This window comes from Lysobacter sp. K5869 (assembly GCF_018847975.1).
Classification (GTDB): Bacteria; Pseudomonadota; Gammaproteobacteria; order Xanthomonadales; family Xanthomonadaceae; genus Lysobacter.
On sequence record NZ_CP072597.1, the window covers coordinates 5,627,389 to 5,685,059 of the forward strand.

44 protein-coding genes (2 of these 44 only partly in view) are annotated in these 57,671 nt (G+C 66.9%); 15 read left to right on the forward strand and 29 right to left on the reverse strand.

Translation table 11 applies throughout. The features are described from left to right. Positions 1–882, forward strand: partial view of an AsmA family protein gene (locus J5226_RS23900; RefSeq protein WP_215837532.1) — the end only. It extends 1,080 nt beyond the left edge of the window; 882 of the gene's 1,962 nt are visible here — the last part of the coding sequence; the start codon falls outside the window, past its left edge; the stop codon is at positions 880–882. 347 nt (positions 883–1,229) lie between these two features. On the opposite strand, the gene J5226_RS23905 is transcribed toward J5226_RS23900, so the two are convergent. Genes J5226_RS23905 through mtgA form a run of 3 tightly spaced genes read right to left on the reverse strand, consistent with a single transcriptional unit; the run spans position 1,230 to position 3,484 of the window. Further along, the gene (locus J5226_RS23905) at positions 1,230–1,658 is read right to left on the reverse strand and encodes a CBS domain-containing protein (protein WP_215837534.1); all 429 of its coding nucleotides are present in this window, start codon (positions 1,656–1,658) and stop codon (positions 1,230–1,232) included. Continuing rightward, complete coding sequence (locus tag J5226_RS23910; protein WP_215837536.1) at positions 1,618–2,673, reverse strand: glycosyltransferase family 2 protein; 1,056 nt, start codon at positions 2,671–2,673, stop codon at positions 1,618–1,620. Before J5226_RS23910 ends, J5226_RS23905 begins: the two co-directional genes overlap by 41 nt. 49 nt (positions 2,674–2,722) lie before the next feature. Then, the gene (mtgA, locus tag J5226_RS23915) at positions 2,723–3,484 is read right to left on the reverse strand and encodes a monofunctional biosynthetic peptidoglycan transglycosylase (protein WP_215840556.1); all 762 of its coding nucleotides are present in this window, start codon (positions 3,482–3,484) and stop codon (positions 2,723–2,725) included. A 203-nt stretch (positions 3,485–3,687) separates the two neighbouring features. Between mtgA and J5226_RS23920 the strand changes: the two genes are divergently transcribed. The 4 genes from J5226_RS23920 to J5226_RS23935 all read left to right on the forward strand — a co-directional run bounded on the left by J5226_RS23920 (position 3,688) and on the right by J5226_RS23935 (position 12,314). Continuing rightward, positions 3,688–4,617: an Hsp33 family molecular chaperone HslO gene (locus tag J5226_RS23920; protein ID WP_215837538.1), complete on the forward strand. Its 930-nt coding sequence runs from the start codon at positions 3,688–3,690 to the stop codon at positions 4,615–4,617. 158 nt (positions 4,618–4,775) lie between these two features. Then, entirely contained in the window at positions 4,776–5,615 is an 840-nt protein-coding gene (locus tag J5226_RS23925) for a hypothetical protein (protein WP_255322917.1), read from the forward strand. A 599-nt stretch (positions 5,616–6,214) separates the two neighbouring features. Next, complete coding sequence (locus J5226_RS23930; RefSeq protein ID WP_215837540.1) at positions 6,215–9,175, forward strand: TonB-dependent receptor; 2,961 nt, start codon at positions 6,215–6,217, stop codon at positions 9,173–9,175. 238 nt (positions 9,176–9,413) lie between these two features. Then, the gene (locus J5226_RS23935; protein ID WP_215837542.1) at positions 9,414–12,314 is read left to right on the forward strand and encodes a TonB-dependent receptor; all 2,901 of its coding nucleotides are present in this window, start codon (positions 9,414–9,416) and stop codon (positions 12,312–12,314) included. 322 nt (positions 12,315–12,636) lie between these two features. On the opposite strand, the gene J5226_RS23940 is transcribed toward J5226_RS23935, so the two are convergent. The 6 genes from J5226_RS23940 to J5226_RS23965 all read right to left on the reverse strand — a co-directional run bounded on the left by J5226_RS23940 (position 12,637) and on the right by J5226_RS23965 (position 19,013). After that, positions 12,637–13,908 (reverse strand): aspartyl/asparaginyl beta-hydroxylase domain-containing protein, encoded by a 1,272-nt coding sequence (locus tag J5226_RS23940; RefSeq protein WP_215837544.1) that lies wholly within the window; start codon positions 13,906–13,908, stop codon positions 12,637–12,639. A gap of 156 nt (positions 13,909–14,064) precedes the next feature. After that, positions 14,065–15,012 carry a DUF4097 family beta strand repeat-containing protein gene (locus tag J5226_RS23945; protein ID WP_215837546.1) on the reverse strand — a complete coding sequence of 316 codons (948 nt, stop codon included), beginning with the start codon at positions 15,010–15,012 and terminating at the stop codon, positions 14,065–14,067. Positions 15,013–15,030: 18 nt separating this feature from the next. After that, positions 15,031–15,678 (reverse strand): hypothetical protein, encoded by a 648-nt coding sequence (locus J5226_RS23950; RefSeq protein ID WP_215837548.1) that lies wholly within the window; start codon positions 15,676–15,678, stop codon positions 15,031–15,033. Further along, positions 15,675–16,265, reverse strand: coding sequence for a sigma-70 family RNA polymerase sigma factor (locus tag J5226_RS23955; protein ID WP_255322919.1), 591 nt, complete (start codon positions 16,263–16,265; stop codon positions 15,675–15,677). Before J5226_RS23955 ends, J5226_RS23950 begins: the two co-directional genes overlap by 4 nt. A 239-nt stretch (positions 16,266–16,504) precedes the next feature. Further along, the gene (locus J5226_RS23960; RefSeq protein ID WP_255322920.1) at positions 16,505–18,310 is read right to left on the reverse strand and encodes a phosphoenolpyruvate carboxykinase (GTP); all 1,806 of its coding nucleotides are present in this window, start codon (positions 18,308–18,310) and stop codon (positions 16,505–16,507) included. 40 nt (positions 18,311–18,350) lie between these two features. After that, entirely contained in the window at positions 18,351–19,013 is a 663-nt protein-coding gene (locus J5226_RS23965; protein WP_215837550.1) for a TetR/AcrR family transcriptional regulator, read from the reverse strand. Positions 19,014–19,377: 364 nt separating this feature from the next. On the opposite strand from J5226_RS23965, the gene J5226_RS23970 reads away from it, so the two are divergent. From J5226_RS23970 to J5226_RS23985, 4 genes are all read left to right on the forward strand, one after another. After that, positions 19,378–21,861 carry an acyl-CoA dehydrogenase gene (locus tag J5226_RS23970; RefSeq protein WP_215837552.1) on the forward strand — a complete coding sequence of 828 codons (2,484 nt, stop codon included), beginning with the start codon at positions 19,378–19,380 and terminating at the stop codon, positions 21,859–21,861. Positions 21,862–22,240: 379 nt separating this feature from the next. Then, complete coding sequence (locus J5226_RS23975; protein WP_215837554.1) at positions 22,241–22,711, forward strand: hotdog fold domain-containing protein; 471 nt, start codon at positions 22,241–22,243, stop codon at positions 22,709–22,711. 242 nt (positions 22,712–22,953) lie between these two features. After that, positions 22,954–25,197 (forward strand): hypothetical protein, encoded by a 2,244-nt coding sequence (locus J5226_RS23980; protein WP_215837556.1) that lies wholly within the window; start codon positions 22,954–22,956, stop codon positions 25,195–25,197. An 88-nt stretch (positions 25,198–25,285) separates the two neighbouring features. After that, a complete protein-coding gene (locus J5226_RS23985; RefSeq protein WP_215837558.1) occupies positions 25,286–25,669 on the forward strand; it encodes a hypothetical protein in 384 nt (127 codons plus the stop codon). Between the two features lie 516 nt (positions 25,670–26,185). Here the strand turns inward: J5226_RS23985 and J5226_RS23990 are convergent. From J5226_RS23990 to J5226_RS24030, 9 genes are all read right to left on the reverse strand, one after another. Further along, positions 26,186–26,551, reverse strand: a complete 366-nt coding sequence (locus J5226_RS23990; protein WP_215837560.1) for a hypothetical protein — start codon at positions 26,549–26,551, stop codon at positions 26,186–26,188. A 710-nt stretch (positions 26,552–27,261) separates the two neighbouring features. Then, on the reverse strand, positions 27,262–27,735 hold the full coding sequence (locus J5226_RS23995; RefSeq protein ID WP_215837562.1) for an SMI1/KNR4 family protein: 474 nt from the start codon (positions 27,733–27,735) through the stop codon (positions 27,262–27,264). Positions 27,736–27,753: 18 nt separating this feature from the next. Further along, a complete protein-coding gene (locus tag J5226_RS24000; RefSeq protein WP_215837564.1) occupies positions 27,754–28,209 on the reverse strand; it encodes an SMI1/KNR4 family protein in 456 nt (151 codons plus the stop codon). Between the two features lie 36 nt (positions 28,210–28,245). After that, positions 28,246–28,437, reverse strand: coding sequence for a hypothetical protein (locus J5226_RS24005; protein ID WP_215837566.1), 192 nt, complete (start codon positions 28,435–28,437; stop codon positions 28,246–28,248). Positions 28,438–29,284: 847 nt separating this feature from the next. Then, positions 29,285–29,809 carry a hypothetical protein gene (locus J5226_RS24010; RefSeq protein WP_215837568.1) on the reverse strand — a complete coding sequence of 175 codons (525 nt, stop codon included), beginning with the start codon at positions 29,807–29,809 and terminating at the stop codon, positions 29,285–29,287. Between the two features lie 213 nt (positions 29,810–30,022). Further along, entirely contained in the window at positions 30,023–30,505 is a 483-nt protein-coding gene (locus J5226_RS24015; protein WP_215837570.1) for a hypothetical protein, read from the reverse strand. Between the two features lie 284 nt (positions 30,506–30,789). After that, positions 30,790–31,278, reverse strand: coding sequence for a hypothetical protein (locus J5226_RS24020; RefSeq protein WP_215837572.1), 489 nt, complete (start codon positions 31,276–31,278; stop codon positions 30,790–30,792). Positions 31,279–31,283: 5 nt separating this feature from the next. Continuing rightward, on the reverse strand, positions 31,284–36,065 hold the full coding sequence (locus tag J5226_RS24025; RefSeq protein WP_215837574.1) for an RHS repeat-associated core domain-containing protein: 4,782 nt from the start codon (positions 36,063–36,065) through the stop codon (positions 31,284–31,286). Positions 36,066–36,474: 409 nt separating this feature from the next. Continuing rightward, a complete protein-coding gene (locus J5226_RS24030; RefSeq protein WP_255322921.1) occupies positions 36,475–37,641 on the reverse strand; it encodes an MFS transporter in 1,167 nt (388 codons plus the stop codon). Positions 37,642–38,122: 481 nt separating this feature from the next. Between J5226_RS24030 and wrbA the strand changes: the two genes are divergently transcribed. Further along, a complete protein-coding gene (gene wrbA, locus J5226_RS24035) occupies positions 38,123–38,722 on the forward strand; it encodes an NAD(P)H:quinone oxidoreductase (RefSeq protein WP_215837578.1) in 600 nt (199 codons plus the stop codon). Positions 38,723–38,892: 170 nt separating this feature from the next. On the opposite strand, the gene J5226_RS24040 is transcribed toward wrbA, so the two are convergent. The 4 genes from J5226_RS24040 to J5226_RS24055 all read right to left on the reverse strand — a co-directional run bounded on the left by J5226_RS24040 (position 38,893) and on the right by J5226_RS24055 (position 42,594). Then, positions 38,893–39,243 carry a DUF1304 domain-containing protein gene (locus J5226_RS24040; protein ID WP_215837580.1) on the reverse strand — a complete coding sequence of 117 codons (351 nt, stop codon included), beginning with the start codon at positions 39,241–39,243 and terminating at the stop codon, positions 38,893–38,895. Between the two features lie 558 nt (positions 39,244–39,801). Then, positions 39,802–40,938 (reverse strand): NAD-dependent epimerase/dehydratase family protein, encoded by a 1,137-nt coding sequence (locus J5226_RS24045; protein WP_215837582.1) that lies wholly within the window; start codon positions 40,936–40,938, stop codon positions 39,802–39,804. Continuing rightward, positions 40,935–42,278, reverse strand: coding sequence for an MFS transporter (locus J5226_RS24050; protein ID WP_215837584.1), 1,344 nt, complete (start codon positions 42,276–42,278; stop codon positions 40,935–40,937). The genes J5226_RS24045 and J5226_RS24050 overlap by 4 nt, the downstream gene beginning before the upstream one ends. Positions 42,279–42,411: 133 nt before the next feature. Continuing rightward, positions 42,412–42,594 (reverse strand): hypothetical protein, encoded by a 183-nt coding sequence (locus J5226_RS24055; protein ID WP_215837586.1) that lies wholly within the window; start codon positions 42,592–42,594, stop codon positions 42,412–42,414. A 107-nt stretch (positions 42,595–42,701) separates the two neighbouring features. On the opposite strand from J5226_RS24055, the gene J5226_RS24060 reads away from it, so the two are divergent. Continuing rightward, entirely contained in the window at positions 42,702–43,307 is a 606-nt protein-coding gene (locus tag J5226_RS24060) for a hypothetical protein (RefSeq protein WP_215837588.1), read from the forward strand. Between the two features lie 131 nt (positions 43,308–43,438). Next, a complete protein-coding gene (locus tag J5226_RS24065; RefSeq protein WP_215837589.1) occupies positions 43,439–44,632 on the forward strand; it encodes a hypothetical protein in 1,194 nt (397 codons plus the stop codon). Between the two features lie 102 nt (positions 44,633–44,734). On the opposite strand, the gene J5226_RS24070 is transcribed toward J5226_RS24065, so the two are convergent. Both J5226_RS24070 and J5226_RS24075 read right to left on the reverse strand, forming a co-directional pair. Beyond that, positions 44,735–45,625: a metallophosphoesterase gene (locus tag J5226_RS24070; protein ID WP_215837591.1), complete on the reverse strand. Its 891-nt coding sequence runs from the start codon at positions 45,623–45,625 to the stop codon at positions 44,735–44,737. 7 nt (positions 45,626–45,632) lie between these two features. Then, positions 45,633–47,021 (reverse strand): MFS transporter, encoded by a 1,389-nt coding sequence (locus tag J5226_RS24075; RefSeq protein ID WP_215837593.1) that lies wholly within the window; start codon positions 47,019–47,021, stop codon positions 45,633–45,635. A gap of 667 nt (positions 47,022–47,688) precedes the next feature. On the opposite strand from J5226_RS24075, the gene J5226_RS24080 reads away from it, so the two are divergent. Beyond that, the gene (locus tag J5226_RS24080; protein WP_215837595.1) at positions 47,689–49,281 is read left to right on the forward strand and encodes a choline dehydrogenase; all 1,593 of its coding nucleotides are present in this window, start codon (positions 47,689–47,691) and stop codon (positions 49,279–49,281) included. Positions 49,282–49,856: 575 nt separating this feature from the next. Further along, positions 49,857–51,239: a serine hydrolase domain-containing protein gene (locus tag J5226_RS24085; protein WP_255322922.1), complete on the forward strand. Its 1,383-nt coding sequence runs from the start codon at positions 49,857–49,859 to the stop codon at positions 51,237–51,239. Positions 51,240–51,494: 255 nt separating this feature from the next. Here the strand turns inward: J5226_RS24085 and J5226_RS24090 are convergent, their stop codons facing one another. Both J5226_RS24090 and J5226_RS24095 read right to left on the reverse strand, forming a co-directional pair. Next, a complete protein-coding gene (locus J5226_RS24090) occupies positions 51,495–52,028 on the reverse strand; it encodes an SRPBCC family protein (protein ID WP_215837599.1) in 534 nt (177 codons plus the stop codon). 583 nt (positions 52,029–52,611) lie between these two features. After that, on the reverse strand, positions 52,612–53,034 hold the full coding sequence (locus J5226_RS24095; protein ID WP_215837601.1) for a hypothetical protein: 423 nt from the start codon (positions 53,032–53,034) through the stop codon (positions 52,612–52,614). 400 nt (positions 53,035–53,434) lie between these two features. Between J5226_RS24095 and J5226_RS24100 the strand changes: the two genes are divergently transcribed. Then, positions 53,435–54,409: a hypothetical protein gene (locus J5226_RS24100; RefSeq protein WP_215837603.1), complete on the forward strand. Its 975-nt coding sequence runs from the start codon at positions 53,435–53,437 to the stop codon at positions 54,407–54,409. A 1,170-nt stretch (positions 54,410–55,579) separates the two neighbouring features. Here J5226_RS24100 and gcvH read toward each other — a convergent pair. The 3 genes from gcvH to gcvT form a co-directional block, all read right to left on the reverse strand. Further along, positions 55,580–55,975, reverse strand: a complete 396-nt coding sequence (gene gcvH, locus J5226_RS24105) for a glycine cleavage system protein GcvH (protein WP_215837605.1) — start codon at positions 55,973–55,975, stop codon at positions 55,580–55,582. Between the two features lie 100 nt (positions 55,976–56,075). Next, positions 56,076–56,705, reverse strand: a complete 630-nt coding sequence (locus J5226_RS24110; RefSeq protein WP_215837607.1) for a 2-hydroxychromene-2-carboxylate isomerase — start codon at positions 56,703–56,705, stop codon at positions 56,076–56,078. A gap of 245 nt (positions 56,706–56,950) precedes the next feature. Next, positions 56,951–57,671 carry the 3' portion of a glycine cleavage system aminomethyltransferase GcvT gene (gene gcvT / locus J5226_RS24115; protein WP_215837608.1) on the reverse strand. Its footprint extends 401 nt past the window's final position, so the window shows 721 of its 1,122 coding nt (coding positions 402–1,122); its start codon lies off the right edge, out of view — the gene reads right to left on this strand; it ends in the stop codon at positions 56,951–56,953.

Sequence of the window (57,671 nt, forward strand, 5' to 3'; positions counted from 1 at the left end):
CAGCACGCGCGCCAGGACGCCAGCGCGCGGCTGCTGCCGGACACGCCGTACCGCTTGGAAAAGCTGCGCTCGATGGACGCCGACGTGAAGCTCAAGGCCGCGCGCATCGAAGCGCCGGGCTGGCCGCTCGACGACATGCAGGCGCATCTGCTGCTCGAAAACGGCCTGCTCAAGCTCGATCCGCTGAACTTCGGCGTCGCCGGCGGCGACATCCGCTCCAACATCGTCATGGACGCGCGCGCATCGACCTTGCGCACCCGCGCCGACATCAAGGCGCGCGATCTCACGCTCGCCAAGCTGATGCCCGGGGTGAAGCTCGGCCAGGACGCGATCGGCAAGATCGGCGGCCGCATCGCGCTCAGCGGCAGCGGCAACTCGATCGCGCGCATGCTCGGCGACAGCGACGGCAGCGTCGCCGTCGGCATGGGCCGCGGCCAGATCAGCAACCTGCTGATGGAATTCACCGGCATCGACGTGGCCGAGATCCTCAAGTTCAAGCTCACCGGCGACCACAAGATCCCGATCCGCTGCGGCTTCGGCGATTTCGCGGTCAAGGACGGGGTGATGACGGCCCAGTCGCTGGCCTTCGACACCAGCGACACGGTGCTGATCGGCAGCGGCACGATCGATCTGCGCCAGGAAAAACTCGACCTAGTCATCCGTCCGCGGCCGAAGGACCGCAGCCTGCTGGCGCTGCGCACGCCGCTGTTGGTGAACGGCACGTTCAAGCAGCCCAATGCGCGGCCGGACTACAAGCGCCTGGGTCTGCGCGGCGCCGCGGCGCTGGCGCTCGGGGCGATCGCGCCGCCGGCGGCGTTGTTGGCGACGCTGGAATTGGGGCCGGGCAAGGACACCGGTTGCGCGCAGCATGTGGTGAATTGACGGCGGTCAACCGAAGCGACGCAGCCCCGCCGAAATTTCCCGAAACCCGTCCTTCCCGACACACGTCTTCCCCGTCGTTCCGCCGAAGCCTCTTTTCTCCCGTCATTCCGGCGAAACCTCCCTTCCCCCGTCATTCCGGCGAAAGCCGGAATCCATTTTGCTTTTGTCGTTATCGGCGGCCCATCGCCGCCTTAAAAGCCAAAGCAACGGCAACGGCAAAATGGATTCCGGCTTTCGCCGGAATGACGGAATGGACACTTTCGCCGAAACGGGAAGCCGGGAATTTTTCGCCGCAACGGGAAGCCGAAAATTCCGAACGCGCCGAAACGACGCGCGTCCCGGCGGCGTCAGCTCGCGATATACCGCTGCAACTGATCCAACTCCACCTGCTGATCCTCGATCACCGCCTTGACCAGATCGCCGATCGACACCACGCCCACCACCTGCCCGCCGTCGAGCACCGGCAGATGGCGGATGCGCTTATCGGTCACCAGTTCCATGCAGCGCTGCGCGGTATCGCTCAAGCTCACGCTGATCACCTGCGCGGTCATGATGTCGCGCACCGGCGTGTCCGCCGACGAACGCCCCTGCAGCACGATCTTGCGCGCGTAATCGCGCTCGGACAGGATCCCGGCCAGCCGCGCGCCTTCCATCACCAGCACCGCGCCGATCCGCTTCTCGGCCATCAGCCGGATCGCGTCGATCACCGGCGCGTCCGGGCCGATCGCGAAGACCTCAGGCGTTTTCGCCTCCAACAGCTGTCTGACTGTGCGCACGGCCGTCTCCTTCCGCAAGCGTGGGGAACGTGGGAACGGGATCATCGAAAGCGCTCTGGCCCGAGGATACTCCCGCCGCCGGCTGCCAGGTGTCGACAAGATATAAAGGCCGCTGCTTGGATTCCTCGTACAGCCGCCCCAGGTACTCGCCGATCAGGCCCAGCGCGATCAGCTGCACGCCGCCCAGGAACAGGATCACCGCCATCATCGTCGGCCAGCCCTGCACCGGGTCGCCCAGCAGCAGCGCCTTGAGCACCACCTTCAGCGCGAAGGCGAACGCCAGCGTGGCCGTGGCCAGCCCCAGGTAGGTCGCGAGCCGCAACGGCGCGGTCGAAAAGCTGGTGATGCCTTCCAGGGCCAGATTCCACAGCCGCCAGAGGTTGAACTTGCTGCGCCCGGCCACGCGCGCGCCGCGGTGGTAGGGCAACGCGACGCGGTTGTAGCCGACCCAGCCGAACAGCCCCTTCATGAACCGGTGACGCTCGCGCAGCTGCCGCAGCGCGGCCAGCGCGCGCGGCGAGAGCAGGCGGAAATCGCCGGTGTCGGCCGGGATCGGGGTGCGCGAAAGCCGCCCGATCACCCGATAGAACGCATGCGCGGTGGTGCGCTTGAGCCAGCCCTCGCCCTCACGCTCCAGGCGGGTGCCGTAGACGTCGTCGTAGCCTTCGCGCCACTTGGCCACGAACTGTGGGATCAGCTCCGGCGGGTCTTGGCCGTCGGCATCGAGGATCAGCGCCGCGCCGGTCTCGACCAGATCCAGACCGGCGGTCAGCGCCGCTTCCTTGCCGAAATTGCGCGACAAACGCAGCAGGCCCACGCGCGGATCGGCCGCGGCGAAGCCTTGCAGGATCGCCCAGGTGGCGTCGCGGCTGCCGTCGTCGACGTACAGCACCTGCCCGTCGACGCCGTCGGCGGCCAGCGCATCCAGCGCCGCGGCGATGCGCGGCTGCAGCAGCGGCAAGCTTTGCGCCTCGTCGAAGGCGGCCAGGACGACGGTGACGCGTTCGCGGTTCATGCCGCGAATAGTAGCGGCGGCGGCCGGCGCGGGCACGGCCGCGCTCGCCTCACTCGATCTGTTTGAGATAGCCGTCGCCGCCGATGTAGCGCATCTGCCGCTGGATCGCCGCCGCGCGCCGCTGCACGTACGGCCCCGGCTTGGCGATGCTGTAGCGCTTAGGATTGGGCAGCACCGCGGCCATGCGCGCGGCCTCGGCCGGGCCGAGCCGGCTCGCGTCCTTGCCGTAGTAGGTGCGCGCCGCGGCCTGCGCGCCGTACACGCCGTCGCCGAATTCGGCGAAGTTGGCGTACAGCTCGATGATCCGGTGCTTGGGCCACAGCGTCTCGATCAGCAGCGTGTACCACGCCTCCAGGCCCTTGCGCGCCCAGCTGCGCCCGCCCCACAGGAACAGGTTCTTCGCGGTCTGCTGGCTGATGGTGCTGCCGCCGCGGACCTTGCGCCCGCGCTCGTTGTTCTTGCGCGCCTTTTCGATCGCGGCCAGGTCGAAGCCGAAGTGGTCGGCGAATTTCTGATCCTCCGAGGCCACCAGCGCCACCGGCACGTCGGCCGAGATCTCGTCCAGATCGCGCCAGTCGTGGGCCAGGCGGAAGCCGAAATCGCCCTCGCCCCAGGCCTCGAACTGGCGGATCAGCATGAACGCCGAGAACGGCGGATCGACGAAGCGCAGCGCCGCCACCTGCAGGACCGAGGCCAGCGCGAACAGGAACGGCAGCGCGATCAGCCAGCGCAACCAGCGCCGGGCGCGGCGCTTGGGCGGCGGCGCGGCCGTCGGGAGGGCCCCGGCCTGGGCGGAGCCGGCCGGGTTCAAACCTTGCACTGGCCCACCTGCGTCCCCACTCTTGCCGCAGGACGGTTCGCCCGCCGTGTCGGCCTCGCTCGCACCGCTCGCAACCGCATCGTCTTACATCCCCCCGTTCACAGGAACGTGCGCATTATCCGTCAAGCCGCCGCCGGCGCGGCGTCCGCGGAGTGCGCCGGGCCGAAAAGAGCACGCACGAGAGTACGCATCCGATGACCAGCGCCGCCCCCGCCCAGCCCGCCTCCGCCGACGGCCGCGACCGCCTCGCCCGCTTCCTGATCGAAGCCGCCGGCGTGCGCGGCGTGCACGTGCACCTGGACGAGACCTGGCGGCAGATCCGCGAACGCGCCGAATACCCGGCCGCGGCCGCCGAACTGCTCGGCGAAGCCGCCGCCGCCGCGGCCTTGTTCACCGGCCACGCCAAGGTCGAAGGCCGCCTGTCGGTGCAACTGCGCGGCGAAGGCGCGCTGCGCGCCCTGTTCGCCGAATGCACCGCCGCCGGCACCCTGCGCGGCATCGTCCAACTGGCCGAGGACGCCGGCGAAATCTCGCGCGATCTGCGCGAGCTCGGCGAACAGGCGGTGCTGGCGATCACCATCGAAAACCCCAGCGCCGGCGGCCGCGATCCGATCCGCTACCAAGGCTTGGTGGCGCTGGAATCGGACTCGCTGGCCGGCGCGTTCGAGGGCTATTTCCGCCAGTCCGAACAGCTCCCGACCCGGCTGCTGCTGGCCGCCGACGGCGACCGCGCGGCCGGCCTGATGCTGCAGAAGCTGCCCGGCGACGGCGGCGACGAGGACGGCTGGACCCGGGTCGGCGCCCTGTTCGACACCCTGAGCGACGCCGAACTGCTGGAGTTGCCGGCCGACGACCTGCTGCACCGCCTGTTCCACGAGGACGGCGTGCAGTTGCTGGGCGGCAAGCCGCTGGCCTTCGCCTGCTCGTGCTCGCGCGAGCGGGTCGAGGCGATGCTGGTCTCGCTGGGCCGCGAAGAGGCCGAGGCCGCGGTCGAAGCCGCCGACGGCGTGGCCCAGGTGCGCTGCGAATTCTGCGGCCAGACCTACCGCTTCGACGGCGATCAGGTGGCCGGCCTGTTCGCCGCCGCGGCGGCCGAGATGGAGGCGCCGCAGCGGGTCCAGTAACCCGACCGACGGTCGCCCCCGGAGCCATTTCGGACTGATCTGAGACCGTTTTCCGATTGTTAAATAAACATAAACCTTCTATAGTCGGTCCGTAATTCCGGGGAACTCGGCCGGCTTCATTCGGTCTTAACGACGGTCCGCGCCACCACGATCTGAAGATGCTCAAGCTTTCGCGCTACCTGCCGCTCGCACTGACGCTCGCCCTAGGCGTGGCGGCGGGCGCGCACGCGCAGGGCAAGCGCGACACCACCTACTTGCCGGTGTGGAACCAGAACAACGGCAAGCTGGAGTACCTGCTGCAGCTCGAACCGGCCGACCGCGCCGGGATGCGCTTCAAGAGCGGCGCCAACACCTTCGACGCCACCCTCGGCCTCGACAGCGGCGACGGTCTGGGCCTGGTCTGCGACCGCAAATCCGGCCTGTCCGGCGCGATCGGCAACCTCGCCAACAACTGCCTGCTGGCCACGCTCGACGAAGACCGCGACAACAACCGCCAGTTTTCGGCCGGCGCCAGCCTCAGCCGCCCCGGCGGCCGGGTCGGCGTCTCGCTCGGCAACGGCCGCGACACCCTGCCCGCCTGGATGAGCCCCAACGGCCGCACCAGCCGGGTCGACCAGAACACCCTCACCGTCTACGGCCAGAAGAACATCGGCCGCGAGGCGATGGTCTCCATCGGCGGCACCTGGGCCCGCGCCAAGCTGATTCCGGCCGGCGAACTGCCCAACCTCGCCGACCACTGGAACAGCAAGAGCATCACCCTCGGCGCCGCCTACGGCAATTTCGGCGCCAACATCGTCGGCCGCGTGGTCGACACCCCCGGCCAGCCCGGCCAGTGGGAAGGCCTGGGCGTCGGCCTGACCTGGCGCACCCCGTGGAGCGGCCAGCTCACCGTCGGCGCCGAAAACGTCGTCACCCGCGGCAAGAACCCGTTCGCGCCGGGCAACGGCGAGAAGGACGAAGGCACCGTGCCTTACGTCCGCTACGAACAAGACCTGTAATTCCGCGGCGCGGCGTCGCCGCATCCGTTCGATCCCTCCCTAGTCTTGCCCCCGCTCGCGGCTGATCGCTGCAGGCGTGCGTTGTCGCGTCCCTCGCCTCGGCAGTCGCACGAGCGGCTCCGGCGCGCTTCCGTTTGGGGCGATTTGGCGGCCTTCCTAGCGCCGTCCGAAGCCGACAGCGTCGCGCCCAATTCCCGAATCGGCCCCCTCCGCGGGCCGAAATCGTCGGTTCCACCGCCGCCGAACGCAATCGTAAAAATTGTGTGTATTTGTGCGAGTCCCCGCCCAGCGCACAGCGCCGACGTCGCCCAACCCCCTCGCAACGTCTCCACGATGCCCGCGAAAAGCGCTCCTGAATGCGGACTACGTCAAGAAATTTCGCCGATTCGGTCAAATCCTCGAACGCGCTCAGTCAGGCCATGCGCGCAAAAGTATGGCTGGCCGAGCCCCCAGCCGCGTCACATCCCGACACTTAACGACACTTTAATTTTTCGGATGCCACGGTTAGCATCGGCGAACCTTGCCGGATCTTGGCGTTTGCATTGACGCCTCCGGCTTGGATTCACGGGGTTCATCAAGACCGATTTCGGAGAGAGAGAATGACTTTCAAGACCACCAAGCTCCGCGACGCGATCACTCTCGCGCTCGCCGTGGGCTCGACGGCCATCGCAGGTGTCGCCGTTGCGCAGGAAGCGAACGCGCCGGCGCAGCAAAAGGCCACCACGCTCGACCGCATCGAAGTGACCGGTTCGCGCATCCGTCAGGTCGACCTGGAGACCGCCCAGCCGGTGCTGGCGATCACCCGCGCCGATATCGAAAAGCAGGGCTTCCAGTCGGTCGCCGACATCCTGCAGAACATCTCCGCCACCGGCGCTCCCGCGATCAGCCGCGCGCAGCCGCTGTCGGCCGGCGAAAACGTCGGCGGCCAGTTCATCAGCATGCGTAACCTGGGCGCCCAGCGCACCCTGATCCTGGTCAACGGCAAGCGCCTGGGCATCAGCACCAGCGGCCTGCAGGACGTCTCTCTGATCCCGACCGCCGCGGTCGAGCGCATCGAAGTGCTGAAGGACGGCGCCTCGTCGATCTACGGCTCCGACGCCATCGCCGGCGTGGTCAACATCATCACCCGCACCAACTTCGAAGGCGCGACCGCCAGCGCGTACTACGGCCAGTACGGCGAAGGCGACGGCGCGACCACCCGTGCCGACTTCGTCCTGGGCTTCACCGGCGACCGCGGCTCGCTGACCGCCGCCGTCGAATACCGCAAGGAAGAAGAAGTCTTCGCCCGCGATCGCGAGTTCTCGGCCTATCCGCAGGGTCCGATGCACCCGACCCGCAACTGGACCACGGTGAGCCAGTGGGGCGTGATCAACCTGCCGACCGCCAACGGCGGCAACCGCGTGCTGAACCAGGGCGGCGACTGGCGCCGTCTGTCGAACTATCACGCGCTGAACACCAACACCGGCACCAGCGCGGCCGATCCGAACGGTTCGACCGTCGATAAGAGCAACACCAACCTGCAGACGCACCTGCGCACTCCGCTGGAGAGCCGCTCGCTGTTCGTCAACGGCGTGTTCGACATCAGCGACAAGGTCCGCTTCCGCAGCGACATCCTGTACTCGCAGCGCGACGCCGAGCGCCAGGTCGCCGGCTATCCGTTCCAGAGCGCGTCGGCCGGCCCGGTCCCGGGCGGCTTCCGCATGTCGAAGGACAGCTACTACAACCCGGCCGGTTCGTGGCATGCCGCCGCCAACGGCGTCACCGCGCAGGACGTGAACTTCTGGCGCCGGACCTGGGAAGTGCCGCGCGTCGACAAGCCGACCTCCACCACCTGGCGCTTCGCCGCCGGCCTGGAAGGCAGCTTCGAGATCGGCGAGCGCAACTTCGATTGGGACGTGGGCTACCTGTACAACAACAACAAGGTGACCCAGGAGAACTACGGCAACCTCAACATCGAGCGCACCAAGCAGGCGGTCGGTCCGTCGTTCCTCAACGGCCAGGGCGTGGTCCAGTGCGGTACCCCGACCAACCCGATCCCGCTGACCCAGTGCGTGCCGTGGAATCCGTTCATCCCGTACGGCCGCACCGGCGACGGTGGTCTGACCGGCAACCAGGCGCTGCAGGACTTCCTGTTCCAGCGCTTGAACTCCAGCGGCGAGACCGAAACAAGCGTCTACAGCGCCAACCTGTCGGGTTCGCTGTTCGCCATGCAGGGCGGCGACTTCGGCTTCGCGGTCGGTTATGAACACCGCAACGAGAAGGGTCGCTTCATTCCGGACGCGCAGGCGGTCACCGGCAACTCGACCACGCTGGCCGGCGGTCCGACCAACGGCTCGTACAGCGTCGACGAATTCTTCGTCGAGTTGGCGATCCCGGTCCTGGCCGATCTGCCGGGCGCCAAGGAGCTGAGCTTCTCGGTCGCCAGCCGTTACTCCGACTACAGCACCTTCGGCGACACGGTCAACAACAAGTTCGGCTTCAAGTGGAAGCCGATCGACTCGCTGCTGTTCCGCGGCACCTATGCCGAGGGCTTCCGCGCGCCGACGATCAACGACCTGTACGGCGGCGGCTCGCAGACCTTCGCGTTCTTCACCGACCCGTGCGACACCACCTTCGGTTCGGCTCGCGGCAACGCGAACTGCGCGCGCGACATCGTCAACGCCGCGACCTTCCGTCAGTTGCAGCAGGGCTTCGTCCCGGCCGGCGGCACCAACTCGCAGACCCCGGTGGCGTTCTTCTCCGGCTCGAACCCGAACCTGGTTCCGGAAACCTCCAAGTCGCGCACCTTGGGCGTGGTGTGGAGCCCGGGCTTCGTCGAAGGCCTGAACGTCAGCCTCGACTGGTGGAAGATCAAGATCGAAGACACCATCGTCGCCGACTCGCCGACGCAGATGCTCAACGACTGCTACATCTCGGGCGATCCGAACCGCTGCCGCGCGTTCACCCGCGATCCGGTGCTGGGCTACGTCAACAGCATGACCTTCGCCAGCATCAACGCCGGTTACCGCGAAGCCGAAGGCTACGATCTCGAATTGAACTACCGCCTGCCCACCAGCGTCGGTAACTTCAACCTCAACTGGCAGACGACCTACACCGCCCAGGACGAGATCAAGACCGACACCAACCCCACCGGTCTGCCGCAGCAGCTGGTCGGCTACGCGACCTCGCCGGGCTTCACCGGTACGTTCCGTATCCGCTCCAACGCCAGCCTGAGCTGGGAGAAGGGTCCGTTCAGCGCCACCTGGGGCGCGCGTTACTACTCGTCGCAGAAGGAAACCTGCTTGTCGGCCGCTCTGTTCCCGAGCGAGTGCGACTCCCCGACCTTCCGCGCCGCGAACGCCGCGCAGACCCGACCGATCAACAAGCTGGGTTCCAACACCTTCCACGACATCGAATTCCGCGTCGCTACGCCGTGGAACGCGACCGTCGCGATCGGTGCGAACAACGTGTTCGATCATGTCGGCCCGACCCTGTACAGCCAGCCGAGCGCCAACGTGTCCTATCAGGGCCAGTTCGACATCGGCCGCTTCGTGTACATGAAGTACCAGCAGCGCTTCTGATCCATCTGCTGCACCGCAACAACGAACAAGGCTCCCCTCGGGGAGCCTTGTTTTTTTATGCCCCGACCACCGTCTCAGAATGCAACGCGACGACAATCGGGCTTTAACAACACTTTAATTATTCCTCACGGGCGTCTAACATCGGACCGGCTTTGCCAATTTAGGCCTCCACTTGTGCGCCGACTGGCTCAGCTATGTGCATGAACCCATTCTTTCAGGTACAGACTTGGAGAGAGAGATGACCCTGAAGACCAACAAGCTGCGCGACGCGATCACCTTCGCGCTGTGCGTGGGCGTGACCAGCCTCGCCGGTACCGGTCTGGCTGCCGCCCAGGACGCAGCTCCCGCTGCACCGGCGGCTCAAGACGCGACCACCCTGGATCGCATCCAGGTAACCGGCTCGCGCATTTCGATCCCCGGCCTGACCACCAACAGCCCGGTGATGACCGTCGACCGCGAGGAAATCGCCCGCAACCAGCCAGTGACCGCGGAAGACTTCCTGCGCGTCGTGCCGGGCGCCGTGCCCTCGATCGGCCCGGGCACCAACAACGGCTCCAACGGCGGCGCGACGATCAACCTGCGCGGCCTCGGCGACAACCGCACGGTCGTGCTGATGGACGGCCGCCGCGTCGTTCCGTTCAACCTGTTCGGCGTGGTCGACACCAACGTCATTCCGGTCGCGCTGATCGACAGCGTCGATCTGGTCACCGGCGGCGCCTCGGCCGTGTACGGCGCGGACGCCGTCGCCGGCGTGGTCAACTTCGTGCTGAAGCGCAACTTCGAAGGCATCGAGGTCAACTCGAGCTACGGCCAGTCGAGCAAGCAGGACGGCGATCGCCGCAACACCACCGTCACGATGGGCATGAACCTCGACGACGGCCGCGGCAACTTCGTGCTGAGCCTGGGCAAGACCGACAACGATCCGCTGCTGCAGGGCGCCCGCGATTTCTCCGAGTTCAACCTCGATTCGACCGACGGCTCGCAGGGCGGTTCGGGCACCGGCATTCCGACCCGCGCCGGCAGCCTCGGCCAGATCAACCCGGCCACCGGCAGCTTCACCGGCACCACCGTGCCGTTCAACTACAACCCGTTCAACTTCAACCAGACCGCGCTGGACCGCTGGCAGGCCACCGCGCTGGGCCGTTACGAGATCAACAAGCACGCTGAGGCCTACACCCAGCTGCTGTACACCCGCTCCAACGTGTTCTCGCAGATCGCCCCGGGCGGCCTGTTCGGCGGCCGCTTCAACGTCGGCATCGGCAACCCGCTGATTCCGGAACCGGCCCGCCAGCAGCTGTGCTCGACCTTCGGCGTGACCGGCGGTCCGTGCTCGGTCGGCAGCGCCGGCGTGGTCAGCACCACGCTCAACCGCCGCACCACCGAACTGGGCACCCGCTCGACCGACTTCCAGAACAAGGTCTTCCAGGCCACCATCGGCCTGCGCGGCGAGATCAACGACAACTGGCGCTACGACGCCTACTGGTCGCACGGCGAAGCCGATCAGCTGACCGTGTCGGCCGGCTTCCTGTCCAAGGCCCGCACCCAGCAGGCGCTGCTGTCGCTCGACGGCAAGAACTGCGTCGATCCGAGCGGCGGCTGCGTGCCGCTGAACCTGTGGGGTCCGGAAGGCTCGATCAGCAAGGACTCGAAGAAGTTCCTGGAAGTGCTGACCTTCGCCACCCAGCGCGTCGAGCAGGAAGTGTGGTCGGGTTCGGTCAACGGCGACCTGGGCGACAACTTCAAGAGCCCGTGGGCCGATTACCCGATCGGTCTGGCGTTCGGTTTGGAAGGCCGCAAGGTCGATGCCATGAACAAGGCCGACGCCGCCTCGCGCGACCCGGTCGAAGTGCAGGGCTCCGGCGGCGCCAACCCGGACGTCAACGGCAGCTTCACCCTGCGTGAGGCCTACGTCGAAACGATCGTGCCGATCATCAGCGGCAAGACCGGCGCGCAGTCGCTGAACTTCGAAGCCGGCTACCGCCACAGCCAGTTCAAGTCCGGCCAGACCGACACCGACTACGGCAGCTACAAGTACGGCCTGGAGTGGGCGCCGATCGAATCGCTGCGCTTCCGCGGCATGTTCCAGCGCGCGACCCGCGCCCCGAACGTCAACGAGCTGTTCCAGCCGCTGACCACCGGCCTCGACAACACCGCGGTCGATCCCTGCCAAGCCAGCCAGCTGGCCAAGAACGGCGGCATCAACGGCCCGGTCGGCCAGCTCTGCGTCGCCACCGGCGTGCCGCAGGCGGTGCTGAACACCCAGGGCGGCGTGGATGAGCCGAGCGCGGGTCAGGCCAACGCCTTCACCGGCGGCAACCCGATCCTGGGCCCGGAAAAGGCCGACACCCAGACCCTGGGCCTGGTGTGGCAGCCGCTGCAGGACCTGTCGATCACCCTGGACTACTGGAAGATCGACATCAAGGACGCGATCACCCGTCCGGTGCTCGGCGACGCCCTGTTCGGCTGCTACGACAAGCAGTTCAACCCGACCCTCAGCGTCAGCCACCCGATGTGCCAGCTGATGCTCGGCGCACGCGAACCCATCGACGGCTCGCTCAACGGCGACGGCGCACGCGGTCCGTTCCTGAACCGCTCGAACAAGGGCCGCATCACCACCAACGGCTGGGATCTGGGCGTTCGCTACGGCGTCCCGCTGGCCAACGAGTGGGGCCGCCTGGACTTCTCGCTGGATCTGACCAAGACCGACAAGTACGACTACCAGGGCGACCCGGCCGTCGGCAAGCACGACTGCGTCGGCGTCTACGGCGTCTCGTGCAACGTCATCGCCGGCATCGTGTACGACTACAAGTCGAACTTCCGCGCGGTGTGGTCGATCAAGGACTTCGAGCTGGGCCTGAACTGGCGTCACCTGAGCTCGGTGGACGTCGAGCCGGGTCCGATCGAATGGTTCAAGCCGTACACCTCGATCGATTCGTACGACTACTTCGATCTGACCATGGCCTACGAGCTGCCGTGGAACGCCCGCATCAACCTGACGGTGAACAACATCGCCGACAAGAAGCCGCCGGTCGTGGGCAGCAACATCGGCAGCACCGGCTTCAACAGCGGCAACACCTTCCCGCAGTACTACGACACCCTGGGCCGTTACTACACCCTGGGCATCACGATGCGGTTCTAATAAGAAACACGGTAATCCGAGTCGTTGGAGGCGGGCTTCGGCCCGCCTCCGTTTTTTTGGGGATCGGGAATCGGGAATCGGGAACTGGGAGTTAGGAGTTAGGAGTTAGGAGTTAGGAGTTAGGAGTCGGCTGCAGATTGCGGCGACGCCCACAAGCCGTCATCCCCGCGAACGCGGGGATCCAAAGACTTCAGAGTCGTGCCACGGCGAAGCCCCGGCGCTTCGCCTTCGCGGGCCTAAGGCCTCGCGGCCGCGCCGATCCCAGCGACAGCAGCGAATGCTTCGCCACCGCAGCCTGCCCGACGAGAAAACGCCTCGCGCCTCAGCGCTGCGCGCCGGCCAGAAACTCGCGATGCGCCTTCATCATCGCGTCGACCATCGCCCGCTCGGCCAGCGACAGCAACGGGTTCCACACGTCGAAGATCAACACCACGCGCAAGTCGTCGCTGTCGTTGCGCGCCTCGTGCTCGATCGAATCGTCGAAGATCAAGGTCTCGCCGACCTTCCACTCGCGCCGCTCGAAGCCGACCCGGTACGCGCACTTCTCCGGCACGATCAGCGGCAAGTGCGCGACCAGCCGCGCGTTGGTCTCGCCGTGATGCGGCGGAATGTGGGTGTGCGGCGCCAGCGCGGAGAACATCGCGTTCGGGCAGACGTCGGCGATGTCGGCCATGTCCACCGCCTCCAGCGCCGCGCGCGTGGCCGGGCAGCGCGCCAGATGCGCGTCCACCGGCTGCGAATAGCTCCACAGCTTGTACGTACTCCAGCGCCGCGAGTGGTTGAGCTCGCGCCACTGATTGACCGGATCGCCGGGCTGGTACTCGATGTAGGGCGTGAACTCGGCCTGCTCGTCGCGCAACACCTGACGCATCTCGCGCAGGATGTCGTAGGTGCGGCTTTCCAGCTCCGGCACCCAGGCGAACTGCTCGCGGTCGAAGAACGGAATCGCAGGCAAGCGCGGCACGCACAGCTGATTGCAGTCCGACAGATACGGCTTGCTGCGTCCGACCATGATCGACGCCGCTTCCTGCCAGCGCCCGCGCGCGCCGAACGCCAGCGCCTCGCGCGGGCCGCCGATGCGGTGTTCGAGGAAGGCGCTGAACTCGTCGCGGTAATCCTCGACCTTGCGCTGCGCGTGTTCGAGCTGCGCGCGCAGCATCTCCGGCCAGTGCGGCTGCGGCGGCGCCACGGTCAGGGCGTTGCGATAGGCCTGCGCGGCCTCGCGCGGGTTGCCGTTGCGCTCCAGCCACGAGGCCTTGGCCAGCAGGCCGGCGAGGAAGTAGGGATCGCGGGTCAGCGCGGCCTGGATCGCGTTCCACTCGCCCGGCGCGTTGCCGCGCTCGCGCTCGACCACGCCGATCGACAGCAGGATCATCGGATCCTGCGGCGCGGCGTTGTGCGCGGCTTGCAGCAGCTCCTGCGCGGCGACCGCGTCGCCGCGCTGCAGCGCATGGATGCCGAGGCTGTAGAGCGCCTGCGGATGCCGCGGATCCAACGCCCGCACCTGCTGCCACAAACGCTCGGCCTCCTGCCAGCGGCCCGCGCGCGAGGCCAGCCCGGCGGACTGAACCAATTGATCGACTTGTGCGTTCAAAACCGCGTCCCCGCCCGGCTGCTGGATATCGACGGAAACATACACCGCGCAGCGCCGATGCGGCAGCCGCAAACGACGACGGGCGGGCGCGTCGCCGCGTCCGCCCGTCCTGGCCAAAACCGAACCCGAACCCGGGCGCCGGCCCGGGCGCGCCGTTCACTCCAGCGCCAGCTCCGCATCGCCGGAGAAGGTCTCCATCCGCACCCGGCCGCTGCCGCTGCCGTAGCGCTGCTCGAAGCTCGACCCCGGGCCGTGCTTGGGCCGCTGGATCTGCGCGTCCGGCGCGCGCAGGTCGCCGCTGAAGCTTTCCCCGCGCACCACCGCCGAGAGACTGCGCGGCAGGCGCAGGCGCACATCGCCGCTGACCGTCTTCAAACCGATCTCGCCGCCGGAATTGAGCGCCGCGGCGATGCGCAGATCGCCCGACACCGATTCGCCGGAAATCCTATTCAAGCTCGACTCGTACGCGCTCATGTCGACCGAGCCGGACACCGTCTCCACCGACACCTCGCCGCTGAGGCGGCCGCGCAGTTCGAGATCGCCGCTGACCGTCTGCGCCGCCACCTTGGGCGAGTTGAGGGTCAGCTTGAGATCGCCGCTGACGCTTTCGATGCTGGCCTCGCGCGGCGCGCCGGCGACGACCACGTCGCCGCTGACGCTGTCGATCTTGAGCTCGCGCGAGGCCACGCCGTTGACGTCGACGTTGGCCGAGACCGCGTCGATGTCCAGGCGCGCGCGCAGCGGCAAAGTGATCTTCAGATCGCTGGGCTCGCTCTTGTCGCCGCCGGCGAGGAAGCCGATGCCGCTGCCGCGGTTGGGATAGCGCACCTTGATCGACAGTTGCTGCTTGTCGCCCTCGATCGCCAGCTTCTCGACGCCGTCGCCGAGCGAGCCTTCGATCTTGACCTCGGGACGGTCCCAGACGCGGACCTGGATCGAGCCCTTGACGTTGTCGATCTCGACGCTGCCCAAGGGATCGAGCGGGCGGGTTTCGTTGATGGGCGCGGCGGCGAACGCCGGCAGCGCCGCGGCCAGGGCCAGGGCCAACAAGCCGGGTGCGGCGGTGCGCGGAACGCTGCGGTTGCGGAAGGCGGCGGGAATCATCGGAGCGTTCTCCTAGGATCAGGTGTAGGCCAGGCGCTGCGCGAGCGCCAGACGACGTGCATAGGTGCGGCGCAGCTGTTCCAGCAGCATCCGCGAATCGGGGTCGTGCGAGAGCGCGTCGAGGATCAGCGCGGCGTTGCGGTCGAGGTCGTCGAAGGCCGGCTTCATCGCCACCGAGGCGGCCGAGGCCGGTTCGACTTCGCGCAGCGCGGCTTGGTACTGCAGGGTCATGCCTTGGGCTTCGCGCTGGACCAGGGACGGCGCGGCGGCCGAAGTCGCGGCCGGCTGCGTCGTCGCGACGCCGTCGCCGGCCGGCGACGGCGCGCCGCGGAAGTTCGCGCTCAGGCCGATGGCCAGCGCGGCCACGCTCGCGGCCAGGGCCAGCGGCGCCATCCAGCCGCGCGCCGGCTTGGCCCGGCGCGGCAGGATCGCCACGGCGGCCGGTTCCGGCGCGACCGGCGCGGCGACCGGTTCGTCGCCAACGGCGTGCGGCGTTTCGCTGCCGGCCGGCGCCTGCTCGCCCAGACGCGCGGCGATGCCGGCCCACAGATCGCGCGACGGCGGCTGATCGCGGCGCAGCGCGCGCAATTGCCAGCGCAGCGCGTCGGGCAGTTCGTTGTCGCCGGCGGCGCCGGCGCCCTGCGGCGGAAGTCGGTGGTCGTTCATGCCTGTTCTCCGAGCCGGACGCGCAGCAGGCTGCGCGCGCGGTGCAATTGCGCTTTGGAACTGCCGACCGCCATGCCCAGTTCGGCGGCGATCTCTTCGTGCTTCCAGCCTTCCACGTCGTACAGCACCAACACGGCGCGGGCGCGCGGCGGCAGGCTGGCGACGGCGCGTTCCAGATCCATCGACAGCGCGGTGACGTGGCCGGCCGAATCGGCGCTGCCGATGACCTCGAACGCGTCCTCGTCGCTGTCCTCCAGCGGACGGCTGCGGCGGCCGCGCAACTCCATCAGCGCGGTGTTGACCGCGAGCCGGTGCAGCCAGGTGCCGAACGCCGACTCGAAGCGGAAGTTCGGCAGCGCCTGCCAGGCGCGGACGAAGGCTTCCTGGGTCAGGTCCTCGGCGCGGGCGCCGTGATAGCCCACCAGGCGCGCGATGACGCCGTGGATGCGGCTGGCATGGCGGCGGTACAGCGCCTCGAAGGCGGCCACGCCGCCGGCGGCGGCCTGCGCGACCAGGGCCTGGTCGGCGTCGGCATCGAGCGCGGGGGCGGCGGCGTCGGGCATGGTGTCGTTCACGGCGGTCAGCATACTGAGTCCGATGCGGGGGCGGGGCTCAGGGTTTAAGGCTAGGAACGAGTGGAGAGGAACGGGGAACGAGTGGGGCGGCCTCGTCTGGGAGGCGATGGGGGGCGGTTTTCTTTGGAGTCAGGCGGTGGGCGGGCTGGCGGCGGGCGGGGCCGGAAACGCAGAGAGGAACGAGAGCCGAGCCGGGCCAGACCGCGCCCCACTCGTTCCTCGTTCCTCTCCGCTCGTTGCTTAAACCAGAATCAGCCCTTCAGCGCCGCCGCGATCCGCTGCTGCTCATCGTGCAGCGCCTGCGGCATGCGCGGGCCGTACTCGCCCAGATACTCGCCGATGCTGTCGAACTCGGCGGTCCAGCCGGCATGGTCGAAGCCGAACAGCTTGGCGTGGGCTTCCTCGCTCAGCTGGACGCCGTCGAGGTTGAGATCCGATGCCTGCGGCAGATGGCCGATCGGCGTTTCCGCCGCGCCGGCCTCGCCCTTGACCCGGCCGATCATCCACTCCAGCACGCGCAGGTTGTCGCCGAAGCCCGGCCACAGGAACTTGCCGTCGTCGCCCTTGCGGAACCAGTTGACGTGGAACACCTTCGGCAGCTTCGCGTCGGCCTTGTCGAACGACAGCCAATGGCCGAAGTAATCGGCGAAGTTGTAGCCGCAGAACGGCTTCATCGCCATCGGATCGCGGCGCATCACGCCGACCGCGCCGGTCGCGGCGGCGGTGGTTTCCGAGCCCATCGCGGCGCCGACCAGCACACCGTGGGTCCAGTCGCGGGCCTCGAACACCAGCGGCACCAGCGAGGCGCGGCGGCCGCCGAACACGATCGCCGAGATCGGCACGCCGGCGGGGTTCTCCGCTTCCGGCGAATAGCTCGGGCACTGCTTGGCCGACACCGTGAAGCGCGAGTTCGGATGCGCGGCCGGGCCCTTGGCGGCGTCGTAGCCGTTGCCGCGCCAGTCGGTGACCGGGGTGAGGCCGTTGTCCAGGCCTTCCCACCACGGCTGCGCATCGGCGGTGACGCCGACGTTGGTGAAGATGGTGTTGGTGCGGATCGACGCCAGCGCGTTCGGATTCGACTTCACCGAGGTGCCCGGCGCGACGCCGAAATAGCCGGCCTCGGGATTGATCGCGTACAAACGGCCGTCGGCGCCCGGGCGCATCCAGCAGATGTCGTCGCCGACCGTCCACACCTTCCAGCCGGCCTGACGATAGCCTTCCGGCGGAATCAGCATGGCGAGGTTGGTCTTGCCGCACGCCGACGGGAACGCCGCGGCGACGTAATGGGTTTCGCCCTGCGGATTCTCGATGCCGACGATCAGCATGTGCTCGGCCAGCCAGCCTTCGCCGCGGGCCTGATGCGAGGCGATGCGCAGCGCGTGGCACTTCTTGCCGAGCAGCGCGTTGCCACCGTAGCCCGAGCCGAACGACTTGATGGTCAGCTCATCGGGGAAATGCATGATGAAACGGCGCTCGGGATCGAGTTCGCCGATGGAGTGCAGACCGCGCACGAACGAGTCGCCCGACTCGATGCGCTTGAGCGCCGCGGCGCCCATGCGCGTCATCGTGCGCATGTTGGCGACCACGTACGGCGAATCGGTGATCTCCACGCCGCAACGCGCCAGCGGCGAATCGATCGGGCCCATGCAGTACGGGATCACGTACATCGTGCGTCCCTTCATGCAGCCCTCGAACAGCGCATCCATCTTGGCGTGCGCCTCGCGCGGCGCCATCCAATGGTTGTTCGGGCCGGCGTCCTCGGGCTGCTGGGTGCAGACGAAGGTCAGGTGCTCCACGCGCGCGACATCGTCGGGATGCGAGCGGTGCAGATAGCTGCCCGGATGGGTGTCCTGATTCAAGGTTTCCAGCGTGCCGTCGGCCAGCATCTGCTGCAGCAGCGCCTGGTACTCGGCGTCGCTGCCGTCGCACCAATGGATCTTGTCGGGACGGGTCAGCGCGGCCACCTGCGCCACCCACTCGTTGAGCGCCGGCAACGAACTGCCCGCGCTCCCCGGCACGGACGTCGCGGGGGCGGGATCTTTCAAATTGGCATTCACGGCATTGCTCTCCAGCCGGGGGATCGGAAAAGGAAGCGGGTTACGACGAGGGAATGAGCGTGGCCATCATGTGCTCGACATAGGCCTCGAACTCGTCGTGTTGCATGCGGGTCTGGTGCAGCTGCAAGTTCAGCTGCAGGAAGCCGACATAGGCGGCGTAGAGCAGCCGCGCGCGGTGCTGCGCGTCGGTGCGGCTCAGGCCGGCTTGGCGGAAGGATGCGGTGAGGTAATCCAGGCGGCGTTCGGAGACGCGGCCGATCACCGGCTGCACGGCGGGATGGTCCAGCGCCTTGAGCAGCTCGGAATAAATGATGTGCGACTTGACCTCGTGCGCGACGAGGTGGAACAGCGAACGCAAGCGCTGGCGCGGATCGGGAATCGGTTCGAGCTGGCCGAACACGGTTTCCTGTTCGACTTTTTCCCAGCGCTCCAACGCGGCGACCAACAACGCATCGCGCGAGGGGAAGTGCCAGTAGAAGCTGCCCTTGGTCACGCCGAGCCGGCGCGCGAGCGGTTCCACCGCGACCGCGGCGACGCCTTGTTCGGCGATCAGGTCGAGCGCGGCCTGCGCCCAGTCGTCGGCGCTGAGGCGTCCGCTGCGTTCGGGCTTGGCGTCGGCCTTGGCGGAAGCAGCGGCGGACTTGGCGTCGGCGGACGGCGTGTCGAGCGCGGGCTCGGGCTTGTTCGAGGCGGGCTGGTTCATGGATGACAAGTTTATCCATACGCCCCGGTCGGGAACAGTACGCAGTGCAGCAAACCGTTCCGAAACGACTCAGGAAGTTAATGCTGCAACGCAACACGAACACCGGCGAAAACCGTCGTTTTCGGCCCTTACCGCCGCCATCCGGCACACGGACGCAGCGTTGCGCGAAAAACCGCCGCAGGCCGGTTGACAGCACTCCGAGGCCGAATCCATACTCGCCCGTATGTTATGCGTTTGATGCCAGCGTTTGAATGGCCGGCATCACGCGCGAACCACCCGAACGAGCCGTAAATAGGTCCAGCGTCACAGCCGGCCTTCTAACGCCCTCCCGCTTGATTCCAGCCGTAACTCCTGGAGCGCCGTCATGAGCATCGCGATCCCCTTCCTCGCCTTCTTACTAATCGGCGCGGTCGCCGCCTACCACCGCCTGCGCTTGCCGGTGTGGGCCGCGCTGACTGCGACCGCGCTGGTCGCCTGCTGGCTGCTCGGCGCCAACCCGACCGCGACGATCATCGCCGCGGTGTTGGTCGCCGCGATCGCGCTGCCGCTGCTGATCCCGGCGATCCGCCTGCCGTTCATCACCAAGCCGCTGCTGGGCTTCTACACCAAGATCCTGCCGCCGCTGTCGGAAACCGAGCGCACCGCGCTGGAAGCCGGCACCGTCGGTTTCGAAGGCGAGCTGTTCTCGGGCAAGCCCGACTGGCAGCAACTGCTGAGCCAGCCCAAGCCGGTGCTGACCGCCGAGGAACAAGCCTTCCTCGACGGCCCGACCGAAGAGCTGTGCAAGATGACCAACGATTGGCAGATCACCCACGTCGACGCCGATCTGTCGCCGCAGCTGTGGGACTACATCAAGAAGAACAAGTTCTTCGGCCTCAACATTCCGAAAGAATACGGCGGCCTGGGCTTCACCGCGCTGGCCAACCACAAGGTCATCCAGAAGCTGTCGTCGATCTCCAGCGTGGTCAGCTCCACCGTCGGCGTGCCCAACTCGCTGGGCCCGGCCGAACTGCTGATGCACTACGGCACCCAGGAACAGAAAGACCACTACCTGCCGCGCCTGGCCGACGGCCGCGAAGTGCCCTGCTTCGGCCTGACCGGCCCGTGGGCGGGCTCCGACGCGACCTCGATTCCCGACTACGGCATCGTCACCATGGGCGAGTGGAACGGCGCGCGCGTGGTCGGCGTCAAGCTCACCTTCGATAAGCGCTACATCACTCTCGCGCCGGTCGCCACGCTGATCGGCCTGGCCTTCCGCATGTACGACCCGGACGGCCTGATCGGCGACAAGCGCGACATCGGCATCACCCTGGCGCTGGTGCCGCGCGACACCGCCGGCGTCGAAGTCGGCCGCCGCCACTTCCCGCTCAACTGCACCTTCCAGAACGGCCCGATCCACGGCCGCGAAGTGTTCATCCCGCTGAGCCAGTTGATCGGCGGCGAAGCCTACGCCGGCAAGGGCTGGCAGATGCTGGTCGAATGCCTGTCGATCGGCCGCTCGATCACCCTGCCCTCCTCGGGCAGCGGCGGCTCCAAGATGGGCGCGGTCGTCACCGGCGCCTACGCCCGCATCCGCAAGCAGTTCGGCCTCTCGGTCGGCCGCTTCGAAGGCGTGGAAGAAGCGCTGGCGCGCATCGCCGGCCACGCCTACGCGGTCAGCGCGCTGTCGCAAGCCACCGCCGCCGCCGTGGCGCGCGGCGAAAACCCCGCCGTGCCCTCGACCATCGCCAAGTACCACTGCACCGACATGGCCCGCGACGTGGCCAAGGACGTGATGGACATCCACGGCGGCAAGGGCATCATCCTCGGCCCGAAGAACTACGCCGGCCGCAACTGGCAGGCGGTGCCGATCATGATCACGGTGGAAGGCGCGAACATCATGACGCGCTCGCTGATGATCTTCGGCCAGGGCGCGATCCTGTGCCACCCGTGGGTGCTCAAGGAAATGAAGGCGGCGATGCTGCCCGACAAGGCCGAAGCGCTGCGCGAGTTCGACAAGAACCTGTTCGGCCACATCGGCTTCGCCATCTCCAACGCGGTGCGCAGCCTGTGGTACGGCCTGACCGCCTCGCGCATCGGCGCCGCGCCGGGCGACGCCTACACCCGCCGCTACTACCGCAAGCTCAACCGCTATTCGGCGACGCTGGCGCTGATGGCCGACACCTCGATGCTGCTGCTCGGCGGCAAGCTCAAGTTCAAGGAATCGCTGTCGGGCCGCCTGGGCGACGTGCTCAGCCAGCTCTACATCGCCAGCTCGATGCTCAAGCGCTACGAGGACGAAGGCCGTCCGGTCGGCGACCAGCCGCTGCTGGCCTGGGCCTTCCACGACGCCGTGCACAAGATCGAACTGGCGCTGTCGGGCGCGCTGCGCAACTTCCCGATCCGCCCGGTCGGCTACCTGCTGTGGGCGCTGATCTTCCCCTGGGGCCGCCGCGCGCAGGCGCCGAGCGACCGCCTCGGCCACCGCGCCGCCGCCCTGCTGATGTCGCCCAACGACGCCCGCGACCGCCTCGCCGACGGCGTGTTCCTGACCCCGTGCGCGAACAACCCGGCCGGCCGCATCAACAGCTACCTGCAGAAGGTGATCCTGGCCGAACCGGTCGAGCGCAAGTTCCTCAAGGCGCTGAAGAACAGCGACATCCAGGCGCTGGACTTCGCCGGCCAGCTCGACGAGGGCGTGCGCGAAGGCTGGATCACCGCCGAGGAGCGCAAGCAGTTGGAAGAACTGCGCGAGATGACCATCGACGCGATCAGCGTGGACGACTTCGACGCCGCCGAACTGCGTTCGGCCGGCTACAAGCCGTACGCGCAGGACGCCGGCCGCGGCGACACGCGCGCGGCCGCGTAAGCGCGCAGCGCCCGCGCATGCGAGGCGATGCATGACTGGAACGGCGGGCCTTCGGGTCCGCCGTTTTGGTATCGGGGGTTCGTCATCGATGCGGAGCCGCTGCCATCGCGATCACGACCACGGCCGCCCCACTCGGCAACAACCCGACCCCACCCACCTACCGTCATCCCCGCGAACGCGGGGGTCCAGAGACTTCAGAGTCATGCCGCGGTAAAGCCCTGGATTCCCGCGTTCGCGGGAATGACGGGAGAGAGAGGCCGCTGAAGTCTCCGGCCGTTCGGCCACGCCGAAGCAAAGCGAAGCCCGCCTTCGCGGAAATGACGGCAGCGAAACACGACGCGCACCACGTCCACCCACTCAACGACGAGCCCGCCCCGCCATGAGCGCCAACGTCCTCTCGCTCTACAAGAAGCTCACCCGCTACCCCGCCGGCCACTGGCTGTTCTCGCGCGCCGTCTGCTTCAAGGCGCCCTACTTCGGCAGCATCAAACCGCGCTTCGAATCGCTCGAATCCAACCGCTGCACCGCGACGATCCAACACCGCCGCGCCGTCACCAACCACCTCGGCACTGTCCACGCCATCGCCCTGTGCAACCTCGCCGAACTCACCGGCGGCGTGATGACCGACGTCAGCATCCCCAAGTCGATGCGCTGGATTCCCGTCGGCATGCAGGTCGAATACCTGAAAAAAGCCGTCGGCACCCTGCGCGCCATCGCCACCCCGGCCGCGCCCATCGTCGAATCCGACGCGCCCTACGACTTGCCGGTAAACGTGGACATCGAAAATCCGGCCAAGGAAACCGTGTTTCGCGCACGCATCACCATGCGCGTGTCGCCGCGCAAATCCTAAGCGCCGCGCGACCGCTCGTCGGCTGTAATCCCCGCGGCGACGCCGCGCGTCCGTGCGCGCGGGTCGCCCGCGTTGGTCAGGGGTAGGAGATCCTCCCCCACAGGACGCGTAGCGCCGGACCGTCATCCGCCGTACTTCCCTCCCGTTCTTCGTTCTTGCCTGCCGATCGCGCGGGCCGGGTCTTCCTGTGCCGTCGCGCCGCCGCGCGGCGGCGTGTCCCTATGCCGATGAGGATAGCCGTCATGGCCAAGACCCCCGCCACCAACGCAACGCTCACGCTGAAGATCGAACTGGAGAAACCCGCCCAAGGCGACGTGCACGCGTACGCCTTCGACCGCAACGGCCGCATGATCGCCCGCGCCCCCGTGCGCGACGGCGCCGTCGCGCTACCGTTGAACGAAAAACAGGCGCGCGAAAGCCGCGTGTTCCTCGCCCCCGACAACGCCGACAAACAACCCACGCTGCGCGACATGCAGCGCGCCCACGGTTACGAGATCGTGCTCGCCGACGGCCTGCGCGGCCGCCTGGTCGATCACGTGCGCGTGCCCGGCCGCGTCATCGACCTATGGCCGTTCTGCTTCTGCCCGGTGCGCGGCCGCGTCGTGCGCCCGGTCGGCCCCGCCGGCCACACGCAGGACCGTCCCGTCTGCGGCGCGCGCGTGCACATCTGCGAAGTGGACCGCTGGCCGCTGATCATCGCCCAGCTCCCCGACCGCGACATCCTGCGCCTGCGCGACGACCTGCTGCACGCGGTGCTGCGCAAGATCCCGATCCCGCCGCGCCCCGGCCCGGACCCCGATCCGATCGCGCGCGTCCGCACGCCGCTGCGTTTCCCAGGCGTCGAGGCCGCGATCAGCCCGCAGCCGCAGCCCAACGTCGGCGGCCTCGCGCGCAGCAATCTCGACCGCGTCGCGCTCAACCCGCAACCGCTGCCGCCCGGCATCGCGCTGCAACTGCAAGGCACGCCGCTGGCCGGACTCACCGCCTCGTCGATCAACCAGATCCGCAGCGCGCTCACGCTCAATATCGACTCGCTGAAGTACTACCTGTGCCTGTGGCCGTGGTGGTGGTGGCGCTTCCGCTGCGACGAACTGGCGGTGGTGGAAACCGACGCCTTCGGCCGCTTCGAAAAACTGCTGATCTTCCGTTGCGACGGCGATCATCCCGACCTGTATTTCTGGGTCGAATACCCCATCGGCGGCAGTTGGGAAACCGTGTACCGCCCGCCCATCGCCTGCTGGACGCACTGGAACTACGTCTGCGGCACCGAAGTGATCTTGCGCGTGGACGACCCGCGCGTGCCCGCTTGCGGCGGCGATCCCGACCTGCCCGGCCTCAGCGTCGCGGTGATGTCGATCGGCCGCGGCGTGAGCCTCAAACAACTGCAGACCAACGGCCTCACCACAGGCGGCGCGCCGTTCGGCGGCAAGATCGAACCGCGCGTCTGGATGAGCCGCGGCAACCTCATCGCCGCCGGCATCACCCACTATCGCTGGTCGTACCGCCGGCTCACCGGCCCCGACGGCAGCACGCCCGCCGTCGGCGCGTGGACCATCGTCACCCGCGACGTGAAGCGCCACTACTCGGTGCTCGGCCCGGGCGGCCTGCCCGCGTTCCCGTCCGACCCGATGGGCCCGGACGGCGACAACAAGTTCCGCATCCAACCGCCCGACCCGCCCGCGCCCGGCCTGGACTGGGAAACCCTGGACGAACGCGAAGACCTCGCCAGCGCGCATTTCGAAACCACGTTGCTGCCCAGCGGCCTGCCCGCCGGCGCCACCGACGCCGAGAAAGCCGCGGCCGCCGCCGGCCAGTACGAACTCAAGCTGGAACTGCTGCGCGCCGACAACAGCCTGGTCGATTGGACCGCCGCCGGCATCACCCTGGCCATCGCGGACGAGAACGCGCCGTTCGGCGCCGACGAAGTCGACACCATCGCCGCGCCCGCGTTCAACCGCGTGATGAGCGGCGCGCACCTGGTCGGCTTCCGCATGATCCTGCGCGTGGACAACAACCGCTGCGACGCCGACATCTACCCGGTGTCCGGCGCCGGCCTCAGCGTCGATGCCGAATGCGGCTTCATCGAGTACCAACCCGGCGCCGTGGCGACCTTGTCCTTCCTCGCCCGCCACCCGTGGGGCTTCGCCACCTTCGACTACACCACCACGCGCGGCACCTCCACGCCCGTGCCGCAAGCCGACACCGGCGGCATCGTCGGCGCCGCCAGCGCCGCATCCACCGACGGCAACTTCAGCGAAGGCCCGGACTTCGTCTACTCCAAACCGGTCCCGGTGAACACGCTGCTGACGGTGAACCCCGGCCCCAGCGGCGGCTGCGCCAACGCCGCCTTCGCCGAAGTGCTCAACGTCTGGGGCACCGCCACCGACGGCTACGGCACCCTGGGCTACAACGCCCACGACGCCGCGGCCTACGCGCTGGCGGTGCCGTGCGATTGCCACGGCAACGGCAACGGACACGGCCACTGAAAGCCACGCCCGCCCCGCGCGCACGGACGCGCGCGGGGTGCGACACCGATGCGCGCCCGCCGCGGCGCGCATCGGCTAGAGTGCGCGCATGGACGCCACGACGTGGATTTACCTCGCCGGCTTGCACAGCCTGGGTTTCGCGTTGTTCCACGTCGCGTTCTGGAAACTGTTTCGCTGGCGGCAGACCTTGCGCACCGCGACGGTCGCCGATCGCGCGATCATCCAGATCCTCAACCTGCGGCTGATCTACGTTCTGCTCGGCATCGCCGCGCTGTGCTTCGTGTTTCCCGACGAGCTGCAACGCACCGCGCTGGGGCGCGCGGTGTTGCTGGGGATGTCGTTGTTCTGGGTCGGACGGACCATCGAGCAGTTCGTGTTTCTGCGGATCAATCGGCCGATGGTGCATGCGTTGACGGCGCTGTTCGTTTTGGGCGCGGTGTTGTTCGCGGTGCCGTTGTGGCTTTCGGTTTGATGTGCATTGCGCACACTCTCGTTACACACAACTTGAAGGGCTTCGCGAACGTCCATTTGACAGGAGTTTTCGCGAGTAGCAGGCTCCGCATCGGAGCGTAGAAACTCCTCGTACAGCGGCATCCACCCCCGAAGCGGTGGATTTCCTTAATACGGGAGTTCCGCATATGTCTCGAAAGTCTACGCCCGCAATTGCAGCGGACTACGTCCTATTGCCAGTCGACGCCTACCATGGCCTACAGGCGTTCTATGCCGAATTGATCGGTATCGCTCAAGCCATCGACTCAGCTGCCACACCCGCTTCAGACGCCGACGATCTCGAACAATCCCGCCGCCGCGCCCTAGCCCGCGTCTTCCGCCTCTGGGCCGACCAAGTCCACGGCAACCTCGAAACGATCCGCTCCGACTAAGCCCCCTCCCCGCCCACCGGTCGCCGTCCGGCCGGCGGCGACCTTCGGCTCCGCCGCTCCCGAACACGGGCATTTCGACCGCTATCGCAAGTAGCGCTGCGTAAAAATCAAAGAGTGCCGGCGCTGGGATCTAAGGGCTTGCGTAGTGCTTCAATTTCGCGAGCGATGAGTGCAGAAGCGCCTTCAAGTCTCGCGATGAGCTGAGGGTGAGATGCGGAAAACTCCGCAATGGCCTTCAGAACGCCTTCGTAGGCCTCCTGCTCGGAAATAGTGATTTTTTCCGTTACAAAAATTAATTGAACTCCATCGAACTCGTCTCCAGGGTCGGCCTCCGGATCCTTTCCAAAAACGCACGTGTAGTCGTTGTAGCCAAAACCCCTTCTCTGAGGAGCGCCTTCAATGGCGACCAGGAACAGGTTGGGCGGAAGGACTTTGTAGAGCGCTGCCGCGGCATTGATGTTGGCTAGGTTCATGACACAGCCCATGGGGTGTAGGAACTAGTGTGGCACCTGCCAGAGCCTGCGAGCCCTCCGCGACGAACTGATCGGCACCGCCCAAACCATCGACCCCGCCACCGCCCCGACGCCCGACCTGCGCAGCAAACCCGAACAATCCCGCCGCCGCGCCCTGGCCCGCGTGTTCCGCCTCTGGGCCGACCAAGTCCACGGCAACCTCGAAACGATCCGCTCCGACTAAGCTCCCTCCCCGCCCACCGGTCGCCGTCCGGCCGGCGGCGACCTTCGGCTCTGCTGCAATCGCAAGTGTTTTTACCTTGCGCGCAAGTCACCACGGCGCGAACGCAAGCCGCCATGAGTCGCACGCAACCCGATTTTCCTTGAACACAAGCCGCCGAGCCTCATCGCCGGCCCACGCGATCCCGTCGCAAACCCAAAACACCCGACCGCAAGACCCAACGTGTTGCGAGTTCGAGTCCTGTTGCGTTACGACCGGGACGAATCGCCTTGCCCGCGACCCTTTTTCGAGCCAACCGCAAGACATTTAGCGTTGCGCGCCACTCACAAAACCTTGCGGTCGCAAACCCGCAAGCCTTGCGTGCAAGCCCGTCGGCTTGCGCGCGAGCCGTCGCAGCCCGCGCGCGAGGCTCACTGCCTCGGCCTCGGAGCGAACCATGTCGCCATCGAGATCCGGCCGCTTGTCAGCCTTGCCGTCGACAGCGCCTCAATCACCTCAACTGCGCGAGGATCTCTTGAGCAAACTCCCCAGCGAAAGCAGATCTGAATTGCTCGACGGTTTCGCGCATGTACTGCGAGAACGAGCTAGCAGCCAACTCGACCGATCCGTCATCGAACACCCGATAGACAGGGGGATCTTCGTTTCCATCGCAAATGAAATATTGAAACTGCGCGCCCTGATAGGCGCAGAAAACAAATGCATGGTCCGGCAACTGAAAATCGACACCCTCCTCCGCGATCAAGTCCAGCAGCTTTTTCTTCAGAACCTCGATATCCGGGTAGAAGAAGTTGATGTCATAGCACAGCAATCCCGCGGACCGGCCGCATTCGCGCAAGAACATCTTGTAGAGCGATGGCAGCTTGACTCCCTGGATGCCTTCCACCGACTCGATTTCGCGGTCGTCCATTCCGGCAATCGGAATTTTCTGATCCAGCCCCGCGGATACGATCCAATCTCTGAACATGACCCCGCTTTTCTCCTGTTAGCTTCGATACATGCCCTGATAGCTCCTGATCATCTGTTCGATGTATGAAGTGAAAGATGCATGGATCCGCGAGCCCCCTTTTATAAGCGTCAGACGAAAGACGGCGGGGTCACCAGACCCGTCGCAAATCAAGTAGTCGTGCTGCCTCCCCTGATAGGAGCCGATCACAAGCGCATTCTCAGGAAGAGAGAACTCGAACCCCTTCATATCCTCATCGTCGTCATCGAGAATTTCTTGCACGTCCCGCTTCAGACATTTCAAATCCGGATAGAAAAAATAAGCATCATCACAAAGCAATCCGGCAGACTTGCCGCATTCGAGCAGGAACGCCCTGTAAGCCGGAGGAACGACCACCTGCTGAGCGAGTTCGATCTCCCTGATTTCATCGGGTGAAATTCCTTGAATCGGAAGATCGCCCTGCAAGCCCGCGGCAATAATCTTTTCTTTGTACATAATGGCATCCCGTAGCCCAACCTGCACCGACTCCCCTCAACCGATGATCAACACCGCCTCTGGACGCGCATCGAAGATGGGCCGAAAATCGAGGACGAGCCGCGTCAATTTTTCATCCATCGCGGCCCTGGCTTCCACCGACAGTCGCTGATCCGCATTGAGATTCTCTTTCAACACGTCAATTTGGCGGGAAAACTCGTCGAAATCTTTTCCGGTCACTTCAACCATGCTGCTCCAGTGTTCGCACAGATCGAGCGAAAACTTCTCGGCGATAGGCTCGATGAAGTCGGAGAAGAAGGCCTCGGTGGAGATGCCCCTATTGTGGAAGCAGGTACCAGACTACATGCAACTACATTATCGGCTAGGCTTAATGCGGCACCATACCCCTTGGGATCAGCGCTTTCGAACTCAACACTGACCATGTTGCCAGAGCCATCGAAATCGGATACCAAAAGACTGCGCCTCCCTTCTGTTTTAATCACATGCACCGCCCGCCCTGGGGAGGAGGCAATCCTTTCTGAAGTTGAGTTCGGCTCAGTGCCGAATTTGCCAACAGCAATTTTCAACTCCGCGCCGTAAGCCAACAATTCGCCAACCGTGGGATAACCGCGCAGACCATTACGAAGCGCACCGCGAACGACGCCCGTGTCCCTTAGGCACACTCCATAGTACGTGCTCAGCGGATACAGGCTCGTCGAAAGCAACTCCCTGCTTGTCAGGCGGGTGCTCGCTGACCGCTCACCCTTAACCTCCTGACTATCAGAGTTAGGCTTGGTGCAACCAGACAGGAGCAACACGGCACCTATCACGATGTACTGGATCAATTGCATTCGCATCCCTCGACGTTCCACCTTTCAAGCAGTCTGACCGCTTTTGACCTGGTTGGTATTTGTGCGAGACGCCCCGTATCGCACACGCGCCTCGACGGCTCAGCCATGAGGTCCATCCGCTCGCGGCCGGGATTCGATGGCGTGCGGCCGGTTGCCCGACATGGGTGCCGAGGCGGTCGCCAAAAGAAAGGCCCCGTTGCCGGGGCCTGAACTTTGTACCTGACTTCGACGTTTCGACCTTCGGCCTAATGGGTCCGCTCGGGGAACGCGTCTTTCTTCATGCGCACGCACCCACCTTTTTTGGTGAAGAACGGCGGCTTTACCGCGATTTCGCTATGGCACCGGTATCCGACGTCGTACTGAACTCGCCGATACTTTAATCCGAACTTCTTCTGTAGCGAATCCAGAGCGCAGGACGCGCGCAAGTCTCCGGTCTGAGCCAAGCAGTGCTTCGCCGACCTCGCAACGATGCGATCCGCCACATCGCTTCTGCGCCTCGTGTAGTCCTCGTCGCGGTCGAGGAAATAGAACAGGACGAACACCGCGTCCCACGCTTCTTCAGACGACTTGGCGCCCACACCGACGACCTCCTGACACCAGTCGCCGCCGCAAAACTCGATGGACCCTTTCGCGGCGCGAGGCCAGTATTTCGCTTCGGGATAATCGCCTTTAAGTACTGCGAGTCCTTGTAGTCCATCAGGAGCCGCGAAGACGCCGGGGGCCATAACGAGCAGCACAGAGAGCAAGGCAGAAATTATCAGCATGCGCATGACATCACCCGATGGTTGGAGAGCGTGGCATTCCAACAAGACGCGGCTGAACATTACGACCGCTGGGCCGTAGAATGGTGCTTAGCGCCGAGGCGGACACATTGTTGTCTGGCGCGATCGACAATTGCCAGTGATTAGGCATATGCCTCATCCCGCTATTGCACCGACGGCTAAGTTGGCGCCGGGAGAGCGTTCTCCCCGGCTCCTTACGCATTACGCAGGTTCTGGACCGTAGCAGGGAGATCCGAACCGCCGCTTAGCGTCGATGTTTGGACACGCCTTGAGTTCGCGCACGCCATCTTCATCGCCGTTCTTCGCGGCGCGCTCCAGCCAATAGAGCGCGCGTGTTTGCGTCAGTCGATCCTTGCTGACCGCCATCAGCTGATAGGCCCGAAACATCAGACGAGGGTCCCCGTTCTCAGCGCCTATCAGCGCCCAATCGAGAGCCCTTCTCTGCATCTGTTCGATCTTTCCTTTGGGCAGCAGATAGAAGTAGTGATCTGACAGCTTCATGGCTGCGTCGCCAGAACCTTTATTGGCCTCCTCGGAAAACTGCTTGATCTGCTCAGCCGAAAGTGTGTAGCTGGGTTGAGAAACAACGCGGTCTTCCGGCTGGACTAGCGCGACTGGTTCGTTGGCCAAGCAAGCAAACGACATCAGCATCGGGAAGAACGGTGCGAATTGCAGCCTGGCCATGTCGATCACTTGTTTGGAGGTGGAAAAGAAAAGGGAGGAGCTAGGCTGCTCCCTTTTTAAATAGGATAGCTAAGCGGCTATGTGCACCTAGGGCGTCGTAAAGGCCTCGGACTGGGCGCCGGGCTCGCTTCCTTTTACAGACAGCTACTCGGCATAGACGAACCCGATCTTTGGTTCGCCTGCGCCCTTGGTATCGATCAACAACTCAGACCGGTCCACACAATACCGCCCTGGGACGATCGGCCGGGAATACTCAAAGCAAAACTCGCCCTTAGAGACCTTAATTACTCCCCTGTTGACTGGGGTCCGAAGCAGGGAATGTCGAACGGTCGCTTCGCTTCAAGATTCGGGCATTCCTTGATCTGTACCAGTGCATCCGCATCTCCATTCTTCGCGGCCTGCTGCAGCCAGAATAGCGAGCGAGTCTGCACCGGCCGCTGGTCGCTAACAGACATCAACTGGTAGGCCCTATACATCGCGCGGACATGACCATTCTCGGCCCCTATCAGCGCCCAGTCCAACGACTTCTGACGCATCTGCGGGATTTTCCCTTTTGGCAGTGAGTAGAAGTAATGATCAGAGAGTTTAACGGCTGCGTCCCCTGACCCCTTGTACGCCTCTTCGGAAAATCGTTTGATCGCCTCAGCGGAAAGTTGATAGCTCGGTTGAGAAACAACGCGATCCGCAGGTAGGGACGCAGCGGCACGCTCATCGGCCAAGCAGTTCAACGACAGAAGAACTAAACAGGTCGGTACCAATTTGAGGATGCCCATGTCGATCACTTTTTATTGGGAGGAGGGAAATGTACGAAGTCGCCCATGCCCCCTGGCTTCGGGCCGTCGACCTCGCTTTCAGACGAGTGGTAGTCTAGACCGTTCTTGCTCGGGCCAATGGAGTACCACGCAACGCCGGTTTCGCCCATGTAATGGAGCCAACCCCAGTTATTTGGTGCGGAGACCCACTGCCCGGTTGCCCTTGCCAAATTTCGCCCGTAGGGCGCCTTGCCCTTTTCGGTCGGCTGAATACCGGTATTGCAGGAGTACAACACAATCGGTTTGTCCTTGCAGTCGTCGTCCGCTCTAATCAGAGCGGCCAAGGCCGTGGGAGAATGGCCTGCCAGCTCGAAAGGTGTCCCGTGGCCCCCAATGAGGCATTCGGTTTCGCTGTCCGGGAGACGATTGAAACTGTCCCAGGTGCTGCCAGGCCTATGATCTTCCGGAAACAGATTCATCTTCGCTAGCCCGAATGGGTCGATATATGAGGTCGGACTGCCGCTGACATATCCATAAAGACTGATGCCGCCTTTCAGGCCAATCGGATCTGCCTGCATGTATCTTCCTGTCGTGGGGTCATAGTCGCGCAGATAGTTATAGAACAACCCGCTGGTGGCGTCGTAGCGTTGCCCGGGGAAGCGCATATTGAATACGAATGCGGTTCCATCGCTGTCCGGGTCTTGGTTTGGCGAATCGTTACCGAAAACTTCGCTCTTTGCGTTCCAGGCCCAGACCGCGACGTTTCGCGCCGGATCAATGACGGCCCGCGGCGTGCCGAGGTGATCTGTCTCGACGTACATTAGGGTCTGCGCGCTTCCGCTGCCAACCAAGAGGCCGGCTGGGGCATTGTTGAACCAGACGACTTGCTGCTGAGCCACGCCGTTGGCATCGTAGTCGCCGACCCAGTTGCCGGCCTCGTCATAGACCGTATAGGTCAATGTCGATCCGGCGCCGTTTTCGATGGCGACGCGCTGGCCCAAAGCGTTATATCGATATCCGGCCTTGACGATTCCATTCTGCTTGACTTGGGTGAGCCGATCGCTGCTGTCGTAGACGAACTCGCGTGCCGCACCGCCGACGCTGGTGGTGTTGCCGACGGCATCGTAGCCACGCGCTACTCCGGCGACAGCACCGAGCCGATGATTGCTCGACGGGTACGTGTAGGCCTCCGTAGTGGTCGTGCCGTGCATCAGGCTGGTCCGGTTCCCGGTCTTGTCGTAACCGTAGGTTTCCAGCGGATCGCCGCTGGGATGCCGGGTGACCGTCAACCGCCTCAGCGCATCGTAGTCGTAGGTGGCCTGGATCGTGCCCTGCATACCGTCCTTGAGTTCCGTCAGATCGCCGACAGGGTTATAGCCGTAGCCGAGCGACACGCCACCGCCAGCACTGTCCAGAATGGTCTTCGGGCGGTAGTCCAGGTCGTAGGTCCGTCGCACGATGCGGCTGGCAATGGGGCCATAGTTCCAGCTAGCGATAGGGCCAACGGGATTGTAGAGCGTGCTGTTGATCAGGGACGACCGCACCCCGCCGACAGGCGTGACGCCGACCTCCGACAGGTTCCTGTCAGGGCCGTAGATATAGTCCACGACGGCGCCGTCGGGGTAGGTAACACTCTGAAGCAGGTTGGTCTTGGTATAGGTGTATCGCAGCGTGAGGGTACGCGTACCGATAATCTGATCTTTGCGCACCACCCGTCCAAATCGGTCGTGGCAGTACCTGAGCTCTGTGCCGTTCTTGCGGATCGCGGTGACATGTCCCACGGCGAAATTCTCGCCGACCACGCAACCGGGATTCACCGTGTCGTAGTCGTACTCGACATCCGCTGGACCTGTGGCGGTGTAGAACTCCGCTTTGAGCCGGTTCAAGGCATCGTAGGTGAACCGGTGTGCGACGGTATCGTTCGCGTCCTTCTTGGTCGCAGGCTGGCCGGCAGCGTTATAGGTGAAATCGGATACGCCTGTGTCCGGGCTGGTCAGCTTGGTTTGATCACCGAATCCGTTGTAGGCAAAGGTGGTCACCCGGTTGTTCGGATCGGTAACCTGCGAAATCTGGTCCAGCGCGTTGTACTTGACCAGGGTCTTAGCATTTAGCCCAGTGATGTCCTCTTGTATCGCGGACAGCCGGTCGAGCGGGTCGTAGCCGTACTGGGTCTTGCGTCCGAGCGCGTCCGTGGCGAACTTGCGGTTTCCGTTTACATCGTAATCGTAGAGGGTCGTATTCTGCGCCGAATCTTTCACCGCGATCAGCTGATCGAACGAGTTGTAGATCCGAGACAGGGTCTTTGCGACGGTTCCATTTGAACGCTTGACTTCCTCCACCTTGCGATTACCAGCGTTATCAAGGGTGTAGCGGACTTGGCCGTCTCCGTTGTTACTCATGCTCACCAGGCGATGGGCGCCGTCATAGTTGAAGCTCATGAAAGTGCCGTCGGGACGCCGGACCGTTTCTAGCGGGCCTGTGAGGTAATAATCGAGTCGGGTGATGCGATCATCGCCCTCGGTGCCGTCGTTGGTACCGCGCTGCTTGATTGCCGACAGCCAACCCCGCGGAAGGTACTCGTAGTCCGTGATCACCCCGTTGGGATCGATCACGGAAAGCAGGTGGCCTTGAGGATCGTAGCCCAGCATTTCAGTCGCGTGGCCCAGTGCATCGATGATCCTGCGCAGATCGCCCTTGCGATAGGTGCACAGGGCCGGCGTCGCAGCACAGGTGCTGTCGTCGCTGCTGTAGTACTCGAAGCGGGTGGTGTCGTTGACGTCGGCGCGAGGGCCGTCCACGGACTTGAGCAACCCCAAGGTCGGGCAGGTGCTGTTGGGCGCAGCGACGTCGGCGGCCTCGCAATAGGCGAGCGTGGTCGTGCGCAGTTCATTGGTGACGGTATCGCGCACGGTCAGCGTGACAGGTTGCAGGCGCGCGTTGCGCGCAATGCGGGTCTCCTGGTTGCCGACGGTCGAACGAACGAGGCGCCCGGTGGCCACGTCCGTCGTGATCGTCCGCATCCGCTGTTCGGGTTTGCCGAACGCCTCGGTAATGGTTTCCGTGCGGGCCAGTGCGCCGGTCACGGGGTCGGTGGCCTCGACGTAGGCGTGACGGGTTTCGATGCCGTTGCGATCCGTGGTAGACGCCACGCGACGGCGGAAATCGCTGTCCTCGTCGTTGTAGGTCGTGACGACGGTGCCGCGGGTGTCCTTGAGTCCGCTGATCTTTTGCGGCCCGCCGCTCCACGGCGCGTCCGCCAGTTGCAGTTCGGTCTCCTGGCCGAGCGGATTGGTGAACTTGGTGCCGCCTTCGGCCGGATAGCTCAACGTGACGCCGTCGGCGCCGCCGATATGCTGGCTGGAAATCACCCGGCCCTTGTCGTCGTAGGCGAAGGTGCTGAAGCGTTGCCCCAACTCGGTGGTAACGCCGGTCAGGTAACGCGGGAAGCGAGTGTCCTCGTAGTGATAGCGACGCCCCAGCGAGTTGGCGTACGTGGCCGTTTCGACCTGCCCACCGGCCGTATACCCGTAAGTGACGATGGCCTCTCCGGCCGTGCTGATCGAGGCGATCGGATCGCGCGCGCCATCGCCGGCATAGGCGAAGACGAGGCTGCGACCGGTGCTGTGGGTGATGGTCGCGAGCCGCTGCTTGGCGTCGTATTCGTACGTCAAGGACGTTCCGTCGTCGAACTGTTGCTGCAGCAGACGACCATCGGCGCCGAAGCGCAGCACGCGGTCGCTGCGGTAGAGCTTCCATTGCTCCCCATCCTTAACCGCGCGGTCGCCCTTGCCGTCGTCGCTTTCGTAGGCATCGTCCACCTGGGTGAACGAGATCTGGGAGCCGTCGGCTTCGGTCAAGCCGACGTAGACCGTGTCGCTGGAACTGGTTGGGTTCTTGCCCGCAGTGAGCCGCAGGTTATGAGAATGGGTCCAGTTGTCGCCGAGCCCGCCCTGCGGCGTAGAAGTCATCGAGTGGAAGTAGCGGGTGAAGCTGACCCAGCCGAGATCGAAGTCCTCCTCTGGCTGCATTTTGTCGCCGGTGGTCGGATCGCAGGGGTTGCCGATCGGGCATTGTCCTGGCGGCAGGACCGGTGCGGAGTAATAGGCGGAGTCGCCGCTAGCGAAAAGCCGGCCGCCGGCGCACCCTTGCTTTTGCGGGTCCCAGGTCAGGTAGCTGGGACAACTGACGGGACGGATGCCACCGATAGTCAGATTGTTGTAGGTGGAGGGCTTGCAAGTGCCCGATACGCCGCTTTGATACGTCGCCGAGAACGTGAAGTTCTCTATGCGCAGCGTGGTTCCGTCCTCCCAGTAAGTCTTTTGGCTGTTCGGGTCGACGGTAATGACGGTGTTCGGCGTGCAGCCGGTCACGCGGCTCTCGTTGTCGTACCAGGCTATCGTCTTCGCCAGCGCATCGTCGTAGGAGACGGCGTTAAGAACGCGCGGGTAGAAGGACCAGGTCCAGGCACCGGTCTTCGGTGGGATCGGGGTCACCTCAATCGAGGAAATGACCTTGTCCTTCAGGATCAGGTTGGGCCCGCTGTGGAACTTAAGCATCTGGCCATCGGACACGTTGTCGACCACGCCCTTGACGATCGCCTCCTTGACGGCGGATTCGCTCTGGAACGGGCCGTTGATGGCGTCGGAGGTCGTCCAGACCCGATTGGTCTCAGCCGCCAGCGCACTCGCGGGCAAGGTCTGAATGGCCGCTGCCAGGGCGACCGCGAGAACGCAACGGGACGGTATGCCGAAGGATGGTGCGAGAACGGGTCGCGCTTGGGTTTGACGCCGGATCGTACTTGCTTTCACGAGCAACTCCTTTGCACGGTAATGCAGCGCAGGTAGCGAGCCTGCGCCGGGGAAGGCGATTTGGACGAGCGCCGTCAGCCACCTCGGTACAGGCGGCTGTGGACGATGCGAGGAGGCGCACGATAGGACGTTTCCATGTCAGTGCGAGTCAGGGCCACGCGGTCCGTGTGGCGGTCGGGTACATCATTCTTCGGCTGAGTGTCCCTGACAAGTGCTGGAGACGTGAGACCGCTTGTCGGGAGTCGAAGGGCGTTTCGGATCAGTCGCCAGGGACTGCAAACGAGTTGTAACCGTTTGGAAACTCACCTTTCCTTTGGCTGCGTGTTTCTTTCCAGGCCAGCTGGATTCGCGCCAGGGCTCGGACCAAACAAAAGCCCCGCACTGGCGGGGCTTTTGCTTTCGAACTGGCTCAGGCAGCGCCTTCGGGCTCCGGCTCCGCCGGCTGCCCCGCCGACATCAACACAAACCCGACCACCACCGACAACCCGACCAACGCCGCCGCGGCATAGCCCACACCAGCGACACCCACCGCATCGATCACCCGCCCGCCGATGATGGCGCCGACACCGATGCCCAAATTCGCACCGGACACGTTGAGCGACGCCGCGAACGCCGGCGCCTGCGGCGCCGACTTCATCACCCGCACGTGACTGACCGGGAACAACGCCGCCTGGGTGATGCCCCACAGCGCCAAGGTCACCGCGAACAACGGCAGCGCGCTCACCGACGGCACCACCAGCACCAGGCCCAGCGCCAGCGGCACGCTGAAGATCAGCGAGGCGCGCAGCGGGTGGCGGTCGACGATGCGGCCGCCGAGGGTGTTGCCGATCAGGCCGACCGCGCCGAAGGCCATCAGCGCCCAGCCGACCACCGCACCGTTGAAGCCGGCGAGGCGCTCGAACATGTCGGCCAGATAGGTGTAGGCGGTGAAGATGCCGGCGAACAGGATCACCGACATCAGCACGTGGCCGCCGACGCGCGGATCGCGCAGGACGCGGAACTGTTCGGCCAACCGCGCCGGCTGCGCGCCGCGGCTGTCGGGCAGGAAGGCGTAGAGCATGCCGGCCTTGAGCAGCGAGGCGATGGCAAGCGCGACGAAGGCGGCGCGCCAGCCGAACGCGTCGGCGATCAAGGTGCCGGTGGGGACGCCGATCACCGTGGCGCAGATCACGCCGAAGGAGATCATCGAAATCGCCTTGCCGGCGCGATCCTGGCCGGCGATATCGACCGCGGTTTCGCTGGCCAACGCCCAGAACACCGGCACGCCGAGGGCGGGGATCAGGCGGGCGAAGGCCATCACGCCCAGGTTCGGCGCCAGCGCCGCGGCCACGTTGGAGGCGGCGAACAGCAGCAGCACGATGATGAAGAGGAGCTTGCGTTCGAAGCGCGAGAAGTACGCGGTGAGGAACGGGCCGGTGGCGGCGACCGCGAAGGCGAACAGAGTGACCAGCAGACCGGCCTGCGACACGCTCACGCCGAGGTCGCGCGAGAGCGAGGGCAGCAGGCCGACGAGGATGAATTCGGTCGTCAGCACGGTGAAGCCGGCGGCCGAGAGCAAGATCAGGGGCAGTAACACGGCGGACTCCAAAAGGACGAAGCGTCGCCGACGCGCGCGGGCGCGCCGGTGGGCGACAAAGAGAAGGGGATTCGGTGGGGGAACCGGGCCGGTAGGGCGTGCCGGCGAGTGGCGCCACTGTAGGCGCGGGCGATGACGGGATAAACCGCATCGCCACCGCGGCATTGTTCCGGAGCGGGGACGATGCGCGCAAGCCTTGGCGTTGCGGAGTTTGCCGCGTTTCGCGCGGATCGGGACGGTTTATCCCGCGATGCGGGCTAGTCGCGCGCGGCGCGGCGCGGCAGGGTGGGCATCGCTCGCGGGAGGCGCCCAGGGCTCGATGCCGTCGGGCCGGCGGTTGCGCCAGTGCGCAACGCAGGGCGCGCCTACCCTCGCTTCGCACTTGTAATCGCGCTCCCGATGCAATCGATGACGGCCGTCACACCTCTTGTCATCTCCCGCGCCTAGTCTCCTCGCCCTGTCCAAACCCGAGGCGACTGCGATGGCGAAAGTTCTGGTTCTTTATTACTCCGCGTACGGCCACTGCGAGCAGATGGCCAATGCCGTCGCCGAAGGCGCCCGCGAAGCCGGCGCGCAGGTCGACATCAAGCGCGTGCCGGAGCTGGTGCCGGAAGAGGTGGCGCGCCGCTCGCATTACAAGCTCGATCAGGCCGCACCGGTCGCTCAGATCGCGGATCTGGAGCACTACGACGCCATCGTCGTCGGCACCGGTACGCGCTTCGGCCGGATGTCCTCGCAGATGGCCAACTTCCTCGATCAAGCCGGCGGGCTGTGGGCCAAGGGCGCGCTGCACGGCAAGGTCGGCGCGGCGTTCACCTCGACCGCGACCCAGCACGGCGGTCAGGAGACCACGCTGTTCTCGATCATCACCAACCTGCTGCACTTCGGCATGGTGATCGTCGGCTTGAACTACGGCTACGCCGGGCAGATGCGCCTGGACGAGGTCACCGGCGGTTCGCCGTACGGCACGACCACGATCACCGGCGGCGACGGTTCGCGTCAGCCGACCCAGAACGAGCTCGACGCGGCGCGTTATCAGGGCCGCGAAGTGGCCGAGACGGCGAAGAAGCTGCACGGCTGAGCCGAGCGATAGAGCGCAACCGGCGCCACGCGGCGCCGGTTGCGGGATCTGACGATTGCAACGGTGCGGATCGGCGGTGTGTTGCGCCCCTCCGCCGTGCGGCTTAGACCGTACGAGTCCGGCGCGGCGATTGCGCGTCCTTCGCCGCGCGATCTAGCGCGGACCCGCGATCACAGCAGCCACAGCGCCGCCAACGCGGCGATCGCCGGCACCGCCTGCACGTAGAAGATCCGGCGGCTGACCGTGGCCGCGCCGAACGCGCCGGCCACCACCACGCAGACCAGGAAGAACGTCGCCACGTCGTGGCGCGCGCAGATCAAGCTCCAGACCAAGCCGGCGACCAGGAAGCCGTTGTAGAGGCCTTGGTTGGCCGCCAGCACTTTCGTCTGCTCGGCCTTGTCCGGGTTCATGCGGAAGGTCTTCATGCCGAGCGGCTTGGTCCACAGGAACATTTCCAGGACCAGGAACCACGTGTGGAGCAAGGCGACCAGGGCGATCAGGGCGGTGGCTAGCCAAGGCATGTGGCGGTCTCTTGGGTGTGAGACGGCAGCATAAGGCTTAGCCCGGCGGCGCGGCGCAACTTAGTTCGCGGGCCGGTGACCAACGAATCGACAGCGTCCCCCGCGCACGGGGCGACTGCCCAGGAAGCCGCTTCCCTAAGACCAGCGGCCTCGCCTCCGCTTCAAGGCGGCTCGGCCACTCGCCACCCGTCATTCCGGCGCCCTCCCGCCCTGCCTGCGCCCTCCCGCCCTGCCTGCGTCCCCCCGTCCTGCCTGCGTCCCCCGCCCTACCTGCGTCCCCACCCGTCCTGCCCGCGCCCCCACCCGTCATTCCGGCGAAAGCCGGAATCCATTTTGCTTTTGCTGTGGGCCTTACCTTCGTTTTTATGCGCGAGCCGAAGCCAAAGCGACGGCAAGATCAAAATGGATTCCGGCTTTCGCCGGAATGACGGACAAGATCAGAACGGGTTCTGGCTTTCGCCGGAATGAAGGGCAAGATCAGAACGGGTTCCAGCTTTCGCCGGAATGACGGGCAAGATCAAAATGGATTCCGGCTTTCGCCGGAATGACGGGAGCGCGTCAACCGCCCTTCTTCTCCTGCTGCGCTTGCGCATGCCAAGCCGCCAGCACCTCGCCCTCGCGCTGCGCCGACAACCCCGCCTTCGGCTTGGCCCGCCGCTCCTCCGGCAGCTTGCGCCACCACGCGAGCGTGTCGCGCACGGTCTCGCGCAACGGGCGGTAAGTCAGACCGGCGGCGCGCGCCTTGCTCACCGAGGTGCGGCCGAAGCCCGCGTTCTCGCCGCGCGCCGGCACCCAAGCCGGCATGTCGCCCCAGGCCGAAACCTTTTGCGCTTCGAGAAAATCCGCCGACGCCCAGGTCGTCGTCGATTTTTTGCCCGAGGCCTTCTGCGATTCGCGCAGCACCGCGCCCATGGTCAGCGCGCCGGGCTCGGCGTCGGCGTTGTAGGTGCCGACGTGGCCGCGTTCGAGGGTCGTCAGCAGGAACGCGGCAAGGTCGCGCACGTCGATGAACTGGGTCGGGTCTTGCGCGCTGCCCGGCGCGAGGATTTCGCCGCCGCGATCGGCGCGCGCCGGCCAGTAGGTGAAGCGGTCGCTGTTGTCGCCGGGGCCGACGATCAATCCCGGCCGCACCACGGTCGTGCGGCCCGGCAGTTCGGCCTCGGCCGCTTTCTCGCACAGCGCCTTGAGGCCGCCGTAGGTTTCGTTGCTGACTTTATCGACGGTGGGATCGGCCAGCACCGCCACCGGCGAATTCTCGTCGGCGGGCACATCGTTCTTGGCGTAGACCGAAATGGTCGAGACCAAGAGGTATTGCTTGACCTTCGGTGCCAGCAACTTGGCCGAGCGCGTGACATCGGCCGGAATGTAGGCCGAGGTGTCGAGCACCGCATCCCAGGTCCGCTCGCCCTGCAACGCCGACATATCGGTCTTGCGGTCGCCGTGCAGTTGCTCGATGTCGCGATAGTCCTCGCCGGAGAACTTGTCCGGGTTGGTCTTGCCGCGATTGAACAGGGTCAGCGTATGCCCGCGCTTGCGCGCCGCCTCGACGAAATGCGGGCCGAGGAAGCCGGTGCCGCCGAGCACCAGCAGTTTCAGCGACTTGGGTTTGGCGGCGGCGAGCGCGCCGCCGGGCAGCGCGAGCAGGCTCGCGGCGGCCGCGCCGGCGGCGAGGAAATCGCGGCGATCGATGGTCATGCGGCACCTCGTGGGTTGGGTTCGATGGACGGTGCGGCGGAGTCCGCGCCGGGCAATTCGCGTTGCGCGCGCACGATGCTCCAGGCGCCGGCGGTCATGCCCGCGGCGGCGAGCGCGCCGGCGGCGAACACGGCTTGGGTGCCGAGCAAGGCGACGGCCTTGTGGATCCAGACGAAGGCCAGATCGGTGCCGCGGAACACCGCGGTATCGATCACCGCCTTGCCTTTGTAGCGCGAGGGCCGGTCCATGCGCGTATACAAGGTCTCGCGCGCCGGTTTGGACAGGGCGAACTCGCTCGCGCGCTGCGCCACCTGCACCAGCGCCACCATCATCGGCAGCGGCGAGGCCATCAGCGCGGCGAAACCGAGCATCAAGATCAAGCCCGGCATCAACAACGCGGGCGCGACGCCGTGGCGGTTGAGCAACCAGCGCGTGAGCAACAACTGCATGAGGATCGCCAGCAGGTTCACCGCGCTGTCGATGCGGGCGAAATAGCGCGTGGCCGCTTCGGCGCTGGGATAGAACTCGCGCGCGATCGCCGACTGCTGGTTGTAGAGAAGGGTCGCCGCGCCGACGCTGAAAAACAGGGTGATCGCCATCGCCCGCAGCGCCGGCTTCTGCCACACCAGCTTGAGCCCGGCCCAGACCGAACCGCCCATCGCGCCCTCGCCGCTGGCCAGCCCCTGCGCGCGTTCGCGCGCGACCGCCCACGGCCGCAGCCGCACCACGCACAGCACGCACACCGACAAGAAGCCGGCCGAGACCAACAGCAGATTCGCCACGCCCAAGGGCTGCACCAACCACTGGGTCAACATCGGCCCGATCACCGCGCCGGCGGTGCCGCCCGCGCCGATGTAGCCGTAGACGCGACGCGCCTGGCGGTCGTCGAACACATCGGCCATGTAGCTCCAGAACACCGTCACCGCGAACAGATTGAAGATCGCGGTCCACACGAAGAAAACCATGCCGCGGCCCGGCGCTTGCGCGTGGAAGGCCCAGTGGAAACCGAACAGGCAGACGATGAAGACGCCGTACACCATCGGCAGCAACGCGCGACGTGGGAAGCGCGCGACCAATGCGCCGTACACCGGCTGCAAGGCGAGCATCGCGACGAAAGTGCAGGTGAACAACACCTGCAGCACGAAATCCTTGAGTTCCCAACCGTGGCCGCGCGCCCATTCGATCCAGGCGTGCGGAAACACCGTGGCGGCGTCGGCCGAGGCGCCCATCGCATCGCGCACCGGGCGCAATACGTAATAGCCGCATAGCAAGCAGAAGAAATAAAGCAGCGACCACCACAGCGGCGGCGTCTGCGCCAAGGCCTTGCGCAAGCCGCTCATGCGCGCGCTCCGCGTTCGCACGCGCAAGACTCATCCTCGCCGCGCACCGCGCCCGACGGCGCGCGCACGCGTTCGCATCCGCACCGCAAGCACGGTTCGCGCATGGTCGCAGCTCCCTTTTCCCGCCGACAAACTAGCGCCGCGCGAAGAGCGGCGGCGTCTGCGGATGGTCATCCCGACCTTTGGCATAGGCTGCGATGCGCACCGAATCGCGCAGGTCATCGCGGATGTCCTCATCGCGCGTGCCGTTCGGCATCCTCGGAAAGCAAGAAAACCGAGATTCCGCGACCAGGGCCACGAATTCGGTCCGATGCATTGCCCATCGGCGCTCGCGCCGATAGCCTGGACCTCGGGATGCCAGAGCAGGACGCCATGCACGCCAACAACGCCATCGCCGCGCGGTTCCGACCGATTTGGCTGTGCGTGCTGCTCGCGCCGGCCTGCACCGGACCGAACTTCATTCACGCGCCGGCCAAGGAGAACGCCGCCATGACCCATTCCCCCGCCGATGCGTCCGCCCCGATCGAATCGGGACAGCTCATCGCCCGCGTGCTGAAGCTGATCGACAGCATCCACGGCGCGGCCGATCTGGCGCCGGAGAACATAGAGCGTCAGACCGGGCTGCCCGTGCGCATCCATTCCGCGGACCGCACCGAGTACGCCGCGTCCGGTCGGGTCGACGCCGACTGGGCGTACAGTTTGGCCTCGGTGTCTTATCGCCAGGGACAGGCGCCGAGCCGACTGGACTTCGAGTTCATCGATGCCCGCGCCGACCGCGGCAAGCCCGCCGATCCGGCCGCGATCTGCGCGCTGGACGTCGACGGCTACCGGCGCGCGCTGTCTCGCCAAGGCTTCGAGGAAGTCCGGTTGGCGCCGCATGCGCCCGATCCGGGGTTCGGCTTTCGCGGCGTAGAGCCCCTGAGCTTCGTGCGCGGCAAGGTCGAGGTGAGCTTGCTCGCCTATGAGGATGCCGATCCCGGCGAAGGACGCGCCTGCGTCGCCGGTTTGCATATCAGCACGCAGTCCTGAGCGGGGACCCGGCCATGCCGACTCCCGCCGAAACTCTGGACACCATGCTGAGCGACTTCGAGCGCGCCAATCCGGGCGACGGAGCCAATCTGCGCAACCTGATCAAGACCACGCCGGAACTGGAATCGCGGATGCTGACCGCGATCGGCGACGGCAACCTGGACCGGTTCAAGGCCTTGGATCCGGCGCTGCGCGCGCGTGGGGTGATGGGCGGCTTCGACCCGAGCGACGACTCCATCGCCCTGCCGATGGATGTGCTCCGAGCCTCCGCCTCGGACCCACAGAAGGCCAATACCTTGCGCATGGTGTTCGGCCACGAGATCGAGCATTCGATCAACAAGACCGACATCGCGCGCAACGGCGAAGCGAGCAGGCAGGAAATCGCACGGATCGCGGCCGGACCGTCGCCGCACGACTACACCGCCATACTGAAGAGCCACAACGACAGCGCGCGGCTGCGCGAATCCAACGACCAGATCGCCGGCTTCAACGTCCTGGCCGCGCACGTGCGCCGGGAAAATCCCGATGCCACGCCCGGGCAGTTGTACGCCAAGCTGTACGCCTCGTCCGATCAGATGCAGCAGTACTTCGATGTCGGTCTCGACGCGGACGGCAAGCGCACGTACGCGCCCAAGGCCGGCCTGACCATCGGCGCGAACGGCCAGATCGCCGTCAATGCGGACAACGTCGAGGCGATGGGCAAGTACTTCTACGACCGGAACCGGTATCCGGAGGTCTATACCCACCGCAATCTGAGCCAGGCCTACCGCGCCGAGCTCGATGCCGCGCGCGCCGATCCCGGCCGGCCTGCGCCTGAGGTGAAAGTAGATCTGCAGGCCTTGAAACTACCTGGTTTTCCGTTGCCGCCGGGGTTCTCCGACAGCAGCCCCGGGCTCGCGCCGCCCGCGCCGCGAGCGCCGCCCGAATCGGCGCCGCGGCCCGCGGAGCCGGCGACGCGTTCGCCCTTTCTCGATCCGTCCGCGCGATCGCCGGGCGGCCCCGGCTCCGAAGACCGCGCCTACTTCCAACTGCTGCGCGAGCGGCTGCCCGAGCATGTGCCCGATCACGCCGTTGCCCACGCGATGTTGCAGGCCAAGCGCGGTGGGCTTGAAGCCGATCAAATCGATCCGAGCAAGATCGGCTTGAGCGAGGGAAAGATCTGGATCGGCGGAAGCACGCCGGGGTTCCACGTCAGCGTCGATCCGAAGCAGGCGCCGCCGATGGAACAAGTCCAGCGCGAGTTGCAGACGCTGTCGTCGGCGCAGCCCGGCGCACCCGCGGTCGCGGCCGAAGCGCTTGAACCGCAGGGCGGCCGGTCGCGGTGAATTCGCGTCGAATCCGGTGCCTCGCCCGGACTCGCTGAGTTCCGGGCGCGTGCGGGCTCGACGCCGGGCCGTCCCGGGCGCACGGCCGCGCGGCTTTACCGCTCAGCGCGCGGCACCCGCCGGCTCCCTCGCCGCCGCCCGCAACGTCAACCGCGAAATCTCCGGCGGCACGCCGAAGCGCACCGGCAGGATGCTGGTGCCGATGCCGGTGGAGACGAACAACGACCGACCGTGCTCGATGGTGTAACCGCCGGCATAGCGCATCTGCGCCGGGACCACCGGCGTGCCGATCCACGGCAGGCGCACCTGGCCGCCGTGGGTGTGGCCGGCGACGGTGAGCGAGGCGCGCGACGGGATGTCGGGGAACAGGTCGGGGTTGTGGGTCAGCGCGATGGCGGGGGCGGCGTCGTTCACGCCGGCGAAGGCGCCGGCGATGTCGTGGCGGGTTTCCCATTTGTCGCCGATGCCGACGATCCACAGCTTGCAGCGGCCCAGGCGCACTTCGCGCGCTTGGTCTTCGAGCACGATCACCCCGGCCGATTCCAGCGCGGCGCGCACGCGCGCACCGTCCTTCCACCAGTCGTGGTTGCCGAGCACGGCGTACACCGGCTTGCGCGCAGTCAGCGGCCTGAGGTGCGGGGCGAGTTCGTCGGCGGAGATGTAGGTGCCGCCGAGGACGCTGAGGATGACGTAGTCGCCGGCCATCAGCACCGCGGGCGCGTCGCTGGCGATCAGGCGGGCGACGATCTCGTCGAGCTTGTCCAGGCCGTTGTGCGGCGAGCCGGTGTGGATATCGGCGACCACGTCCAGGCGCAGGCCTTCGCATTCGGGCGACCAGTGCGGCAGGGCGAAGTCGTAGTCGCGTTCGACCAGTTGCCGCGGTTCCCAGAAAAAGCCCCAGGCCAGACAGCCCAGCGCGATCAGCACGGTGCCGACGAATATGCGTTGCAGCCACGCGTTGCGCGGCCATGGGCGCCAGCCGCGCCGGGTCATGCGCGGATCATGCGCGCGCGTCCCGCGCCGCGTCGTCGGCGCCGCCGCGCTGCACCCAACGGGTCAGGTTCCAGCCGACCACGCCGGCGCCCAGCGCCACCGCCGCGCTCAGTCCGGCCAAGCCGGCGACGCCGGCGCCGGCGCTGCGCAGCGCCACCATGGTGCTGGCGACCATCACGTCGCCGAAGCGCCACACCGCGGTGTCGACCGCGTTCTTGCCCTTGTAGCGCAGGGTGCGCGCGGCGCTGGCGAACAGGCTCTCGCGCGCCGGGCCGACCATGCCGTAGGACAGGCCGCGGCTGATCACCAGCGCCAGCGCCACCGCCGGCAGCGGGCCGATCAGGCCGGCGGCGCCGGACGGCAATTGCGCGATCAGCGCGCCGTAAGCGGGAAACAGTTGGGTCAGCGGCTGGTAAACGTCGCCGACCACGGCGGCGAGGATCAGCACCGCCACCGTCACCACCGACCACACCCCGATCACCGCGGCCGCGCCGCGCCGCGACAGCAGCCACGGCGTGATCAGCACCTGGGTGCTCAGGGCGACGATGTTGGTCATCAGGTCGAGGTCGGCGGCGAAGCGGGTGCGCGACACCGCGTCGGCGAAGGTGGCCTTGGAGTAGTCCACGACCAGACCGTAGTTGACCGTGCCGATCCAGTCGCCGAGCAGCATCAGCACCGCCATCGAGCGCACGAACGGATTGGCGAAGATCTGCTTGATCCCGTCGAACATGCCGCCGCCGATGGCCGCTTCGTGCTGGCCCTCGAAGCGGCGCGTGCCGTGCACGCGCGACCACTGGCCCAGCGCCAGCACCAGTCCCAGCGCGACGCACAGCAGGCCGGCGGAGACCAGCAGCAGCGGCGCCACGCCGATCGTGCCGACCAGTTCGCGGGTCAGCGCCGGCCCGACCAGCGAGCCGACCGTGCCGCCGATGGCGATGATCGGGAACAGCCGCCGCGCCTGCCCTTCGTTCCAGATGTCGGTCATGAAGCTCCAGAACACCGACACCACGAACAGGTTGAACACGCTGATCCAGACGAAGAACACCACGCCCAGCGCGTGCGCGCCGAGCGGGCCGCGCTCGCCGAACAAGGGCACGAAGCCGATCAGGCAGGCGATGAAGAAGCCGTACACCAGCGGCACCACCACCCGCCGCGGGTAGCGCGAGACCAGCGCGGAGAACACCGGCGTGAGCGCCAGCGTGGCCAGGAACGAGGCGGCGTAGAACCACGGCAATTGGGTCGAGCCGACCGCGGCGCTGAGTTGGTCGCGGACCGGGCGGATCACGTAGTACGCGGTCAGCACGCAGAAGAAATAGGCCAGCGACAAGGCCACCGCGCGCCATTCCCCGGTGTGGACCCGTCCGCCGGACAGGGTGGCGCCTTGCACTGCCGACATCGCGTCGCTCCATGAGTGAACCGGCGGCGCCTCGCCGCCGGCCCTGCAGATCGTGGTCGGCCGCGCGCCGCACCGGCTCCGCGCCGTGCCCGCCGCGGCCGCCGCCGCCCCGCGCCGCCGTGGCGGCCGCGCGATTGCCGGCACGGTAGCCCAAGGCGCGGGTCGCCGCCACCACTGCGCGTGGCGCTTCGGCTCGGATCTCGCGCGGTAGGCGCGGCGTGAGCCGCGATCGCGGGGTGGCCGGTTGCGTCGTGTGTGCGGTGGCGCGGTCGCGGCTTGCGCCGCTCCTACAGTGCAATACGCGGCAGATGTTGGCGGTGCGGAGGGCTTGCCCTGTAGGAGCGGCGCGAGCCGCGACCGCGGAGCGGCCGGTTGCGTCGTATGTGCGGTGGCGCGGTCGCGGCTTGCGCCGCTCCTACAGTGCGATACGTGGCAGGCGTCGGCGGTGGGGAGGGCTTGCCCTGTAGGAGCGGCGTGAGCCGCGACCGCGGAGCGGCCGGTTGCGTCGTGTGTGCGGTGGCGCGGTCGCGGCTTGCGCCGCTCCTACAGTGCGATACGCGGCTTGCGCGGGCGGGGCCGGGTCGTTGGGAGCATTTACTCTAGGCGCCGCGCTTACGGTCGCCCGATCAGCGCCGCACGCCACGCCGCGCCTTAGCGGGAACCGCCAGTGCCCACCGAGTTCGACTACATCATCATCGGCGCCGGCTCGGCCGGCTGCGTTCTCGCCAACCGCCTCAGCGAGGATCCCGACACCCGGGTGCTGTTGATCGAAGCCGGTCCGCGCGATTACCACCCCTTCATCCACATGCCCGGCGGTATCGCCAAGCTGGTCAACCAGAAGGGCGTGAACTGGGACTACAACACCGCGCCGGAGCCCCAGCTCGACGGCCGCGCGCTGTGGTGGCCGCGCGGGCGCGTGCTCGGCGGCTCCAGCTCGATCAACGCCATGTGCTACATCCGCGGCGTGCCCGGCGATTACGACGAATGGGCCGCGCTCGGCGCCGAGGGTTGGAGCTGGAACGACGCCCTGCCCTATTTCAAGCGCAGCGAGCGCAACAGCCGCGGCGACGATGCGCTGCACGGCAGCCTCGGTCCGTTGTACGTGTCGGACCTGCGCCACACCAATCCGCTGTCGTCGGCCTTCATCGACGCCGCCGCGCAAGCCGGCTACGACCGCAACCGCGATTTCAACGGACCGCAGCAAGCAGGCTTCGGCTTCTATCAGGTGACCCAGAAGAACGGCGCGCGCTGCTCCACCGCCGTGGCCTATCTGGATCCGGCGCGCGAGCGCCGCAACCTGCAGGTCGTCACCGGCGCGCTGGTCAACCGCATCACCTTCGAGAACGGCCGCGCCGCCGGCGTGACCTATCGCCACGGCGGCCGCGCGATGCACCAGCGCGCGACGCGCGAGGTGCTGCTGTGCGGCGGCGCGATCAATTCGCCGCAGTTGCTGATGCTCTCGGGCATCGGCCCGGCGGCGCAGTTGCGCCGGCACGGCATCGAGGTGTTGGCCGATTCGGCGCAGGTCGGGCAGAACCTGCAGGACCATCTGGACATCTGCACGCTGTTCCATTCCACCCAGCGCGTGACTTACGACCGCGCCAGCGAAGTGAAGGCGATCTTCGATTACTTCCTGCGCGGCCACCGCGGCATCGGCAGCAGCAACATGGCCGAGGCCGGCGGTTTCGTGCGCTCGCAATACGCCAGCGACGATCGCGCCGACATCCAGTTCCACTTCGTGCCAGCGATGCTCGACGATCACGGCCGCCATCGCCTCGCCGGCGACGGCTACACCGTGCACGCGTGTTTCCTGCGGCCGCGCAGCCGCGGCCATCTGGAACTGGCCAGCGCCAGCGCCGGCGACAAGCCGCGCCTGCATCCGAATTACCTCGGCGACGCCGAGGGCTTCGATCTGAAGATGACCGTCGAGTGCGCCAAGCTCTCGCGCACGCTGTTGCGCCAAGCCGCCTTCGACGCCTATCGCGGCACGCCGATCTTCCCCGCCCGCGACGATCTCGACGACGCCGGATTGGCAGCGTTCGTGCGGGCGAAGGCCGAGAGCATCTACCACCCGGTCGGCACCTGCCGCATGGGCAGCGACGCGGCGTCGGTGGTCGATCCGCAATTGCGCGTGCGCGGCGTCGACGGGCTGCGCGTGATCGACGCCTCGGTGATGCCGACCTTGATCGGCGGCAATACCAACGCGCCGACGATCATGATCGCCGAGCGCGCGGCGGATTTGATTCGCGGGCGGGTTTGAGTTTCGGCATTCGGATCGGATCGGATCGGATCGGATCGAGGCTACGAAGCCGCGAGATGCCGCGTAACCCACCTGCCGTCATGCCCGCGAAGGCGGGGCATCTGGGGCTCCTCCGAAGCATCGCGCTGAAGTCTCTGGATCCCCGCCTTCGCGGGGATGACGTGCTGGGGATGACGTTCTAGGGAGGGCGTCCTCGGCGCGAGGTCGCCGGCTCGGAACGCGACGATCCCCGCCCGACAACGATCCCGACCTGACGCAACCATCCTGGCTCCCGCGACGCCCCGGCACGCCGCCCCGCCGCCTTGCCCACAGCGCCCCACCTCGAGACACCGAAAACAGCCGCGCCACCGACGCGGCCACCCGCCGCGTCCGCGCGGTTTTCCACCACCGAAAATCCTCATTCCCCCATTCACCCCCGCTTTGCCGAAAAGCAATTAATCCCTGAAAAAACAGAAACCTGAATGCGCTTGTTGTTCAACTCCCTGAGATCGGAGCTAGAATCGGGACACCCCGGTCTTTGCAGGCGCTGAGCGATGAAACGCGATCCTTCCCGACGCTCACTCACCCCTTGGCGCGTGAGTGCGCTCGCGGCGCTGCTCACCCTCACCCTGGGCTCCAGCGCGCAGACCTCGCTGCGCTGGCAGCCGGCCAATCCGTCCCTGCCCACGCCCGTGTCCACCGACGCGGTCGCGCGCGGCCAGGGCAGCGACGGCACCGCGCCGCAGGGCCTGGGCATCGGCGCGCCGGCCGACACCAATGTGCGCGTGCAGCCGCTCGCCGCCGGGTTCGACGTGCAGCAGTTCGAGTCGATGGCGCAGGCGATGGTCGCCGACCAGCGCATTCCGGGCATGGCCATGGCCATCGTCCACAACGGCCAGATCCTCAGCGCGCGCGGCTACGGCGTCACCGACGTGCGCAACGCCGAGCCGATCGACGCGCATACCGTGTTCCGCCTGGCCTCGCTGTCCAAGAGCTTCGCCGGCACCCTCACCGGCCTGCTGGTCAACGACGGCACCCTGCGTTGGGACAGCAAGATCGTCGACTACATGCCCGGCTTCCAGTTGGTCGACGCCGCCGCCGCGCACAACGTCACCGTCGCCGACGTGCTCAGCCACCGCGTCGGCCTGGGCCACAACACCTACGACCGCGATCTGGAGAACTACGCCGATTACCGCGTGCTCACCCAGAAGCTCGCCTACGCGCCGATGACCTGCCAGCCGGGCACGTGCTACGGCTACCAGAACATCGCCTTCAGCCTGATCGGCGACGTGGTGTTCGCCGCCACCGGCGATTTCTACAGCCAAGAGGTGCAGCGCCGCTTGTTCAAGCCCTTGGGCATGAACGACGCCAGCCTCGGCCTGGAAGGCATCACCGCCAGCGCGCGCTGGGCCAAGCCGCACGTGCGCGCGCGCGGCGGCTGGGCCTCGGTGACGCCGAAGCCGACCTACTATCAATTGCCGCCGGCCGCCGGCGTCAACGCCAGCGCCAGCGACATGGCGCAGTGGCTGATCGCCCAGACCGGCCACCGCCCCGACGTGCTGCCGCTGCCGCTGCTGGCCACGCTGCACCAACCGCTGGTCGATACGCCCAGCGAAATCCGCGGTTCGAGCTGGCGCCGCCAGCGCATCGGCTCGGCCGGTTACGCGCTGGGCTGGCGCGTGTTCGACTACGCCGGCCACCGCGTGGTGTTCCATGCCGGCGCGGTGCAGGGCTACCGCGGCATGGTCGCGATGATCCCCGAGCGCGACCTCGGCATCGCCGTGCTGTGGAACAGCGAGAGCGGCCTGCCCACCGGCCTGCTGCCGACCATCCTCGACCGCGCCATCGGCATGCCGGTGCAGCGCTGGCTCGACGTCGACGGCTTCGACGACCCGGGCCTGTACGCGTCCGAGGGCGTCGGCCCGGCGCGCGACATCAACGGCAGCAACGCGCAGAAGTCGACCGCGGCGCCGAAGTAAACCGTGCGCCATCGACGAACCGAGAGGCCCGCTTCGGCGGGCCTTTTCGTTGGCGGACGCCGCCTCGGCGTCTCGCAGAAGAAAGCCGGCCCGCTGGTTCGACGGCCGCCCTCGACTCGAAAGCCGGTCAAGCGCATCGAAAAAAGAAAGCCCGCTTCGGCGGGCCTTCTCGTTGCCAGCATCGGCCTGTCGCGGGCTCGGCTCGGCCGCGATGCTCGCGCTGCTCGGCCCGAGACCCGGGCCGGCTCAGCAGGCTCAGCGCGGATCGCTCTCCAACACCTGCTTGAGCCGCGCCAGCCCCTGCTCGTAATCCTTGCCGACCATCTTCTCCATCAGCAGCCCGAACCAGCGCGCGATCAGGTTGTAGCCGTGATCGCTGTCCAGCGCCCAGGTCACCCGCGTGCCCTCGCCCTCGGCGGCGAGCGTGTAGGTGGCGGTGGCCTGGCTGCCGTCGAAGTCCAGCGCGACGGCGATCTTGCCCGGCGGCACCGATTCGGCGATGCGCTGACTGCCGCGCCCGACCTTCTCGCCGTTCCAAGCCATGCCGGCGCCGACGCCGCTGTCCGGCCCGCTGTAGCTGTACTTCGCGCCGGGTTCGAGCTGATACCACGGCGACCACTCGTTGAAGCGCTTGAACGAATCGAGCATGGCGTAGACCTGCGCCGGCGGCCGGTCGATCGTCGTGGAGCGTTCGACGTGGGTCTTGTCCGGCAGCAACAAGCCGCCGCCGGCGAAGACCAGCGCGAGCAAGACGACGAGGTAGAACAGTCCCTTGAGCAGAGCTTTCACGGCGCGATCCCCGGACGGTGGCGTTGCGCCGATCCTAGCGCCCTCATCGCGCGGCTACGCGGCCTGCGGGCGGTTCGCCGACAAGAGGCGGTGCGCGCGGGACGGTGAACGAAGGTGAGCGGCGGCGATTCTCGGCGCGATCGTCGTGGCGAACCGCGGACCGAGCGCTGGCCGGCATCGGCGCGCGAGCGCGGCGGCGGAGATCAAGCGGACCCGCTAGCGCCGAGCGCGACGGTACGAACGCAGCGCGGAGCGGCAGCCCGCGAGTCGCGAGCGCGGGATGAGGACGACGCGAGCGGCAATCCGCGGTGAGCGCCGGATCGGAACGCTCGCCGGGCATCCGCCGTCGTGAAGCCGGCGCGGGGCCGACGAAGACCCGAAGCGAGGACGCGGCCGGAGCGAACACGGCATCGAGCGTCCTGTCGCCCCAACAGGCGCCACGCGAGGCAGCGGCGAGCCCGCACGAACGCGGCACGACGCCAGCCGACGGGGCGCGGCGAAAACCAAGACCCCCAATAAAAAACTCTCCCCCCGCCTGGGCTGCGGGGAGAGAGTCGGATTACGGCTTAATCGGGGCGCTGATTCAGATCAGCGGAGCCGGGGTCGCCGGCATGGCGGCGGCCTTCGGCTTGCGGGCGCGCTTGGCGGCCTTCTTCGGGGCCTTCTTCGCAGCCTTCTTAGCGGTCTTCTTGGCAGCCTTCTTGGCGGTCTTCTTGGTCGCCTTCTTCGCAGCCTTCTTAGCGGTCTTCTTGGCAGCCTTCTTAGCGGTCTTCTTGGTCGCCTTCTTAGCCGCCTTCTTAGCGGTCTTCTTGGTCGCCTTCTTGGCGGCCTTCTTGGCGGTCTTGCGGACGGCCTTCTTGGCGGCCTTCTTCACGGTCTTCTTGGCGGCCTTCTTGGCGGTCTTCTTGGTGGCCTTCTTGGCGACCTTCTTAGCGCCGGCCTTCTTGGCGACCTTCTTCGTCGCTTTCTTGGCGGCGGACTTCTTAGCGGCTTTCTTAACGGCCATGGGATGGCTCCTCGTCAGTAGTTGATCAGGGATGATCAGTGGTGGTGCGGTAAGCCCAGTTGTGAAGAACTCTGTGGTGGCAGAGCCGCGGGAGTCGGACCCGCGTGCAACCGCCGGCGCGCGAGGCGCGTCGGAACGGATCGGGGATCGCGTCCGGCCGTGGCGGCGACCGGACCGATGGCATGCCCGCCCAAGCGGCGGGCAGGGGCGGCCGCGCAACCGCGCGGCCAAACAAAAACCCGGGCCGCCGAACGCGTACCGGGTGCAGGGCAGGACGTCTTCGATGTCATCGGGTCTTTGGATGTCATCGGCGAAGAGAGCGGGGCCAACATTTCTGCAGAGGAAGCGAACCCGACGTCCACCGGTTTGATTGTCCGGGCGGAGGTTCGATTTGTGCTGCGTGTTGTCGCGCTGGCTGTTCTCACTCTCGTGGCAGGAAACGTCTGCTGGGCGAAACCTAATCACGCTTTTTGCCACTGTCAACAACCCCGGCGATTTTTTCTCCGCCCCGCCGACCCGACCGGCGCGGCCGGCGCGCGCTCGCGCGTCGTCGTCGAACGCGCGCGCATCGCGCGCATCGCGCGAACGAATTTCATCGACCTCGCTGAAACCCAAGCGTGGCGCGGGTTTCGGAGCGTTCGCGTTTTTTGTTTTCGCGCGACGCGATGCGCGCGCATGCGTTCGCGAACGCGACGAAGGCGTTGGCGACGAGCTGTACCGGAAGAAAAAATTCCTTTCCGCGGGCGCCTCCGATTTCGCGTCGCACAAGCCCGAATGCGCGAAAGTGCGCGAACTTTTTTCGGCCGCGACCGACCGTCGGTCGGTCGGTCGCGACCGCGCGCTGCGTTCGATGCGTCCGCCGCGGACGCGCGCGGCGGCGGCGAGCGACGACGTCGGCGAACGCGCGGCGCGGCGCGCGCGCGCCGGCGGCGAAGTCGGCGCGGCGGTTTCCTCGCCGCGTCGGCGTGCGCCGAACGCGTCGCGCCGGCATCGCGGCGTGCGGCCGAACGAGATGTCGCGAGCCTGTCGGAACGCGCGCGCGGCGACGCGCGGATGCGCGCGCGAAACGCTACGCGAAAGTGGCGCGCGCCTTTCTTCGCGCCGAACCGCGGCGGTGTTCCGCGCACCGCCGCGGTTCGGCGCGGGCGCGCGCATCGGGCGGCGGCGCGGACGCACGGCGGCAACGCGCGTGCCGGTCGACGCACCGGCGTGCACGGCGCGGCGGCCACCGCACCGACGACGCCCAAGCGACGGCGCGAACGTGGCCTCGCGAAAACGCGCAGGGCTTTTTCCCGAGCGAAAACGCTGCGCGTGCGAAAACGCCGGCGCGCCGCGCACTCGTTTCGGGTGCCCGCGCGGCGGGCTGCGAGCTTGAGCGAGGCGGCGCAAAACGTTCCTCGCCGACGCCGCTCCGACCTCTCCCGGCACGCGCGCCGATCGTCGCGACGAGCCGCGACGGCGTCCGCGAGCGACGCGCGCCGCCCTCGCGGCGATGTGCGCGTCGGCGTTACGGCCGCGTCAACAGCGCGCGTTGGAATGCCACCTCGTATTCGCATTCCGACCGCGCACGCCGATGCGTGCGGGTTCGCCGAGCGTCCCTCGCCGGGGACGATGAAGCGTTTTCAGAATCGGCGCGTCCGGCTCGGCGGCGAACCGAGCACGGTCGCGGCGAAGCGGCGCTCGCCGGGCACCGAGCATCGAGCGCAGACGGAACGCGACGACGAGGCGACCCGAACGGACGAGTCCTCGACCGTTGCGGTGGAGACGGCAGCGTCGGCGACGAGCTCCTCCCGCGGCGCCCGACTTCGCCGCTGCGCGAAGCGCGGGTTTCCGGCGAGGCCCGTTTGCGCGGCGTCCGAGTCGGCGGACCGAACCATCGGCGATCCGGCCCCGTCCGCTTCCGCGCGGACGACCTTCCCACGCGGTCCGGCTTCGCGGACGCGCGAAACGTCGATCGCGGACAAGGTTCGGCGCGAAATCGAGCGATCGGTTCGAGCGGACGCCAACGAACGTCGGGACCCGCGACAACGCATCGGCGCAACGCCCTGCCCGCCTTCGGGCACCGCTTCGCCGCCGCGCGGGACGACTCGCGGAAGGCGTTCGATCCCGGGTGCGATCCGCCTGAACCTCGACGCACCTCGCAGCCGCGAGCGCCGCGCCGGGAACGCGCGTTCGATCTTGGGTGCGGTCCGCCTCGACCTCGACGCGCCGCCGCAGGCGCGAGCGCCGCCCTGCAAACGCGCGTTCGATCTCCGGTGCGGTCCATCTCGACCTCGACGGCGCCCCGCAGGCGCGAGCTCCGCCCCGCGAACTCGCGTTCGATCTCCGGTGCGGTCCGTCTCGACCTCGACGCGCCCACAGGCGCGAACATCGCCCCGCGAACGCGCGACGGCGCGCTCGAGCGGCGCGGCGCCGGACCCACGCCCGGACGCCGGCCGAACCCCACCGCGCCAAACAAAACGGGGAGCCAGTCCCGAAGCCGCGTCGCGGTCCGGTCCTGCGCTCCCCGTGGGGCCGTGGCCGACGCGTCGGCCGCGGCGGACGATCAGTGGTCGTCGTCTTCCAGCAGCTCGGCGTAGTCGTCGGGCGAGAGCAGCTCGTTGAGCTGGTCGGGCTCGTCGATGGCGACGGTGTAGATCCAGCCTTCGCCGTACGCGTCTTCGTTGATGGTTTCCGGCTTGTCGGCCAGCGCGGTGTTGACCGCGGTGACGGTGCCCGAGACCGGCGCGTAGACGTCCGAAGCGGCCTTCACCGATTCGACCACGGCCGAGGCGTTGCCGGCTTCGACGCGGTCGCCGACGTTGGGCAGTTCGACGTAGACCAGATCGCCGAGCAGGCCCTGGGCGTGGTCGGAGATGCCGACGGTGACTTTGCCGTCGCCTTCGACGCGGGCCCACTCGTGGGACTTCATGAACTTCAGATCGCCGGGAATTTCACTCATGGCTGGGGCCTCGGACGTTGCGGGGAGACGCGGATATTGGCGCGTAGTTTAACGATGCCGGCGCGTCGTGGGAGGGGTTGACGACGACCGGCGCGAACGATCAGCCCGCGCCGGGAATCCGGAACGGTTCGCGGCCGCTGCGCAGCGCCGCGCCGAGCGCGCCGACGCGGTCCTGGCCCCAGAACGGTTCGCCGTTCAAGACATAGCCCGGCAGGCCGGGCAGGTCGCAGGCGATCGCCGCGGCGGTGTTGGCTTGGTAGGTGGCCTCGACCGCGGCGGTGCCGGCCGCGGCGAGGATCGCATCGGCATCGTGACCGCTGTCGCGCAACGCGCGCGCCAGCAGCGCGCGGTCGGCGATGTCCTCGTCCTGCGCCCAGATCGCGCGCAGCACCGCGTCCATGTACTGCGCCGGATCGCGGCCGGCCGCGCACAGCGCGATCGCGCAGCGGTCGGCCAGTCCCGGATCGACCGGGAAGTGCTTGGGCGTCAGATTCAGCGGCAGGCCGCGCTCGGCGCGCGCGCGCTGCAGTTCGATCAGGCGGTAGCGCTGGCGCGCGGGCGCGCGCTGGCCCAGCGGCAAGCCGCCGTTGGCCGAGAACAGCTCGAAGATGCGCACCGGCTTGTAGGCCAGCCGCGCGCCGGTCTCGCGCGCCAGTTCCAACAGCGGCGCGTGGCCGAGATAAACGTAGGGCGAGATCAAGCTGAAGTAGTAGTCGACGACGGCGCTCATGGCGGCAGCTCCATTCAGGTCGGCGGATCGAGGGCGCCGGTCGGCGGCGCGGATCGAGCGGGCGAGTTAGCGGAACGAATCTAAGCAACGGATCGGCGGGCGGATCGACGGCACGCGTCGGGCGACGAATCCGAGCGGCGGCTCGGACCCGCGGCGCTTGCGCAGCGCAGCGGATCCGAACGGCGCATCGCCGCGGCCTCCGGTCCGGCGATTGAGCCGGGCCGGCGCCGCCGCGGCGCGATCGCTCAGACCAGCACGCCGTCCTGCGCCTGACCTTCGCGCACGAACGGGAACTTGACCACGCGCACCGGCACTTCCTTGCCGCGGATGTCCACGCGCACGCCGCCGCCCGCGCCGAGCGCGATCTCGCCAGCGGGCACGCGGGCGAAGGCGATCGACTTGCCCAGGGTCGGCGAGAACGTGCCGGAGAGGATTTCGCCCTCGCCTTGCGCGGTCAGCACCTTCTGGCCGTGGCGCAGCACGCCCTTCTCGTCCATCACCAGCGCGATCATCTGGCGCGGCGCGCCGGCGGCCTTTTGCTGTTCGAGCTTGGCGCGGCCGATGAAGTCGCGGCCTTCGTCGAGCGCGACGGTCCAGGCCAGCGCGGCTTCATAAGGCGACACGGTCTCGTCCATGTCCTGGCCGTACAGATTCATGCCGGCTTCCAGGCGCAGCGTGTCGCGCGCGCCGAGGCCGGCCGGCTTCACGCCCGCGGCGAGCAGCGCGTCCCACAGCGCCACCGCGCGGTCCTCGGCGACCACGACTTCGAAGCCGTCTTCGCCGGTGTAGCCGGTGCGGGCCACGAACAGATCGATGCCGTCGGCGGTCTTGGCCTCGCCGGCGACGAACTTGCCGAGCTTGCCGATGCGCGCGCGGTCTTCTTCGCGCAGCAGGCCGATCAGCTTCTCGCGCGCGTTCGGGCCTTGCACGGCGATCATCGCCAGTTCCGGGCGCTCGGTGACGCCG

Excerpts from the sequence above, each read along its gene's own strand:
- wrbA (WP_215837578.1), top strand. The coding sequence starts at position 38,123 with ATGGCGAAAGTTCTGGTTCTTTATTACTCCGCGTACGGCCACTGCGAG.
- J5226_RS24055 (WP_215837586.1), bottom strand. The coding sequence starts at position 42,594 with ATGCATCGGACCGAATTCGTGGCCCTGGTCGCGGAATCTCGGTTTTCT.
- J5226_RS24095 (WP_215837601.1), bottom strand. The coding sequence starts at position 53,034 with ATGGCCGTTAAGAAAGCCGCTAAGAAGTCCGCCGCCAAGAAAGCGACG.
- J5226_RS23920 (WP_215837538.1), top strand. The coding sequence starts at position 3,688 with ATGACCAGCGCCGCCCCCGCCCAGCCCGCCTCCGCCGACGGCCGCGAC.
- J5226_RS23910 (WP_215837536.1), bottom strand. The coding sequence starts at position 2,673 with ATGAACCGCGAACGCGTCACCGTCGTCCTGGCCGCCTTCGACGAGGCG.
- J5226_RS24040 (WP_215837580.1), bottom strand. The coding sequence starts at position 39,243 with ATGCCTTGGCTAGCCACCGCCCTGATCGCCCTGGTCGCCTTGCTCCAC.
- J5226_RS23980 (WP_215837556.1), top strand. The coding sequence starts at position 22,954 with ATGGCCAAGACCCCCGCCACCAACGCAACGCTCACGCTGAAGATCGAA.
- J5226_RS23990 (WP_215837560.1), bottom strand. The coding sequence starts at position 26,551 with ATGAACCTAGCCAACATCAATGCCGCGGCAGCGCTCTACAAAGTCCTT.
- J5226_RS23945 (WP_215837546.1), bottom strand. The coding sequence starts at position 15,012 with ATGATTCCCGCCGCCTTCCGCAACCGCAGCGTTCCGCGCACCGCCGCA.
- J5226_RS24015 (WP_215837570.1), bottom strand. The coding sequence starts at position 30,505 with ATGGCCAGGCTGCAATTCGCACCGTTCTTCCCGATGCTGATGTCGTTT.
- gcvH (WP_215837605.1), bottom strand. The coding sequence starts at position 55,975 with ATGAGTGAAATTCCCGGCGATCTGAAGTTCATGAAGTCCCACGAGTGG.
- J5226_RS24045 (WP_215837582.1), bottom strand. The coding sequence starts at position 40,938 with ATGACCATCGATCGCCGCGATTTCCTCGCCGCCGGCGCGGCCGCCGCG.
- J5226_RS24005 (WP_215837566.1), bottom strand. The coding sequence starts at position 28,437 with ATGGTTGAAGTGACCGGAAAAGATTTCGACGAGTTTTCCCGCCAAATT.
- J5226_RS24010 (WP_215837568.1), bottom strand. The coding sequence starts at position 29,809 with ATGCGCATGCTGATAATTTCTGCCTTGCTCTCTGTGCTGCTCGTTATG.
- J5226_RS24065 (WP_215837589.1), top strand. The coding sequence starts at position 43,439 with ATGCTGACCGCGATCGGCGACGGCAACCTGGACCGGTTCAAGGCCTTG.
- J5226_RS24000 (WP_215837564.1), bottom strand. The coding sequence starts at position 28,209 with ATGTACAAAGAAAAGATTATTGCCGCGGGCTTGCAGGGCGATCTTCCG.
- J5226_RS23995 (WP_215837562.1), bottom strand. The coding sequence starts at position 27,735 with ATGTTCAGAGATTGGATCGTATCCGCGGGGCTGGATCAGAAAATTCCG.
- J5226_RS23950 (WP_215837548.1), bottom strand. The coding sequence starts at position 15,678 with ATGAACGACCACCGACTTCCGCCGCAGGGCGCCGGCGCCGCCGGCGAC.
- J5226_RS23975 (WP_215837554.1), top strand. The coding sequence starts at position 22,241 with ATGAGCGCCAACGTCCTCTCGCTCTACAAGAAGCTCACCCGCTACCCC.
- J5226_RS23925 (WP_255322917.1), top strand. The coding sequence starts at position 4,776 with ATGCTCAAGCTTTCGCGCTACCTGCCGCTCGCACTGACGCTCGCCCTA.
- J5226_RS23935 (WP_215837542.1), top strand. The coding sequence starts at position 9,414 with ATGACCCTGAAGACCAACAAGCTGCGCGACGCGATCACCTTCGCGCTG.
- J5226_RS24075 (WP_215837593.1), bottom strand. The coding sequence starts at position 47,021 with ATGTCGGCAGTGCAAGGCGCCACCCTGTCCGGCGGACGGGTCCACACC.
- J5226_RS23930 (WP_215837540.1), top strand. The coding sequence starts at position 6,215 with ATGACTTTCAAGACCACCAAGCTCCGCGACGCGATCACTCTCGCGCTC.
- J5226_RS23955 (WP_255322919.1), bottom strand. The coding sequence starts at position 16,265 with ATGCTGACCGCCGTGAACGACACCATGCCCGACGCCGCCGCCCCCGCG.
- J5226_RS23970 (WP_215837552.1), top strand. The coding sequence starts at position 19,378 with ATGAGCATCGCGATCCCCTTCCTCGCCTTCTTACTAATCGGCGCGGTC.
- J5226_RS23965 (WP_215837550.1), bottom strand. The coding sequence starts at position 19,013 with ATGAACCAGCCCGCCTCGAACAAGCCCGAGCCCGCGCTCGACACGCCG.
- J5226_RS24070 (WP_215837591.1), bottom strand. The coding sequence starts at position 45,625 with ATGACCCGGCGCGGCTGGCGCCCATGGCCGCGCAACGCGTGGCTGCAA.
- J5226_RS23985 (WP_215837558.1), top strand. The coding sequence starts at position 25,286 with ATGGACGCCACGACGTGGATTTACCTCGCCGGCTTGCACAGCCTGGGT.
- J5226_RS24020 (WP_215837572.1), bottom strand. The coding sequence starts at position 31,278 with ATGGGCATCCTCAAATTGGTACCGACCTGTTTAGTTCTTCTGTCGTTG.
- J5226_RS24110 (WP_215837607.1), bottom strand. The coding sequence starts at position 56,705 with ATGAGCGCCGTCGTCGACTACTACTTCAGCTTGATCTCGCCCTACGTT.
- J5226_RS24050 (WP_215837584.1), bottom strand. The coding sequence starts at position 42,278 with ATGAGCGGCTTGCGCAAGGCCTTGGCGCAGACGCCGCCGCTGTGGTGG.